Annotated in this window: 43 protein-coding genes (1 of these 43 running past the window's edge); 24 read left to right on the plus strand and 19 right to left on the minus strand. The window is 71.5% G+C overall.

What is annotated here, in order from left to right; genetic code table 11:
* Window positions 1–452 precede the first annotated feature (452 nt).
* Window positions 453–902 carry a PTS sugar transporter subunit IIA gene (locus ACZ6KY_RS15915; protein WP_469310890.1) on the plus strand — a complete coding sequence of 150 codons (450 nt, stop codon included), beginning with the start codon at window positions 453–455 and terminating at the stop codon, window positions 900–902.
* 77 nt (window positions 903–979) lie between these two features.
* Complete coding sequence (gene ptsP / locus ACZ6KY_RS15920) at window positions 980–2,650, plus strand: phosphoenolpyruvate--protein phosphotransferase (RefSeq protein WP_469310891.1); 1,671 nt, start codon at window positions 980–982, stop codon at window positions 2,648–2,650.
* Window positions 2,651–2,732: 82 nt separating this feature from the next.
* Here the strand turns inward: ptsP and ACZ6KY_RS15925 are convergent, their stop codons facing one another.
* The 3 genes from ACZ6KY_RS15925 to ACZ6KY_RS15935 form a co-directional block, all read right to left on the minus strand.
* Window positions 2,733–3,626 carry a hypothetical protein gene (locus ACZ6KY_RS15925; protein WP_469310892.1) on the minus strand — a complete coding sequence of 298 codons (894 nt, stop codon included), beginning with the start codon at window positions 3,624–3,626 and terminating at the stop codon, window positions 2,733–2,735.
* Window positions 3,627–3,648: 22 nt separating this feature from the next.
* Window positions 3,649–4,002 (minus strand): hypothetical protein, encoded by a 354-nt coding sequence (locus ACZ6KY_RS15930; protein ID WP_469310893.1) that lies wholly within the window; start codon window positions 4,000–4,002, stop codon window positions 3,649–3,651.
* A 259-nt stretch (window positions 4,003–4,261) separates the two neighbouring features.
* Window positions 4,262–4,981 (minus strand): MFS transporter, encoded by a 720-nt coding sequence (locus tag ACZ6KY_RS15935; protein ID WP_469310894.1) that lies wholly within the window; start codon window positions 4,979–4,981, stop codon window positions 4,262–4,264.
* Here ACZ6KY_RS15935 and ACZ6KY_RS15940 point away from each other — a divergent pair.
* The gene (locus tag ACZ6KY_RS15940; protein ID WP_469310895.1) at window positions 4,970–6,289 is read left to right on the plus strand and encodes an aminotransferase class I/II-fold pyridoxal phosphate-dependent enzyme; all 1,320 of its coding nucleotides are present in this window, start codon (window positions 4,970–4,972) and stop codon (window positions 6,287–6,289) included. The genes ACZ6KY_RS15935 and ACZ6KY_RS15940 overlap by 12 nt on opposite strands.
* On the opposite strand, the gene ACZ6KY_RS15945 is transcribed toward ACZ6KY_RS15940, so the two are convergent.
* Window positions 6,290–8,257, minus strand: coding sequence for an acetoacetate--CoA ligase (locus tag ACZ6KY_RS15945; protein ID WP_469310896.1), 1,968 nt, complete (start codon window positions 8,255–8,257; stop codon window positions 6,290–6,292).
* 213 nt (window positions 8,258–8,470) lie between these two features.
* On the opposite strand from ACZ6KY_RS15945, the gene ACZ6KY_RS15950 reads away from it, so the two are divergent.
* Entirely contained in the window at window positions 8,471–10,840 is a 2,370-nt protein-coding gene (locus ACZ6KY_RS15950; protein WP_469310897.1) for a glycoside hydrolase family 31 protein, read from the plus strand.
* Between the two features lie 3 nt (window positions 10,841–10,843).
* Here ACZ6KY_RS15950 and ACZ6KY_RS15955 read toward each other — a convergent pair whose 3' ends face one another.
* Complete coding sequence (locus ACZ6KY_RS15955; RefSeq protein WP_469310898.1) at window positions 10,844–11,380, minus strand: NUDIX domain-containing protein; 537 nt, start codon at window positions 11,378–11,380, stop codon at window positions 10,844–10,846.
* A 249-nt stretch (window positions 11,381–11,629) separates the two neighbouring features.
* On the opposite strand from ACZ6KY_RS15955, the gene ACZ6KY_RS15960 reads away from it, so the two are divergent.
* The 5 genes from ACZ6KY_RS15960 (at window position 11,630) to glpK (ending at window position 17,909) form a co-directional block, all read left to right on the plus strand.
* Window positions 11,630–12,055 carry a Zn-ribbon domain-containing OB-fold protein gene (locus tag ACZ6KY_RS15960; protein WP_469311084.1) on the plus strand — a complete coding sequence of 142 codons (426 nt, stop codon included), beginning with the start codon at window positions 11,630–11,632 and terminating at the stop codon, window positions 12,053–12,055.
* Between the two features lie 28 nt (window positions 12,056–12,083).
* Complete coding sequence (locus ACZ6KY_RS15965) at window positions 12,084–13,274, plus strand: lipid-transfer protein (protein ID WP_469310899.1); 1,191 nt, start codon at window positions 12,084–12,086, stop codon at window positions 13,272–13,274.
* Window positions 13,275–13,515: 241 nt separating this feature from the next.
* The gene (locus ACZ6KY_RS15970; protein WP_469310900.1) at window positions 13,516–15,159 is read left to right on the plus strand and encodes an EAL domain-containing protein; all 1,644 of its coding nucleotides are present in this window, start codon (window positions 13,516–13,518) and stop codon (window positions 15,157–15,159) included.
* Window positions 15,160–15,550: 391 nt separating this feature from the next.
* Window positions 15,551–16,291: an MIP/aquaporin family protein gene (locus ACZ6KY_RS15975; protein ID WP_469310901.1), complete on the plus strand. Its 741-nt coding sequence runs from the start codon at window positions 15,551–15,553 to the stop codon at window positions 16,289–16,291.
* Window positions 16,292–16,388: 97 nt separating this feature from the next.
* Window positions 16,389–17,909: a glycerol kinase GlpK gene (gene glpK, locus ACZ6KY_RS15980; protein ID WP_469310902.1), complete on the plus strand. Its 1,521-nt coding sequence runs from the start codon at window positions 16,389–16,391 to the stop codon at window positions 17,907–17,909.
* Window positions 17,910–18,087: 178 nt separating this feature from the next.
* Here the strand turns inward: glpK and ACZ6KY_RS15985 are convergent, their stop codons facing one another.
* The 5 genes from ACZ6KY_RS15985 to ACZ6KY_RS16005 are packed head-to-tail and all read right to left on the minus strand — an operon-like array spanning window position 18,088 to window position 26,151.
* Window positions 18,088–18,693 (minus strand): GTP-binding protein, encoded by a 606-nt coding sequence (locus ACZ6KY_RS15985; RefSeq protein ID WP_261709360.1) that lies wholly within the window; start codon window positions 18,691–18,693, stop codon window positions 18,088–18,090.
* A complete protein-coding gene (locus ACZ6KY_RS15990) occupies window positions 18,674–22,315 on the minus strand; it encodes a hydantoinase B/oxoprolinase family protein (protein ID WP_469310903.1) in 3,642 nt (1,213 codons plus the stop codon). Before ACZ6KY_RS15990 ends, ACZ6KY_RS15985 begins: the two co-directional genes overlap by 20 nt.
* A gap of 24 nt (window positions 22,316–22,339) precedes the next feature.
* Window positions 22,340–22,735, minus strand: coding sequence for a DUF742 domain-containing protein (locus tag ACZ6KY_RS15995; RefSeq protein ID WP_469310904.1), 396 nt, complete (start codon window positions 22,733–22,735; stop codon window positions 22,340–22,342).
* Between the two features lie 9 nt (window positions 22,736–22,744).
* Window positions 22,745–23,185: a roadblock/LC7 domain-containing protein gene (locus ACZ6KY_RS16000; protein WP_469310905.1), complete on the minus strand. Its 441-nt coding sequence runs from the start codon at window positions 23,183–23,185 to the stop codon at window positions 22,745–22,747.
* A complete protein-coding gene (locus ACZ6KY_RS16005) occupies window positions 23,182–26,151 on the minus strand; it encodes a nitrate- and nitrite sensing domain-containing protein (protein ID WP_469310906.1) in 2,970 nt (989 codons plus the stop codon). The genes ACZ6KY_RS16000 and ACZ6KY_RS16005 overlap by 4 nt, the downstream gene beginning before the upstream one ends.
* Before the next feature lie 419 nt (window positions 26,152–26,570).
* On the opposite strand from ACZ6KY_RS16005, the gene ACZ6KY_RS16010 reads away from it, so the two are divergent.
* Window positions 26,571–27,209, plus strand: coding sequence for a hypothetical protein (locus ACZ6KY_RS16010; protein ID WP_469311085.1), 639 nt, complete (start codon window positions 26,571–26,573; stop codon window positions 27,207–27,209).
* Between the two features lie 186 nt (window positions 27,210–27,395).
* On the opposite strand, the gene ACZ6KY_RS16015 is transcribed toward ACZ6KY_RS16010, so the two are convergent.
* Both ACZ6KY_RS16015 and ACZ6KY_RS16020 read right to left on the minus strand, forming a co-directional pair.
* Window positions 27,396–28,595, minus strand: a complete 1,200-nt coding sequence (locus ACZ6KY_RS16015; RefSeq protein WP_469310907.1) for an NAD(P)/FAD-dependent oxidoreductase — start codon at window positions 28,593–28,595, stop codon at window positions 27,396–27,398.
* A 268-nt stretch (window positions 28,596–28,863) separates the two neighbouring features.
* Window positions 28,864–29,184, minus strand: a complete 321-nt coding sequence (locus tag ACZ6KY_RS16020; RefSeq protein ID WP_469310908.1) for a bifunctional 3-phenylpropionate/cinnamic acid dioxygenase ferredoxin subunit — start codon at window positions 29,182–29,184, stop codon at window positions 28,864–28,866.
* 213 nt (window positions 29,185–29,397) lie between these two features.
* Here ACZ6KY_RS16020 and ACZ6KY_RS16025 point away from each other — a divergent pair, with 213 nt between their 5' ends.
* The 9 genes from ACZ6KY_RS16025 (at window position 29,398) to ACZ6KY_RS16065 (ending at window position 41,581) form a co-directional block, all read left to right on the plus strand.
* Window positions 29,398–30,219 (plus strand): IclR family transcriptional regulator, encoded by an 822-nt coding sequence (locus ACZ6KY_RS16025; protein ID WP_469310909.1) that lies wholly within the window; start codon window positions 29,398–29,400, stop codon window positions 30,217–30,219.
* A gap of 491 nt (window positions 30,220–30,710) precedes the next feature.
* On the plus strand, window positions 30,711–31,796 hold the full coding sequence (locus ACZ6KY_RS16030; RefSeq protein ID WP_469310910.1) for an S-(hydroxymethyl)mycothiol dehydrogenase: 1,086 nt from the start codon (window positions 30,711–30,713) through the stop codon (window positions 31,794–31,796).
* On the plus strand, window positions 31,793–31,999 hold the full coding sequence (locus ACZ6KY_RS16035; RefSeq protein ID WP_469310911.1) for a hypothetical protein: 207 nt from the start codon (window positions 31,793–31,795) through the stop codon (window positions 31,997–31,999). Before ACZ6KY_RS16030 ends, ACZ6KY_RS16035 begins: the two co-directional genes overlap by 4 nt.
* A gap of 34 nt (window positions 32,000–32,033) precedes the next feature.
* Window positions 32,034–34,490 carry a GcvT family protein gene (locus ACZ6KY_RS16040; protein ID WP_469310912.1) on the plus strand — a complete coding sequence of 819 codons (2,457 nt, stop codon included), beginning with the start codon at window positions 32,034–32,036 and terminating at the stop codon, window positions 34,488–34,490.
* Window positions 34,491–34,539: 49 nt separating this feature from the next.
* Window positions 34,540–35,694: an N-methyl-L-tryptophan oxidase gene (gene solA / locus ACZ6KY_RS16045; protein ID WP_469310913.1), complete on the plus strand. Its 1,155-nt coding sequence runs from the start codon at window positions 34,540–34,542 to the stop codon at window positions 35,692–35,694.
* Between the two features lie 11 nt (window positions 35,695–35,705).
* Window positions 35,706–36,851 carry an aromatic ring-hydroxylating oxygenase subunit alpha gene (locus ACZ6KY_RS16050; RefSeq protein ID WP_469310914.1) on the plus strand — a complete coding sequence of 382 codons (1,146 nt, stop codon included), beginning with the start codon at window positions 35,706–35,708 and terminating at the stop codon, window positions 36,849–36,851.
* Window positions 36,844–38,310: an aldehyde dehydrogenase family protein gene (locus ACZ6KY_RS16055; protein WP_469310915.1), complete on the plus strand. Its 1,467-nt coding sequence runs from the start codon at window positions 36,844–36,846 to the stop codon at window positions 38,308–38,310. The genes ACZ6KY_RS16050 and ACZ6KY_RS16055 overlap by 8 nt, the downstream gene beginning before the upstream one ends.
* A 141-nt stretch (window positions 38,311–38,451) precedes the next feature.
* Window positions 38,452–40,014 (plus strand): APC family permease, encoded by a 1,563-nt coding sequence (locus tag ACZ6KY_RS16060; protein WP_469310916.1) that lies wholly within the window; start codon window positions 38,452–38,454, stop codon window positions 40,012–40,014.
* Window positions 40,015–40,030: 16 nt separating this feature from the next.
* A complete protein-coding gene (locus ACZ6KY_RS16065; protein WP_469310917.1) occupies window positions 40,031–41,581 on the plus strand; it encodes a GMC family oxidoreductase in 1,551 nt (516 codons plus the stop codon).
* 75 nt (window positions 41,582–41,656) lie between these two features.
* Here the strand turns inward: ACZ6KY_RS16065 and ACZ6KY_RS16070 are convergent, their stop codons facing one another.
* The 4 genes from ACZ6KY_RS16070 to ACZ6KY_RS16085 all read right to left on the minus strand — a co-directional run bounded on the left by ACZ6KY_RS16070 (window position 41,657) and on the right by ACZ6KY_RS16085 (window position 50,326).
* The gene (locus tag ACZ6KY_RS16070; protein ID WP_469310918.1) at window positions 41,657–46,291 is read right to left on the minus strand and encodes a hypothetical protein; all 4,635 of its coding nucleotides are present in this window, start codon (window positions 46,289–46,291) and stop codon (window positions 41,657–41,659) included.
* Between the two features lie 80 nt (window positions 46,292–46,371).
* Entirely contained in the window at window positions 46,372–47,250 is an 879-nt protein-coding gene (locus tag ACZ6KY_RS16075; RefSeq protein WP_469310919.1) for a hypothetical protein, read from the minus strand.
* Between the two features lie 220 nt (window positions 47,251–47,470).
* Entirely contained in the window at window positions 47,471–48,988 is a 1,518-nt protein-coding gene (locus ACZ6KY_RS16080; protein ID WP_261709281.1) for a hypothetical protein, read from the minus strand.
* Window positions 48,989–49,621: 633 nt separating this feature from the next.
* Window positions 49,622–50,326, minus strand: coding sequence for a GntR family transcriptional regulator (locus ACZ6KY_RS16085; protein ID WP_469310920.1), 705 nt, complete (start codon window positions 50,324–50,326; stop codon window positions 49,622–49,624).
* Window positions 50,327–50,499: 173 nt separating this feature from the next.
* Here ACZ6KY_RS16085 and ACZ6KY_RS16090 point away from each other — a divergent pair, with 173 nt between their 5' ends.
* From ACZ6KY_RS16090 to ACZ6KY_RS16110, 5 genes are read left to right on the plus strand one after another with little or no spacing between them, the layout of a single operon-like run.
* A complete protein-coding gene (locus ACZ6KY_RS16090) occupies window positions 50,500–51,819 on the plus strand; it encodes an MFS transporter (RefSeq protein ID WP_469310921.1) in 1,320 nt (439 codons plus the stop codon).
* Between the two features lie 14 nt (window positions 51,820–51,833).
* Window positions 51,834–52,670: a putative hydro-lyase gene (locus ACZ6KY_RS16095; protein ID WP_469311086.1), complete on the plus strand. Its 837-nt coding sequence runs from the start codon at window positions 51,834–51,836 to the stop codon at window positions 52,668–52,670.
* A 29-nt stretch (window positions 52,671–52,699) separates the two neighbouring features.
* On the plus strand, window positions 52,700–53,458 hold the full coding sequence (locus ACZ6KY_RS16100; RefSeq protein WP_469310922.1) for a LamB/YcsF family protein: 759 nt from the start codon (window positions 52,700–52,702) through the stop codon (window positions 53,456–53,458).
* Window positions 53,455–54,072 carry a 5-oxoprolinase subunit B family protein gene (locus ACZ6KY_RS16105; protein ID WP_469310923.1) on the plus strand — a complete coding sequence of 206 codons (618 nt, stop codon included), beginning with the start codon at window positions 53,455–53,457 and terminating at the stop codon, window positions 54,070–54,072. Before ACZ6KY_RS16100 ends, ACZ6KY_RS16105 begins: the two co-directional genes overlap by 4 nt.
* Window positions 54,069–54,938: a 5-oxoprolinase subunit C family protein gene (locus ACZ6KY_RS16110; RefSeq protein ID WP_469310924.1), complete on the plus strand. Its 870-nt coding sequence runs from the start codon at window positions 54,069–54,071 to the stop codon at window positions 54,936–54,938. Before ACZ6KY_RS16105 ends, ACZ6KY_RS16110 begins: the two co-directional genes overlap by 4 nt.
* A gap of 83 nt (window positions 54,939–55,021) precedes the next feature.
* Here ACZ6KY_RS16110 and ACZ6KY_RS16115 read toward each other — a convergent pair whose 3' ends face one another.
* The 3 genes in view from ACZ6KY_RS16115 to ACZ6KY_RS16125 are tightly spaced (each overlapping or abutting the next) and all read right to left on the minus strand, a layout consistent with a single transcriptional unit that may run on beyond the window.
* Window positions 55,022–55,876 carry an SGNH/GDSL hydrolase family protein gene (locus ACZ6KY_RS16115; protein ID WP_469310925.1) on the minus strand — a complete coding sequence of 285 codons (855 nt, stop codon included), beginning with the start codon at window positions 55,874–55,876 and terminating at the stop codon, window positions 55,022–55,024.
* Entirely contained in the window at window positions 55,873–57,027 is a 1,155-nt protein-coding gene (locus tag ACZ6KY_RS16120) for a glycosyltransferase (protein ID WP_469310926.1), read from the minus strand. The genes ACZ6KY_RS16115 and ACZ6KY_RS16120 overlap by 4 nt, the downstream gene beginning before the upstream one ends.
* Window positions 57,024–57,671, minus strand: partial view of a glycosyltransferase family 4 protein gene (locus ACZ6KY_RS16125; RefSeq protein ID WP_469310927.1) — the 3' portion only. The gene runs 516 nt beyond the window's last position; the window shows 648 of its 1,164 coding nt (coding positions 517–1,164); its start codon lies beyond the right edge, outside the window — the gene reads right to left on this strand; the stop codon is at window positions 57,024–57,026. The genes ACZ6KY_RS16120 and ACZ6KY_RS16125 overlap by 4 nt, the downstream gene beginning before the upstream one ends.

The following is a 57,671-nucleotide window of genomic DNA, read 5'->3' on the forward strand; positions in this document are numbered from 1 at the left end:
CTTTGTACTCACCCTCTCGGGCTTTCCTCCGGGCGCTTCCCTTCGGTCTTGCGTTTCCGACTCTATCAGACCGTTTCCGTATCCGATTTCCTCGGTGCTTTCCAGGTTCCCGCTTCCGCGTTTCCCTTTCCGGCGAGTCCGACTCTATCAGTGCTTTTCCGTCTCTCTGACCACCGTCCCGCAGACATGCGAAACAGGACCCCGAGATAGGATCTGACGAGTTGGGTGCTGCCGGGCAACGACGCTTGGTCACGCCGCTCAGCCTCAAGCAGGAGTACGACTGTACATGGGGTGCGGGAGCAGGCGCAAATCGTTTGCCCTGTGCTCTACGGCGCCAACCGGGATCTCTCGCGCGGAACCGGCACTTCATATGACATACCCTGCTCAACAGTGCGCTGTCCGGGACAGACAGTGACGGCCCGTATAGATCTCCACCCCCTCGGAGGCTTCCCATGACCACCGTGACGTCCCCTCTTGCAGGACGCGCCATCGGACTCGCCGCGGTACCGGACCCCGTGTTCTCCGGAGCGATGGTCGGCCCCGGCACGGCGATCGACCCCGTCCGTGAGCCCTCGGAGGTCGTCTCTCCCGTGGACGGGGTGATCGTCTCCCTTCACCCGCACGCGTTCGTCATCGTCGACAGCGAGGGCCACGGCGTGCTCACGCACCTGGGCATCGATACCGTGCAGCTCAATGGCGAGGGTTTCGAGCTTCTCGTCAACAAGGGGGACACCGTGACGCGCGGCCAGGGCGTCGTGCGGTGGAACCCCGCCGCCGTCGAGGAGGCCGGCAAATCCCCGGTGTGCCCGGTCGTGGCCCTCGAGGCCACGGCGGACTCCCTCTCCGACGTCCGTGAGGACGGCGATGTGAAGGCCGGCGACGAACTCTTCGGCTGGCAGTGACTTCAACGCTGCCCTGGACGGCGCGTTCGACAACCATCACGGCGGCGAAACCGGCCGCACTATCGGAGACGGGTGAGATGGAGACAACGCTGCGAGGCGTCGGCGTGAGCCACGGTGTGGCGATCGGCGAAGTTCGGCACATGGGTACGGCGGTCCTTGAGCCGCCTGCCAAGCAGATCCCGGCGGAGGAAGCGGCGCGCGAACAGGGTCGTGCCCGCAAGGCCGTGGAGGCTGTGGCAGCCGACCTGATTGCGCGCGGCAATCTGGCGGGGGGAGAAGCCCAGGCCGTTCTTGAAGCCCAGGCCATGATGGCCCAGGACCCCGAGCTGATGGCCGATGTGGACCGGCGGATCGCCGTCGGCAGCACCGCCGAGCGTGCGGTCTACGACGCGCTGGCCGCGTACCGGGCGCTGCTGGCCGGCGCCGGTGAGTACCTCGCCGGACGCGTGGCGGACCTCGACGACGTGCGGAACCGTATCGTCGCCCGGCTGCTCGGCGTACCCATGCCGGGTGTCCCGGACAGCGACGAGCCCTACGTCCTCATCGCGCGTGACCTCGCGCCCGCCGACACGGCCCTGCTGGACCCGACCCTGGTCCTCGGCTTCGTCACCGAGGAGGGCGGGCCGACCAGCCACAGCGCGATCCTGGCGCGTGCGCTCGGTGTACCGGCCGTCGTGGCGCTCCCCGGCGCCGGTGAGCTCGCCGAAGGCACCGTGATCGCCGTCGACGGCAGCACCGGTGAGATCTTCGTGGAGCCGAGCGCGGAGAAGAAGGCGCAGCTTGAGTCCGCGGCGGCCCAGCGCAAGGCGGCACTGTCCGCCTCGACGGGTCCGGGTGCCACCTCCGACGGACACAAGGTGCCGTTGCTGGCCAACGTCGGCGGTCCGGCGGACGTACCGGCGGCTGTGGAGGCCGGTGCCGAAGGCGTCGGTCTGTTCCGCACCGAGTTCCTCTTCCTCGACGACAGCAAGCAGGCGCCGTCCGAGGAGAAGCAGGTCGAGGCGTACCGCCAGGTGCTCGAGGCCTTCCCCGAGGGCCGTGTCGTGGTGCGGGTGCTCGACGCGGGCGCGGACAAGCCGCTGGACTTCCTGACTCCGGCCGACGAGCCGAATCCCGCGCTCGGCGTGCGGGGTCTGCGTTCGCTGCTCGACCACCCCGATGTGCTGCGTACGCAGCTCACCGCCCTCGCGAAGGCTTCGGACGGCCTGCCGGTCTACCTCGAAGTGATGGCTCCGATGGTCGCGGACCGTACGGACGCCAAGGCGTTCGCGGACGCGTGCCGTGCGGCCGGGTTGCGGGCGAAGTTCGGCGCGATGGTGGAGATCCCGTCGGCCGCGCTGCGGGCGCGGTCGATTCTGCAGGAGGTCGAGTTCCTCTCCTTGGGAACCAACGACCTCGCGCAGTACACGTTCGCCGCGGACCGGCAGGTGGGCGCGGTGTCCCGGCTGCAGGACCCGTGGCAGCCCGCGCTGCTCGACCTGGTCTCGCTGTCCGCCGAGGCGGCGAAGGCCGAGGGCAAGAGCTGTGGTGTCTGCGGTGAGGCCGCGTCGGACCCGCTGCTCGCCTGTGTGCTGACCGGTCTGGGTGTCACCTCCTTGTCGATGGGTGCCGCGTCGATCCCCTATGTGCGGGCCACGCTGGCGAAGTACACGCTGGCCCAGTGCGAGCGCGCGGCCTCGGCCGCGCGTGCCTCGGACACGGCGGAAGAGGCGCGCACCGCGGCGCAGGCGGTGCTGTCCGGCGAGTAACCGGGCGGCGCCGTCCACTGAGCGACAGTGGTTGGCGGTACGGAGGGGCGCTCCATCTGCGGATGGGGCGCCCCTTTCGCGTTCAGTGCGTGTGGCCCGTCCCCTTTCCCTCGTCTCCGAGGTCGGGGGGTACGCAATAGTCGACGCCCGATTCCGGGGAGACCAGGTCGCCGGATTCGATGTCGGTGCAATAGGCGTCGAACACCTCCCCGGCGGTGAGGGGCTCCAGGACGTCGCCGCGCAGACGCCATCCGTAGACACGGTCGGTGGTGTCGGGTGCGGTGGTGCGCATGACGAGTCCGCCGGCGCTGCGGGTGGCGATACCGAGGGCGAGGACGGTGGTGAATTCGAGGGCTTCGGATTCGTCGAGGTGTGTGGCGCCTTCGGTGCGGCCTTCCGCCCGGAGCACGGCGACGAGTGTGTCGGGTGCTGACGTGACGCTGCACACCAGGTGGAGGTCTCCCGGGCCCGCGGTGTCGACGACGCGGGTGAGGAGGTGGGCGGCGCGGATGAAGGAGGTGCGGCCGATGTCCTCGCCGCAGGTCGCACAGGTGCCGATGCGGGCCAGGAGTGTGGTCGCGTACTCCCAGGTGGCACGGCGGACCGCTTCGTCGACGAGGTCCGGGACCAGCTGGTCGAGGGGTTGTCCGTCGTAGGGAACGGTGGGGCCGGTCGCTGCCAGTTGCGCGGTGAAGCGGATGCGGCTGGCGGGGGTGTCGGGTTCCAGGCCGCTTTCGGCGCAGAATTCCGCGTACTCCTCTGGGTCGAAGAGTGCCACCGTGGTGTGGCCGCCCTGAGCGGCGAGGGTCTTGAGCAGGGCTTCGACCTGCTGGAGATAGGTCGTGTGGTCGTCGAAGGCGAACGTGCGGTAGCGCCGCATCGCCCGGAAGTCCTGTTCGTCGGTCAGCAGGCCGATGGTGCCGGCGATTTCGCGGCGCAGGACGCGTCGCATGGTGTGGTGCTTGGTGTGCGCCATGTTTCCCCCAGTACACAGTCGATCAATGCTCACTCACAGTAACCGTTGGTACTGACAATGCGGGGCGGGAGAGTCGGTCACGCACGATGCGACGCTGAAACATGCAGGTCATGGCTATGGTCGCGTCGAAGACGGTCCAGCCGACGGGGCCGGCGGTGATGGCGGTGGTGACGGCGAGTGGTCCGACGCCGCGTTGGGCGGCCTGCGCCAGTCCGTGGACGCCGAGATAGGCACCCTGGGCGTTGCCGGGGGCGAGGGCCACGGAGAGTTCCCAGGAGACGGTGGCGTGGAGTATCTCCGCCACCGTGAACGCGGCGGCCGACGCGGTCAGGAAGAGGGTCACGGCCATAGTTCCGCCCGTCACGGAGAGCGCCATGGTGACGCTTTCGAGGGCGAAGAAGGCGGAGAGCGGGATGAGCAGCGCACGGGGCCGCGGCCGTTGTGGCGCCGAACCGGGCCAGCGGGACCTGGAGGGCCACGACCATCACGTTGTTGAGGACCATCAGCAGCGGTGCGAGGCCGTGGGGAGCCCGGTCGGAGTGGGCGATGGACAGGGGCAGCCCGACCTTGAACACGGCGTCGTCGAGGAAGAGGACGGTCTCGGTGGCGACGTAGGCGAGGTACGTGCGGTCGCGTCAGGGAGTCGCGGGTCGCGTCGCGGGGACGGGGTCCTTCGATGTGGCGATCGTGCGGGTGGCCGAGGGCGGTTCACCGCAGCGGGCGGTCGCGAGGGCGGCGGCCACGAACGAGAAGGCGTCGCCCGCGAGCAGCCATTGGTACGCGGCGGTGGTTCCGATGGTGAGGGCACCGGCCGCAACGAGTCCTCCCAGGGCCCAACCGGCGTTGGCGACGGTGCGGTTGACGGCTTGGTAGCGGACGCGGTCGGGTCCCGAGACGCGGGTGGCGTAGAGCTTGGTGAGGATGTTCGCGGCACGGTCGCCGAAGCTGCCCGCGGCGGAGAACGCCACGAGGAGGGCGTAGTTGTCGGTGGTCGGCAGCGCGAAGGAGGCGAGGGCGCGCAGGAGTTGGAGCGCGATGAGAACGCGGGTGAGCGGCAGGCGGTCCGTGATGCGCCCGCCCAGGGGGGGCGCCGGCGATACCGACGGCTCCGGCCGCGGCCACGAGGGTGCCGATCTGCGTGGCCGAGAGATGGGTGACGTAGGTGAAGTACAGGACGGAGACGGATGCCCACAGGCCGCTGCCGATGCGGTCGACCAGGGCGATCCAGAGCATTCTTCGGCCGTCGGGACCTCCTGGAACGCGTGTCGGCCATGCGGCTGCGCGGCGCACCGGACTCGCTGCCCCCCTTGTGTCAGTTTATGTATTGATACATACTCGAAAACGTGGCAACACAATATTCGATCAGCGGTACGACGGCCAAGGGAATTGCCGCGTCCGTCGAACGCGGCGTCGCTGAAGGCGCTTTGGAGCCGGGCACGGCGCTCCCCCCGGTGCGCGGCTTGGCCGATCTGCTCGGCGTGAGCCCGGGGACGGTCGCGACGGCGTACAAGGAACTGCGGCGGCGCGCGATCGTGGTGACCCGCGGGCGCGGCGGGACCGTGGTGGCTGCCGCACCCGCAGTGGCGTCACGGCGGCCACCGCGGGTGCCGGACGGGCTGCGCGACCTGGCGGGCGGGCATCCGGATCCCCGACTGCTCCCCCGTCTGGTGCCGCCGTCGCAGCTCTCCCCCGGCGCCCGATCGCATCGCGGTACGCCGCGTCTGCCGCGGCTGGAGGAGGCGGTGCGCGACTGGCTGGAGCCCGATGGGGTGCCGGCGGAGCACGTGACGTTCGCTCATGGCGCGCTGGATCTGATCGGGCGGCTGCTGTCGGTGGAGCTGCGTCCGGGGGACGCGGTCGCGATGGAGGATCCCGGCTATCACCATCTGCTGGACCTGGTCACGGCGCTGGGACTGCGCACGGTTCCGGTCGCGGTGGACGACCAGGGCATCCGCCCGGAGCCCTTGCGTGCGGCACTACGGGCGGGGGTGCGCGCGGTGGTGTGCAGTCCGCGGGCGCAGAATCCCTGCGGCGGCAACTTCTCGGTAGAACGGCGGGACGCGCTCGTCGACGTGTTCCAGGAGGAACCCGATGTGCTGGTCGTCGAGAACGATCACGCGTCGTCGGTCGCCGACGCGCCGCTGCGCACCCTGGCCTCGGGCGGTCTCAACCGCTGGATCCATGTGCGCACGGTGAGCAAGTTCCTCGGGACCGATCTGCGGTGGGCGGCCGCGGCATGTGATCCGACGACACTGGCCCGTCACGACGGTCGCCTGCTGCTGACGTCGGGCTGGGTCAGTCATCTGCTGCAGGAGACGGTGCACGGGCTGATGACGGACGAGGGCACGCGCGCGTTGGTGGCGCGCGCCCAGGAGACGTACGCGCTGCGTCGGAACGCGCTGCTCCGTGAGCTGGCCGGCCGTGGCACGGAGGCTCACGGCATGAGCGGGATGAACGTGTGGGTGCCCGTGCGGGACGAGTCGGCCGTCGTGAACGGGCTGCGTTCGTACGGATGGTGGGTCGCGGCGGGCGCGCGCTTCAGGACCTCGGCCGCGCCCGGCGTGCGCATCTCGGTCGCGGAACTCCCGCCCGCCGACGCCGTTCGGCTGGCCTCGGATTTCGCCGCTGTGCTCGGCGAGTCCGAGGCCACCTATGGAGGCTGATCAGCCGCGCTCGCGGGCCAGCTCTTCGTAGAAGCGCAGGAGTTCGACGTTGTCCACGGAGCCGATGTTGACGGCCTTCTCCATGGGTGCGCCCTGGAGGAGGCGTTTGACGGGCACTTCGATGCGCTTGCCGGTCAGGGTGTGGGGCACCCCGGGTACTTCGATGACCTCGTCGGGAACATGGCGCGGGGAGAGCTGTTCACGGATGGTCCCCTTGATGCGGTTCAGGAGAGCCTCGTCCAGGACGGCTCCGGGGGCCAGGTGGACGAACAGCGGCATCCAGTAGCCGCCGTCGGGCTGTTCGACGCCGATGACGAGCGACTCCTTGATCTCGGGGAGTCGCTCGACCGCTTCGTAGATGTCGGCCGAGCCCATGCGCACGCCCTGCCGGTTGAGCGTCGAATCGGAGCGGCCGTGGATGACGACCGAGCCTCGCGAGGTGACGGTGATCCAGTCGCCGTGGCGCCACACACCGGGATACGTGTCGAAGTAGCTGTCGTGGTAGCGGCTGCCGTCCGGGTCGTTCCAGAAGCGGATGGGCATCGACGGCATCGGGTTGGTGACGACCAGTTCGCCGACCTCGTCGGTGAGGGGCTTTCCGCTGGGGTCCCAGGACTGGAGGTCGGTACCGAGGCCGGCGGCCTGGAGTTCTCCGATGTACACCGGGAGCGTCGGTACCGCTCCGGCGAAGCAGGAGCACACATCGGTGCCGCCGCTGACGGAGGCGATCCACAGGTCCTCGCGGACCTCGTCGTGCAGCCAGCGGAATCCGTCGGGCGGCAGGGGCGAGCCGGTGGTGGCGACGCAGCGCACGCGGGACAGGTCGAAGTCGCGCGAGGGGTGGACGCCCGCCTTGCGGCACGCCATGACGTACGCGGCGGACGTCCCGTAGAGGGTCGCTCCCGTGCGTTCGGCGATGCGCCACTGGGCGCCCGTGTCCGGGTACCCGGGGCTGCCGTCGTACAGCACGATCGTGGTGCCCGTGAGCAGGCCGGAGACGAGGAAGTTCCACATCATCCAGCCGGTGGACGTGTACCAGAAGAAGCGGTCCTCGGGGCCCAGGTCGCAGTGGAGGCCGAGCTGCTTGAGATGCTCGACGAGGATGCCGCCCTGGGACTGGACGATGGCCTTGGGGAGGCCGGTCGTCCCGGAGGAGTAGAGCACCCAGAGAGGGTGGTCGAAGGGGACCTGCTCGAAGTCGGGCTCCACGTCGGCCGAGGTCAGGGCCGACCAGTCCAGGGCGCCTTCGGGTGCCTCGCTACCCAGCAGCGGGATGTGCACGACGGCGCGCAGGGTGGGCAGTTCACGGCGCAGTTCGGCGACCGTGTCACGGCGGTCGTGCTCCTTGCCGCCGTAGCGGTAGCCGTCGACGGCGAACAGGACCACGGGTTCGACCTGCTGGAAGCGGTCGAGGACGCTGCGGGCGCCGAAGTCGGGGGCGCAGGACGTCCAGACAGCGCCCACGGCGGCTGTGGCGAGCAGGGCGACCACGGCCTGGGGAATGTTCGGGAGATAGCCGCTGACGCGGTCCCCGGGGCGTACGCCGAGGGCGCGCAGTTCGGCGGCCAGGGAGCCGACCTGGCGGCGCAGGTCGGACCACGTCACGGGGACGGCCTCGTGGGTCTCGTCGACATACAGGAGGGCCGGTTCGTCCGCGCGGGTCTCCGCGGCGCGCAGGGCGTGCTCCGCGTAGTTGAGGGACCCTCCGGGGAACCAGGCGGCGCCGGGCATGGAGCGGTCGCCGAGCACGCGCGCGTAGGGGGTCGAAAACCGTACGTCGAACCACTCGGTGACGGCTTTCCAGAACGTGTCCAGCTCGTCGACCGACCAGCGGTGCAAGGCCGCGTAGCCGCCGTCCGACGGGGCTCCGTGCCGTTCGGCCGCCCAGGCCTGGAACTTCGTGACCTGCGCCCGGGCGATGACCTCGTCGGCGGGCTGCCAGAGCGGTGAGGGGTTCGTGGTGGACATGGGGCGGCTCCCGGACTGTGCGCGTCGTGTGCGTCGGTCGCGCACGAGCGGGGGTGTGCGCGTCACGCGGCTGACACGGACGATGCCATGTGATCGACTTCTGCACCAGGGCACGCCACACATAGTCCGCGACATGAAGATGTGGCGTCGCTACAGGTGAACGGCAGTTGAACGACTCACTCATCCGGCGCCGGTAGTGGCAGGGTGAGCAGCATGGACGGTCGTGACCTGGTGCGTTCGGTGAAAGCGGTCGGCTCGGGGGGTGCCACTCAGGGGTTGCTCACAGTGCGGGCCGCGTGGCGTAGGAGGCGTGCCGACGCCACCGGGTTGCCGCAGCGCGGCGCCGAGCGGGCACGGGTGCCAGGGCCGGTGCTCGGCGTGGAGCCGGGCCCCGGCGGCGGAGTCGTCCGCTTCACGCGCTCGGAACTGCGGATCACGGTCGCGGTGGGCGGAGCGGTGTTCTGGGGCTGGGACGCGGTCGCGCCGGAGCCGTCGTACGCCCTCGCGGGCCGCGGCCCGGAGCCGGACCCACGAGCCGTCCTGGAGCCGGACAAGGACGGTGGCTGGCGGGTCGTGGCCGAGCGGGTCACGGTCGTGGTCTCACGGCACGGCGCGGTCCAGGTGCTTACTCCCGGTGGGGTGATCCTGCGTCGCGATCTGCCGCCCCGCTGGTGGGAGCCCGTCGACGGCGGCTCGGCCCGCTGGATGCAGCGCTCCGAAGTGGCGGCCGACGCCCGCTTCTTCGGTCTGGGCGGGCGGGCGGCGGGGACCCGGCTGCGCGACGGGACGTACCGGCTGTGGAACACGGACCCCGGACAGGCCTTCGGGCCGGGCGACGATCCGCTGTACCTCACGATGCCCGTGCAGATGGTGGTGGCCGACGCGGCCACCCATCTCGTGTTCCACGACACGTCGTGGGACGGCACCATGACCTTGCGCGAGGGCAAGGAGGGCGCCGGCTCCGGGCACGACCGGGCCGGATCGTGCGAGCTGCGCATGGACGGCGGCCCGCTGCGCTGCTGGGTGATGGTGGGGACTCCCGCGCGCGTGCTGCACTCCTGGGCGTCGCTGACCGGCGCCGCCGCGCTGCCGCCCGCATGGGCACTGGGGCACCAGCACGCGCGGTGGGGCTTCGGCAGCGAGCAGGAGGTACGGAGGATCGTCGCGGGCTATCAGGAACGCGGCCTGCCCCTCGACGCCGTACACCTGGACATCGACCACTACGACGGCCACCAGGTTTTCACGGTCGATCGCGACAGGTACCCGAAGCTTCCCGCGCTCGCGGAGGAACTCCGGCGCGACGGAATCCGTCTGGTGTCCATCATCGACCCGGCGGTCAAGGCCGAGCCGGGCAACCCCGTCTACGACAGCGGTCTCACCGAGGACGCCTTCGTGCGGGATGCCTCGGGGCAGCTCGTACGGGGGGTCGTATGGCCCGGAGAGTCGGTCTATCCGGACTTCACGGACGCGCGGGCGCGTGCGTGGTGGGGCAGGCTCTACGAGGAGCGGCTCGCGCAGGGGTTCGCGGGGTTCTGGCACGACATGAACGAGCCGACGTCGTTCACGGCCTTCGGGGAGTCGACGCTGCCGCGTTCTGCCCGGCATTCCCTGGAGGGCCGTGGCGGTGACCACCGCGAGGCGCACAACGTGTACGCGCTGGGCATGGCCCGGGCCGCCTATGAGGGGTTGCGTGAACTCGTGCCCCAGGAGCGGCCGTTCCTCTTCTCGCGCTCCGGTTGGGCGGGACTGCAGCGCTACGGAGGGACCTGGTCCGGCGACGTGGCCACGGGCTGGCCCGGCCTGCGGGCGTCGTTGTCCCTGGTGATGGGGCTGGGGTTGTGCGGGGTGCCGTACTCGGGACCCGACGTGGGCGGCTTCGACGGCAGCCCGTCGCCCGAGCTCTATCTGCGGTGGTTCCAGCTCGGGGCGTACCTCCCGCTGTTCCGTACCCACGCGAGCCTGCGAGCCGGGCGCAGGGAGCCCTGGGAGTTCGGTGACGAGGTGCTGGAGCACGCGCGCGTGGCGCTCGTCGAACGGCGGCGGCTGCTCCCGTACTTCATGACGCTGGCGCATACGGCGCGCCGCACGGGCGCCCCGTACGTCCGGCCGCTGTGGTGGGGCAATCCGGAGGACCGGGCGCTGCGCGACTGCGAGGACGCCTTCCTGCTCGGAGACAGCCTCCTGGTGGCGCCGGTACTGGACCACGGGGCGGTCCGGCGGGCGGTGCAACTGCCGCGGGGGCGCTGGTACGACACGGTCACCGAGGAGGCGTACGAGGGGCCGGCGCAGGTGCTGGTCGACACCCCCTTGTCGCGGATTCCGGTGCTCGCGCGGGCCGGTACCGTCCTGCCCGTACGCGGTGCCGACGGTGGTCTGGAGCTGGAGGCGTGGGCGCCCGCGCCCGGGCGCAGCGGAGGCGGGATCGTGGTGCCGGACGCGGGCGACGGGTGGGAGGAACCGGAGGCCGAGCGTTACGTGACCCGCTGGGAAGGGGACGAGGTGGTGGTGCGACGGGCCGGCGGCGCTGGGGGTCTCAGCGAGCCGTCGTATCCCGTACGGGTGCGGGGGCTGGGGGCACCCTGAGTCTCAGATGTACCGTCCTTCGAACCAGGCACGGGCCGCCAGGGTGTGGAGCGGGAAGGCCAGTTCGGCCGGCCGGCGCAGCAGATGCCAGCCTTCCGTCTCGTCGGTGGCCGCAGACTGCGGCAGTTCGGCGGCGGGGCGTTCCGGGAGGAGTCCGAAGAGCAGCAGATGGCCCGCGGGAGAGCTCATCGCGTCGGCGAGCCGCACTTCCCTGCTGGCCGCGTCGATGCCCGTCTCCTCCTTGAGCTCGCGCACGACGGCGTGCCGCCAGTCCTCCCGGTGGTCGATGAATCCCCCGGGCAGGGCCACTCCCCCGCGCGCGGGGGCGATGGTCCGGGTGATGACGACCAGGGCTGCGCCCCTGTCGTCGTAGACCGGTTGCAGGGCCACCGCTACCGGCAGGGGATTGCGGTAGGCCACCGTGCCGCAGGCGGCGCAGGTACGGGGCCAGCCGGAGATGCCCTCTCCGTAGGGGGCGCCACAGCTCGAGCAGTGCGAATCGGGCGCGAAGTCGGCGGGTGGGTGCGGGGTTTCGGACACGCCGCGGACTGTAGCGGATCACCGAACGGACGTCTTCAGGACGGACCGGATGACGTGGCCGGGACAGGGCGCCGGGGCGGCCGGAACCACCCCCGTGGGCCCCGGCCGCCCCTGCAAGGACTCCGACGCCCGAGGGGCGCCCGTCGGTTCGCCCGGACGCCCTGCCCAATTCTCGTTGCCCGTGGCACACTTCTGACGCCCAGTCAGATTCATTGCCGTGGAGGGATCATGTCGCGAACACGTACACCCGTGGTCGCCGGGTGGTTCACCGGGGAAGGGAACGGATTCCGTCTGCTCGGAACTCGCTGCTCGGCGTGCGCCTCGGTGTTCTTCCCCCGCGAGGACGCCTTCTGCCGAAATCCGGGGTGTGCGGGCGGCGAGCTGGCCGAGGTGCCGTTGTCCTCTCGCGGCCGCGTCTGGTCGTACACCGACAGCCGGTACCGACCTCCGTCACCCTATGTGAGCGATCCGGAACTCTCCTGGAAGCCCTACGCGTTGATCGCTGTGGAGCTGGAATCCGAGCGCCTCGTGGTCCTCGGCCAGGCGGCTCCCGGGATCACCGTCGCCGACCTGGCGGTGGGCATGGAGGTGGAGGTCGTCCCCGGTGTGCTGCACGAGGACTCGGAGACGACGTGGACGACGTGGCACTGGCGGCCGACAGGCGTGACGGCATGAAGGGCACAGGAGAGACGGGGGTGGCGGCGTGACCGGTGATGTGGCGGTGCTCGGCGTGGGGATGCACCCATGGGGCAAGTGGGGGCGCGGTTTCGTCGAGTACGGGGTCGCGGCGGCGCGCGCGGCACTGACCGACGCGGGGATCGACTGGCGGGACGTCGACTCGATCGTGGGCGCGGACACCGTGCGCGGAGGCTATCCAGGGTACGTGGCGGGGGCGACCTTCGCGAAGGCGCTGGGGTGGCAGGGGGCACGGGTCGCGAGCGTGTACGCGGCGTGCGCGTCCGGGGCCCAGGCGCTCAACACAGCGCGTGCGCAGATCCTCTCGGGTCTCGCCGAGGTGGTCCTCGTGGTGGGCGCGGACGCGGCGCCCAAGGGATTCTTCCGCCCCGCCGGCGGGGACCGGCCGGACGATCCGGACTGGCTGCGCTTCCGGGTCCTCGGGGCGACGAATCCGACGTACTTCGGGCTGTACGCGCGGCGCCGGATGGCTCTCTACGGCGACACTACGGAGGACTTCGCCCAGGTCAAGGTGAAGAACGCGGCCCTGGGCGCGCTCAACCCCAACGCCCGCTACCGCAAGAGGGTCACAACCGAGGAGGTCGCCGCATCCGCCGTGGTCGCCGATCCGCTGCGGCTGCTCGACATCTGCGCGACCTCCGACGGCGGCGCGGCCGTGGTGCTGGCCGGTATGGAGTTCGCGCGCCGGCACGGGGCGTTGGAGCCGGTGCGGATCCGCGCGGTGTCGACCGTGACGCCGCGCTATCCCAACACCGTGCTGGATCTGCCGGACATCGCCACGGACTCCGCGGTCGCCGTGGAGCCCGCGGCCGGGACGTTCCGCGCGTCCATCGCCCGCGCGGCGTACGAGGAGGCGGGTATCGGTCCCGAGGATCTCTCGTTCGCCGAGGTGTACGACCTGTCCACCGCCCTGGAGCTGCAGTGGTACGAGGACCTCGGGCTCTGCGGGGAAGGTGAGGCCGCCAAGCTGCTCCGGGAGGGCGCCACGGCGCTGGGCGGACGCATACCGGTGAACGTCAGCGGCGGGCTCGCTTCCTTCGGAGAGGCCGTCCCGGCGCAGGCCATCGCCCAGGTGTGCGAGCTGACGTGGCAGTTGCGCGACGGTGCGGGTGACCGGCAGGTCGCCGGGGCGAACGTCGGGATCACCGCGAACCAGGGGCTGTTCGGACACGGCTCCTCGGTCGTGGCGGTGCGGTAGCCCTGGGGCTGTCCGCGCCGGGCCTGGGGCCTCGGAGGACCGGCCCCCGCGCAGCCGGCCCGAGGACCGACCCCGTACGCCCCTCCCGACCTGGACGGCACGGCCCTCGAACCGGTCCCGGTGGAAGGCGTGTGGGGCAGGTCCGGACTCCTGTACACACCCACTGTGACGACCCTGGAATCCTGCGTGAACACCTCATGAATCGCCCCCCGGCGTACGCCGACAACGGCAGTATGCTGTTGTGCCCTCCTGGACGGATACTGTCCGCTTCGCCTTTCAGCCGGTCGTCAATCTGACGACCGGAGGGGTCGCGGCGCTGGAGATACTCGCCCGTCCGGAATCCGGCGACATCCTGGCGCAGGCCCGCCGCGACCCCGAACTGGACGGCAGGCTGACCGCGTTGGCCATCCGGGCCGCCGCCCGCAGGGAGACGCTGCTGCCCCTGCACGTCAACGTGTTCGCGGGAACCCTGGCCGACCTCGGCAGGCTCTCCGCACTGCGGAACGAGGTGCGGGAAGCCGGACGGCTGCCCTGGGAGATCACCATCGACATCGGCCCGCCGTACACGCACGTGCCGCAGCACGCCCTGCTGGAGGCTGTGGCCGCGGTGCGCGGCGAGGGCTTCCGGATCTGCGCGGACGGCATCGGCGACGGCGACGTACCGCTGCGCCTGCTGACGGATCTGGCACCCGAGCTGATGAAGCTCGACGTGTCCCTGCTGTCGCGGCCCGCCGCGGTGCGCGCGATGAGGACGCTGTGCGAACAGCTCGGGGCGCTGCTGTCCGTCGAAGGCGTCGAGACGGAACTGCAGTGCGCCGCCGCGGTGTCGGCGGGCGCGCAACTCGCTCAGGGCGAACTGTTCGCACCACCCGCCCGGCTGCCCTCGGCGGACGTATACGTTCCGGCGCTGTCACCGGGCGTCCCAAGCGCGCCCCGGTCCGGGCCGTCCGTGCGGCAGTTCATACGCCCGGCCGCGCTGTTGCCGGCCACCGCGTCGGCCGGACAGGTCAGGGCACTGCTCACCGGGTCGCCCGACGTCTCCGGGGTGTTGCTCGTGGACCCGTCCGGGATGCCGGTCCGCTCGGTGCACCGGTCACGGTTCCTGCTGTCGCTGTCCGGGCGCTACGGGCATGCGCTGTACGCCGACCGGCCTGCCTCCAAGCTCGGTGATCCACCGCGCACGGTCGGTGTCGACGCCACGGCCTGGGAAGTGCTGAACGTCGTCGCGGACGGGGACCGGGACCGTACGTCCGACGATGTCGCGGTCGTCGACCGGTACGGGCGGTGCGTGGGCGTCGTACGCCTCGCGGACCTCGTACGGGCGCTGTCCGAGAGCCGGGTCGAGGAGGCGGCGGGGCTCAACCCGCTGACCCGGCTGCCCGGTTCGGACGCGATCACCGGGGAGGTGGACCGGTGGATCGCGGACGGCCGGATGTTCGCGCTGAGCTGGCTGGACATCGACCACTTCAAGCAGGTCAACGACGGAGCGGGGTTCGCGGCCGGCGACGAGCTGATCCGGGGCGTGGGAAGGACATTGCAGCTCGCGGCCTCCGAGGCGACGCTCGTCGGGCACATCGGCGGCGACGACTTCCTGGTCCTCGCCGACCCGGACAGCCTCGACCCGCTGGCCGCCTCGGTGCTCGACACACCCTGGGCGGCGGGCGGCCGCGTCGTCACGCTGTCGCTGGCCACGGTGCTGTGCGCCCCCGGCAGCGTGATCGACCACCGGCAGGCGGCCGCCTCTCTGGCCCCCCTCAAGCAGGCCGCCAAGGCTCTGGACGGGGCGAGTTGGGTGCTGGGGCGTGCGGGGCTGCCCGGTCATGAGGTCCGCCGCGGCACGGGGGCCGCGCCGATGGAGCCGTACGGGCAGACGCTCACGGGCTGACCGGCTGGCGGGCTGGCGGGCTGGCGGGCTGGCGGGCTGGCGGGCTGGCCGAGAACGGGGCACCGTACGACGCCGGCGGCCCTCCGCGCCGCGTCCTCTTTACGCCCTCGAACCGTTGCGGTCCGCGACCTTGACGCCCCCTGGGCGCCGGAGAACACTTCCGGGTGTCAGTCGGCATCGCCGCATTCGGGCGTCTTCAGCTACCGCACCGCTCGGGTCTCCGACCTGCGCCCAGAGCCGTCCCCACGGGCGATTCCGCTGCGACGGCACGCTCGTCACGGACGCCGGGCGGGGCGCGGGATCTCCCTGCCCTCGGCTGAAGTAGCCATGGGAACGCACCCTGCACGGTGGCCCGGAGCGGATCGCCCCGGGCGAGAGCCTAGGAGCCGCCATGAGCAACGGAGACATCTTTGTCGGCGAGTTGATCGGCACCGCGATTCTCATTCTGTTCGGCGCGGGTGTGTGCGCCGCTGTGACCCTGAACAAATCCAAGGCCCAGGGAGCGGGCTGGGTCGTCATCGCCTTCGGATGGGGCTTCGGCGTCCTCGCCGGCGCCTACACCGCCGCACCGCTGTCGGGAGGGCAGATCAACCCGGCGGTCACCATCGGATTCGCGATCGAGGGCTCCACGAAGTGGTCGGACGTGCCCTTCTACCTCCTCGGGCAGTTCGCCGGAGCCGTCATCGGGGCGGTCCTGTGCTGGCTGCTCTACCTCGGCCAGTTCAACCTCAACGCCGAGGAGGACAAGGCCATCGAGACGCTGGGGATCTTCTCGACGCGCCCAGAGATCGACAACCCGGTGCAGAACCTGATCACCGAGATCATCGCCACGGCCGCCCTGATGCTGCCCATCCTCGCGCTGGCCGGCGGCGGCAAGCACGTCGCGGGTATCGGTGACGCGGGCCTGCCGGTCCTGCTCATCTCCTTCCTCGTCGTCGGCATCGGCCTCTCGCTGGGCGGCCCCACCGGGTACGCCATCAACCCGGCCCGCGACCTGGGACCGCGCCTCGCCCACGCGCTGCTGCCGATTCCCAACAAGGGCACATCGGAGTGGAGCTACTCCTGGATTCCGGTGGTCGGCCCGATCGCGGGAGCCGCCCTCGGCGCCGCGATCTACAACGTGGCCTTCTGACGAGAACGCCGCCACCCCCGAAAGCCCCGCCACCCCTTGTAGGGCGGCCTCCTGACGAGAACGCAGCCTCCTGACGAAGAGCACGTAAGGGGACGACATGACGGACAACGCCGAGAAATACGTCGCCGCAATCGACCAGGGCACCACTTCGAGCCGCTGCATCATCTTCGACCGGAACGGCGCGATCGTCGCCGTCGACCAGCGCGAACACCGCCAGATCTTCCCCAAACCGGGCTGGGTGGAACACGACGCCACCGAGATCTGGTCCAAGGTGCAGGCCGTGGTCGCGGGAGCGATCGCCAAGGCCGGGCTGCGCGCCGACCAGTTGAGCGCGCTCGGCATCACCAACCAGCGCGAGACGACGGTTCTGTGGGACCGCGCCACCGGCAAGCCCGTGCACAACGCGATCGTCTGGCAGGACACCCGCACGTCGGCGCTCTGCAACGAACTGGGCGGCTCGGACGGCCAGGACCGCTTCCGCGAGCAGACCGGGCTCCCTCTGGCGAGCTACTTCTCCGGGCCCAAGGCGGCCTGGCTGCTCGACAACGTGCCGGGCCTGCGCACGCGCGCCGAACGCGGTGAGATCGCCTTCGGCACCGTCGACTCCTGGCTCATCTGGAACCTGACCGGCGGCACGAACGGCGGGCGGCACGTCACCGACGTGACCAACGCCGGTCGCACCATGCTGATGAACCTGGAGACCCTCCAGTGGGACCCGTCCATCCTTTCCGCGATGAACATCCCCGAAGCGGTGCTCCCCGAGATCAGGTCATCCGCCGAGGTGTACGGCACCACCGTGGGCCAACTCGGCGGTGTCCCGGTCGCGTCGGCGCTCGGCGACCAGCAGGCGGCGGTCTTCGGACAGGCCTGCTACGACGTCGGCACGGCGAAGAACACCTACGGCACCGGCAGCTTTCTGCTGCTGAATACCGGCAACAGGCCCGTTCCCTCGAAGAACGGACTGCTGACGACCATGGGATACAAGATCGGCACCGAGGCGCCGGTCTACTGCCTCGAGGGGTCGATCGCGATCACGGGCGCGCTGGTGCAGTGGTTCCGGGACCAGTTGGGCATCATCCGTTCCGCCGACGAGATCGAAACACTGGCGGCGAGCGTCGAGGACAACGGCGGCGCGTACATCGTGCCCGCCTTCTCGGGCCTGTTCGCCCCCTACTGGCGCTCGGACGCGCGCGGCGTCATCACCGGGCTCACGCGGTACGTCACGAAGGCGCACCTCGCGCGCGCGGTCCTGGAGGCCACGAGCTGGCAGACACGTGAGGTCGTGGACGCCATGTACCAGGACTCCGGCGTGCAGATCACCACTCTGAAGGTGGACGGTGGCATGACCAAGAACAATCTGCTGATGCAGCACCAGGCGGATGTCCTCGGCGTGCCGGTGATCCGTCCGAAGGTCTCCGAGACGACCTGTCTGGGCGCCGCGTACGCGGCCGGGCTCGCGACCGGGGTGTGGAACGACCTCGACGAGCTGAAGACGCACTGGCAGAAGGACGTCGAGTGGACGCCGTCCATGGAGGCCTCGGTGCGCGACAGCGAGTACCACAACTGGCGCAAGGCGGTGGAGAAGAGCTTCGGCTGGCACGACGACACCATCGAGTGACCCCGCGTCCGCGTCGGCGGAGTCGGGCGCGGGCGGAGTGTCGCCGTGGGAACAGGTGTCCACGCGCGCGTACGTCTCACGTGAGCCACGCGCGCGTGCATGACCGCGGCCCGTACCCCAGTCGGTGGGGGTACGGGCCGCACCTGCGCGTCATGACGGCCGCAAAGCCGCGTGTGCGTCAGGTCGTGACGGTCTCGCGGCGGGCGGCGGCGTACGCCATCGCGTGCTGGACGACGCGGATGAGGACTTCCTTGACGGACTCCCGGTCCCGCGCGTCGCAGAGGACGACGGGCACCCCCGGGTCGAGGTCGAGAGCCTGGCGGACGTCCTCCGCGGGGTAACGAGCGGCTTCCTCGAAGCAGTTGACTCCGACCACGAAGGGTATGGAGCGCCGTTCGAAGTAGTCGACCGCGGCGAAGCAGTCCTCCAGACGGCGGGTGTCGGCCAGTACGACGGCGCCCAGGGCACCCGTGGCGAGCTCGTCCCAGAGGAACCAGAAACGGTCCTGGCCGGGGGTTCCGAACAGGTAGAGCACCAAGTCCTCGCGCAGCGTGATCCGCCCGAAGTCCATGGCGACGGTGGTGGTGTGCTTGCCCTCCACACCGCTGGTGTCGTCGATGGGCCGGCCCGCCTCGGTGAGGAGTTCCTCGGTGCGCAGCGGTTTGATCTCGCTGACCGCGCCGACGAGAGTCGTCTTGCCCACGCCGAAGCCGCCGGCCACCAGGATCTTGAGCGTGACGGGCTCGACCGGAGGCTTGCCGCGCTCAGAACGCCCGAAGATCATCGATCTCTTCTCCTGCTTGATGGGGGTCGCGCGGCGGTGGGCCGTAGCCCCCGCCGCCGGGGGTTTCGATGACGAGTACGTCGCCGGGGCCGACGTCCGCCGCATCGCTTCCGCCGAGTTCCGTGACGGTGCCGTCGGCGCGCTCCACCCGGTTGGCGCCGAGGGCACCGGGCTCGCCGCCCGCCATACCGTACGGCGGCACCCTGCGGTGCTGGGAGAGCGTCGAGACGGTCATCGGCTCCAGGAACCGGATACGGCGTACGGCGCCGTCGCCGCCCCGCCAGTGTCCAGGGCCGCCGCTGCCGCGTCGAATCGCGAACTCGTCGAGCAGGACGGGCAGTCGCCACTCCAGGACCTCGGGGTCGGTGAGCCGCGAGTTGGTCATATGGGTCTGTACGACGGAGGTGCCGGGGAAGCCGTCGCCCGCGCCCGATCCGGAGGCCACGGTCTCGTAGTACTGGTGGCGCTCGTTGCCGAAGGTGACGTTGTTCATGGTGCCGGAGCCCTCGGCCTGCACGCCCAGGGCCGCGTAGAGGGCGCCGGTGATCACCTGGGACGTCTCCACGTTGCCTGCGACGACGGCGGCCGGGGGCTCGGGGGCGAGCATCGATCCCGGCGGCACCACGATACGGAGGGGGCGCAGACAGCCGTCGTTGAGCGGGATGTCGTCGTCCACCAGCGTGCGGAAGACGTACAGGACCGCGGCGTTGACCACGGCGAAGGGTGCGTTGAAGTTGGTCGTGAGCTGCGCGGACGTGCCCGTGAAGTCGACCGTGGCGGAACGTTTTTCGCGGTCCACCGAGACACGGACACGGATGACCGCCCCTGAGTCGGTCTCGTAGGCGAACTCGCCGTCTTCGAGGGTGTCGATGACGTGGCGCACCGCTTCCTCCGCGTTGTCCTGGACGTGCTGCATGTACGCCTGGACGACATCGAGCCCGAAGTCCTCGATCATCCGGCCGACTTCGTCGACGCCCTTGCGGTTGGCTGCGATCTGGGCGCGCAGGTCGGCGAGGTTGGTCTTCGGGTTGCGCGAGGGGTGGGGCGGCTCGGTGAGCAGGGCCAGGGTCTCCGCCTCACGGAAGCGGCCGCTTTCGGCGAGCAGCCAGTTGTCGAAGAGGACGCCCTCCTCGTCGATGGTGCGGCTGTTCGCCGGCATGGAGCCCGGGGCGATGCCGCCGATCTCGGCGTGGTGTCCGCGCGAGGCGACGTAGAACAGGATCCGCTCACCCTCCGTGTCGAAGACCGGGGTGATCACGGTGACATCGGGGAGGTGGGTGCCGCCGTGGTACGGATCGTTGACGGCGTAGGTGTCCCCGGGTCGCATGGTGTCGCCGCGCCGCCGGACGACCTCCTGCACGCTCGTCCCCATCGAGCCCAGGTGGACCGGGATGTGCGGGGCGTTGGCCACCAGGTTGCCGTCGGGGTCGAACAGGGCGCAGGAGAAGTCCAGGCGCTCCTTGATGTTGACGGACTGGGCGGTCGATTCCAGGCGGGCGCCCATCTGTTCCGCGATGGACATGAAGAGGTTGTTGAAGACCTCGAGCAGAACGGGGTCCGCTTCCGTGTCGAGATCGGAACTCTCCGTAATCGCCGCGCGTTCCATGACCAGATGCCCGTCGTCGGTCGTCGCGGCCCGCCAGCCGTCGTCGACGACGGTGGTCGCACCCGCTTCGGCGATGATCGCGGGTCCGGTCACGGTCTCGCCGGGCGGGAGTTCCTCGCGGCGGTGCAGGGGCACATCGCGCCAGGCGCCGCCCGTGTGGAGGCTGACGGTCTCCGCGGTGGCTGAGCGGGACGCGAGTGCGGCCTCGTAGGGGGCGAGGGCGGAGAGATCGGGGGGTTCGGTGAGACCGGTGGCTTCCACGGAAAGGGCTTCGACGACGACCGGGCGGTCGAGGGTGAAGGAGTAGGTGGCGCGATGACGTTCTTCGAAGGCGTGGCTCATGGTGTCGGGCTCGGTGAGTTCGACGGTCAGCGCTGTGTCCGTGCCGTCATAGCGGAGCTGGGCGCGGCGGGTGATCCGGATGCGGTGCTCGGGGACGTCCTCGGCGAGGAGTTCGGCGCGGGTGGCGCCCTCCAGGTCGTCGGCCGTCTTGAGGATGCCGGGCATCGAGGACGCTTCGAGGGGTACTTCGACGGACTGTTCGCGCATGGCCGTCGTATCGGCGAGTCCGATGCCGAGGGCGGACAGGACGCCTGCCATGGGCGGCACCAGGACGGTGCGGATGCCGAGGGAGTCGGCGACCATGCACGCGTGCTGGCCACCGGCGCCGCCGAAGGTGGTCAGCGCGTAGCGGGTGACGTCGTGGCCCTTCTGTACGGAGATCCGCTTGACCGCGTTGGCGATGTTGGCCACGGCGATCTGCAGGTAGCCCTCGGCGACCTGCTCCGGGGTGCGGTCGTCGCCGGTCCCCTCGCGGATCTCGTGCGCGAGGGCGGTGAACCGGTCACGGACCAGGCCGCGGTCGAGGGGCTGGTCCGCGCCGGGGCCGAACACCTTCGGGAAGTGGGCGGGCTGGATGCGGCCGAGTGCCACGTTGGCGTCGGTGACCGTCAGCGGGCCGCCGTTCCGGTAGCAGGCGGGCCCGGGGTCGGCGCCGGCCGAGTCGGGACCCACGCGGTAGCGGGAGCCGTCGAAGTGGAGCACCGATCCGCCGCCCGCGGCGACGGTGTGGATGTCCAGCATGGGGGCGCGCAGCCGGACCCCGGCGATCCGGGTGGTGAAGGTCCGCTCGTACTCTCCGGCGAAGTGGGAGACGTCCGTGGACGTGCCGCCCATGTCGAACCCGATGACGCGGTCGAAGCCGGCGAGCTGCGACATCCGGGCCATGCCGACGATGCCGCCCGCGGGTCCGGACAGGATGGCGTCCTTGCCGCGGAACTGACCGGCCTCGGCGAGGCCTCCGTTGGACTGCATGAACATCAGCCGTACGCCCCGGAGTTCGGCGGCGACGTGCTGGACGTAGCGGCGCAGTACGGGCGACAGGTAGGCGTCGACGACGGCCGTGTCACCGCGCGGCACCAGCTTCATCAGTGGGCTGACCTCGCTGGAGAGGGAGATCTGCGGGAAGCCTACGTGGGCCGCCAGTTCGCCCACGGCTTGTTCGTGGGCAGGGTGGAGGTGGCTGTGCATGCAGACCACGGCGACCGCGCGGATCCCGTCGTCGTACGCCTCCTGGAGAAGGACGGCGAGGGTGTCCAGGTCGGGAGCGCGCAGGACGGTGCCGTCGGCGGCGATCCGTTCGTCGACCTCGATCACCCGCTCGTGGAGCAGCTCGGGGAGTTCGATGGCGCGGGCGAAGATGCGGGGACGGTTCTGGTAGGCGATGCGCAGGGCGTCGCGAAAGCCCCGGGTGGTGACGAGGAGCGTGCGTTCGCCCTTGCGTTCCAGGAGGGCGTTGGTCGCGACGGTGGTGCCCATGCGGACGGCGTCGACCGGGGCGCCCGCGGCGTCCCCTTCGCTGTCGAGGAGTTCACGGACGCCCGCGACGGCCGCGTCGGCGTAGCGGGCCGGATGGTCGGACAGCAGCTTGTGCGTGACCAGCCGGCCGTCGGGGCGCCGCGCGACGATGTCCGTGAAGGTACCGCCCCGGTCGACCCAGAACTGCCAGCCTGTCACGTCTGTTCCCCGTTTCCGCCCAGCTCAGAGCGCCCGGAGGCCGCTGATCACGTCGCGCAGAATACTCTCGTCCGGCAGCTCGGCAGGGGGTACGGGACGTGTCACATGGACCATTTCGTCATCCACCAGGTCACCGATGAGGACTCGCACCACTCCGATGGGCAGATCGAGTTCGGCTGCGAGTTCGGCGACCGACTGGGGGATGTCACGGCAGAGTTCGACGATGTTCACGTGTTCCGGGGACAGCGAGTGGTCCGCCTCGGGGTCCTCGGCGTGCTGCTCCGTGACCACCAGCGCGATCAGGTCGAGGCGGTGCTGGGCCGCGCTGGTGGTGCGGCCGCGTGTCATGGCGTACGGACGGACCACCGGTCCGGCCTCGTCGTCGAACCAGTGGCGTCTTCCCTGACCGTCTCCGCTCATGTCATCCCACTACCCGCCCGCAGGCAGATCGGTGCGTGGACTGGCGGCCAGATGGACGCCGACCCGCTTGACGAGAAGCGTCATCTCGTACGCGACCTGGCCCACGTCGGAGTCGGCGTCCGAGAGGACGGCGAGGCAGCTGCCGTCGCCGGCGGCCGTGACGAAGAGGAAGGCCTCGTCGAGTTCGACGACGGTCTGGCGGACGCTGCCCGCCTCGAAGTGCCGGCCGACGCCCTTGGCGAGGCTGTGGAAGCCGGAGGCGACGGCGGCCAGGTGCTCGCTGTCCTCCCGGGTGAGGTCCTTCGAGGCCCCGGTGGGAAGGCCGTCGCCGGAGAGCACGATCGCCTTGTGGATGCTGGCGACGCGGTCCACCAGTTCGTCGAGAAGCCAGTTCAGCTCGCCGGACACATTGCTGGTCGCGGTGGGCCCTGCGGCCTTCGGTGTGGTCATCGACCGTCCCCCTTTGTCGTTCGTCGTGCTGAGCCGTCCTGGGCCTGGTCGCCCACGGCGTTCTCTTCGCGGCCGCGCTGCCAGCCCCGCTGGAGGGAGGCCATCCGGCTGCGTACTTCGTCGGCGTCCCGTTCGGCGGGGTCCGCCCCCGTGCCGTCGCGGCCGTTGCCGCGCTCGGCGCGCCGCGCCGGTCCGTCCTTCAACTGCGGGGCCAGGTTGGCCTGCCGGACGCGCCGGGGCAGCGGGGCCGTACCCGATTCTGCCTGTCCCGCCGCGGTGTCGCGGCGTGGGGTGGTGTCGTCCGGGCTCTCGGCCGATGCGGTGGTGCGGGTGCGCCGGGGCAGAGCCGGGGCGTCCGGCCGGCCGGGGGCCTCACGGAGGCCGGGCGCTCTGCGGGGTTCGGGTGCCTCATGGAGGCCGGCTCTCTCGGGTGTGCCGAAGGCCCCTCGCGGCCCGGGGACACCGGAGCGCTCACCGCCGTGCCGGGCCGAGGCGGCGGATCGCTCGCCCCGCCGCCTGGGCAGTGGTTTCGCGCCTTCGCGTTCCGTCGCCGGGCGTTCCGGGCGGTCCCCGTTCTCCCTCGGCTCCGAGTCCGACGGGGTGCCCGGGTTCCGCGCCGATTCGAGGTCCTGGGCCGTGTCGTCCGCCCGGTCGCGCCACGACCTGGCCTGGTTGACGGGACGGCCGTGGGAGCTGACGAGTTTGGGTGCCCGGCGCCGCGGCAGCGCGATGGGGGCGGTGCCCGGAGGGTCGTCGTCCCCCGAGCGGGCGGAGTCGTCGCCGCTGTCACCGGCCTGTTGGTGCCGCCCCGCGGGAACCCCGGCGATGGAGCGCCGCGGACGGAACAGTCCTCCGCGTTCGCTGTCGTCGTCGCCGAGAGCGCCGGGGAATCCGGTGAACGTGTCCAGGTCGACGGGCGCGTCCAGTTCGACGGGACCGTCCAGGACCGAGGCGGGCAGTCCCGGCAGACGCACCGGTGACTGGGTGAGTGCCGTGCTGCGGCGCTCCTCGGCCTGGCGCTCCTTGGTGGGCAGGGCGCGGTCGAGGCGGAATCCGATGCCGTTGGTGTCCGGTACGTCGTCGGTGAGCAGGGCGTCCGGCATGAAGACGACCGCTGTGGTGCCGCCGTACGGAGACGGCTGGAGCGAGACGCGGACGTTCTGCCGCTGGGCGAGCCGGCTGACCACGAAGAGGCCGAGCCGGTCGGTGTCGGAGAGTTCGAACTCGGGGGTCTCGGCGAGCCGCAGGTTGGCGTCGAGCAGCGCCTCGGCGGCCATGCCGAGGCCGCGGTCGTGGATCTCCAGGGTGAAGCCGTTGGCGACGCGCTCACCCACGACGTGAACGGCCGTGTGCGGGGGCGAGAACACCGTGGCGTTCTCCAGGAGCTCGGCCACGAGATGGGTGAGGTCGGCGACGGCGGGACCCGTGAGGGCGACGCGCGGCAGTCGGCGTACCTCGACGCGTTCGTAGTCCTCGACCTCAGCGACGGCGGCGCGGACGATGTCCATGAGCTGGACGGGCTTGCGCCACTGCCGGGACGGCGCCGCGCCGGACAGGATGACCAGGCCCTCGGCATGGCGGCGCATTCGGGTGGTCAGGTGGTCGAGGCGGAACAGGTCGGCCAGTTCGTCGGTGTCCTCGGTCCTGCGTTCCATGGTGTCGAGGAGGGTGAGCTGCTTGTGGAGCAGTACCTGGCTGCGGCGCGCGAGATTGACGAAGACCTCGGAGACGCCCTCGCGCAGTTCGGACTGCTTGACGGCCGCCTCGACGGCTGCGCGCTGAAGGGTGTTGAGGGCCTGGCCGACCTCGCCGATCTCGTTCCTGTCGTACTCCAGGCGCGGCACTTCGGTCTCGACGTCGACCTGCTCACCGGCGGAGAGGCGGCGCATGACGCTGGGCAGCCGCACGCCGGACGCCTCGTGGGCCTCCAGGCGCAGCCTGCGCAGGTCACGGATGAGACTCCGGCCGATGCGTACGGACATGACGAGCGAGATCAGCAGGGCGATCAGACCGACCACGCCCGCGACGACAGCCTGGAGGATGACGCTCATGGCCACGGGCCTGACCCGGTCCCGGTAGTGGTCGCCGGCCCGGTCCTCGAGGCCGCCGAGTTCGGCGAGCACATGCCCGGCCGCGCCGTCCCAGCTCTTCGCGGTGACGCCGCTCGGCGAGCCGGCCGCGGAGTCGGCGACGGCCTGCTCCGCCACGCGCAGTGGCCCGGTGCCGGCGTTCCTCCAATACCGCTCGAAGCGGTCGCGTTCCGACGAGGGCAGCAACGGCAGGCTGATGTCGTAGAGGAGGGTGCGCTGGGCCACGAGGTCGGAGATGTCGCGGAGTTCGTCCCGTGTGATGTGACCGGCGACCAGCGCGGAGCCGAGAAGGGCATCCTCACGGGAGAGCAGTTCACGGGCGCGGGACACGTTGACGAGGGCGCGGCCCTCCTTGTCCAGTTCCACGTCGTCGACCACGTGCAGGTTGGCCAGCAGGACGAAGCAGGGATCGATCAGACGGTTGTAGAGGCCGAGGGCCTGGACACGGTTGACGGTGCCGTCCTCGATGCCGCTGCGCAGCGAGGAGATTCCGTCGACGGCGTCGAGGAGAGAGGTGAGGCGCTCCGCGGTGCCCCCGCTCAGTTCCTTGCGCACGCCCTTGTCCTGCGCGTTCCTGCGGACCTTCGCCACGACGCGGTCCGTGGCACCGCGGCTGCGCTTGAGCGCCGCGAGCCCGTCGGACGCGCGAGGATCGGCCAAGTAGACGAGCGTCTGGCGGCGTTCCTGCTGGAGGACTCTGACGGTGTCCTCGGTCGGGTAGCCGATCTTCTCCACGGTCTCGGACACGTTGAAGAGCTGGCTTGCCTCACGCCCCGTGAGCACGGTCGCGAAACCCCAGATCGCGGTCAAGGACACCAGGGGCACGAGGAGCAGCGCCACAATCTTCCGGCGGATGGACTTCCCGCGAAAGCGCATGGCCTCCCCCAGCTCGACCCCCGGCCGGGGGTACACATGTGCGTCAACAAACGGCGTGAGCCTACTACTGACCCGGAGGTAACTCGAAGACCCGTCCGGACGAGGTCCCGGCTCGACAGGGAACGAGACATGGGGAGTTGTCCGTTCATTGGGGGAGATTGCCTCCCCGAATCCGGCACTTGGGGGCGGATCGCATCGGAGCGGGGAACTTCGTCAGTTGGCCGGAATTCTTCGCTCGGCGGGAATCTTCGGGGCAGGTCGTTCGTCTTTCTGTACGGGAATTGAGGGCGGAATCGGCCACAGGCGCCGCATGCCGCGCTCAGGCGGCGTAAAAGAGCGCAAGCCGGGCAGCCACTGGGGGGCGGGAGTCGCGAGACACCCGTCGAGAGGACTGCTGGGCGGTGGGGAGTGACAAGTTGATGGGCACGGCGGAGCGGAGCGGGGCACCCGCTACTGGGGTTGCGACACGCGAGGCGGCACAACTGGCCACCCGGGCACCGGATCACGACATTCCGGCGGCTGGGCACGGCCGGACGGACGGGCGGCGGGCCACGACGGGCGGACCCGGCACGGCGGACCTCCAGGACACCGCCACGGACAGGGGCGGCAGAGTTGAGGAGAAGGGCGCTGCCACGGACGCATACGAGGACCACGAAGAGCGGTCGTACTACCGGCCGTTGTGGATCGAGGAGCCCGCGCGCAGGCGTCGGCTGCCCGACCCGGTGCGTACGTCGGCCGTACGCGCGGTGCTCATCATCGCGGTGACGCTGATACAGGCCGTGGTGGCCTTCCTGTGCACGATGACGGTGTCCTGGCTGGCCTTCCCGATGGTCCTGAGCAGCGTGGCGAGTACGGTCGTCGCCACTTGGGCCGTCCTGGACGTCTGGGTGACACGTCAGGTGTGGAACCAGCGGAACGGCGTGGTGTCGGTGCCGAGCAGCACCGCGCGGGCACTTCGCCGCGAGCGCCGCAAGGCCAGGCGTCAGGCGCGGATCTCGGCACGGGCCCAGGAGCGGATACGCAGGCGGGGCGGGGCCGGACAGTTGTCGCACTCGTAGCGGAGCGGCAGGCCCTCTCCGCCCCGGATACGGGAAGCGGGCAGGAGCGGCAGGTCGCGACGAAGGGTGAGGGTTCACCACTCACGCAATCGGCCAGCGCAAGGGGAAGCCGGCTCAAGGGAAAAGGACGGACCTCCGGCTACCCCTCGCGTCCGTCATCGTCCGGCGGTCACCGGCGTCACGTCGTCACAGTGCCGCCGGCTCCACCGGGTCCTCGCTGCGCGCCAGTTCACGACGAACGCGCATGAAGGGGCGGGGGCGGTCGACCGCGAGCACCCCTGTCGTGCGGCCTGCACGCTCGTAGAGGGCGAGGAAACCGCCCGCCGCCGGTCCGCCGTCGGCGAGGGCTCCCTCGACGATCCGGACCGTGTCCGATTCCTTTCGTCGGCCCGCGAACTGGATCCGCGCACCGTATTGGTCGGACCAGAAGTAGGGCAGGGACCGCAGAGTCGCCAGGGTACGTCCGGCGAGCAAGTTGCGCACCGCTACGCGGGGTTGCTCGGTGGCGGAGGTCCAGTGTTCGGCGCGGGTGCCGCCGACCCGGGCGACGTCACCGACGGCGACGACCTGCGGAAGTCCGGTCGCGCAGCCGTCGTCGCACAGCACGCCGTCGTTCACGTCGAGCGTCGAGCCCGCCAGCCAGCCGGTGTTCGGGGCGGCGCCGACGCCGATTATCACGACATCGGCGGGCAGGGATCGGCCGTCGGACAGATTCACTCCGCTGACCGCGCCGGGTGACGCGCCGCCGCTCCCCCGGAACCCGGCGACCCCGGTTCCGGTGACGAGACAGGTGCCCGCGCGCCGGTGCAGTGCGGCACACACGGCTGCCATGTCCGGGCCGAGTTGGGGAAGGAGGGGCAGCGGGGCCGCTTCGACGACGGTGACGTCATGGCCCAGGGCGGCGCACGAGGACGCGGTCTCGGCGCCGATGAAGCCGCCGCCGATGACCACGACGCGGCGCTGTCCCGCGGTGAGTTCCGCGCGCAGGGCACGGGCGTCGTCGAGGGTCCGCAGGGTGTGGACGCCGAGGAGGCCGTCACCGGGAAGGCGACGGGCGGAGGCACCCGTGGCGATGACGACTCCGTCCGTTGGGACACTGCGGCCGCCCTCCAGCAGGACGGTGCGGCCACGGGCGTCGAGGCCGCGGGCGCGTACGCCGAGGAGCCACTCGGCGTCGAGCCCGGCGCACTCCTCGGAGTCGGTCAGAGCGAGTCGGTCCTCGTCGGCGCGACCGGTGAGGAAGTCTTTGGAGAGGGGAGGCCGGTCATAGGGGCGGTGGGGTTCGTCTCCGACGATCACCAGTCGTCCGTCGAAGCCCTGGGCGCGCAGTTCGCGGGCGGTATACAGACCGGAGAGGGAGGCACCGACGACGGTCACGGTCCTCATCGGGCCCGCCTGACGGCACGTGGGTTCGTGGCACTCGCGCGACGAACGCGGTTCAAGTGACTCTCGGAACTCAAGCCGTTCATGCCGTGCATACCGCTCGCGGGACTCGAGTACCTCATGTGGTTCAGGGGGCCCACCCTGCACACGTAGCCCACTCGGCACCGCCGGCTGATGCGGCCCACTTGGGCGATGGGTCGGGACACGGGGCGGGGCGCGTCGATTCCGGCCGCGGGGCCGACGCCGTGTCCATGGGCTGGGGTCACGGCGGTCATGCGGCGGTGCCCTCCTCCGCGGTGAGGTGGACGTGGATCATTCCCTCGTCGACGGTGACACGGTGGGTACGGACGGGGCGGCGTGCGGGGAGGCACATCGGCCGACCGGTGCGGAGATCGAACGAGGCGGCGTGCAGCGGGCATTCGACCAGACAGCCCTCCAGCCATCCCTCCGAAAGGGAGGCGTCCTGGTGGGTGCAGGTGTCGTCGATGGCGTACAACTCGCCGTCGGCGTTGAACACGGCGACCGGTGGCGTGGTCCCGACGCGGACGGATTCGCCCTCGGGGAGGTCTTCAAGGCGGCAGACGGGAATCACGGGCCCCCCTCTCGGTCCGGACATTTCGTCCGCGACCTCTCAGGTCCAGGTCGTCGGGAACCTTCCGGGTTCCGGACGCTTCGGTAACATGATGTTTCACATGGCGCACGAGGGAGCGCTATGCGCAACAGAATCCGCGCGGGAATCCCGTCACGTCAAGGGCTTCCCGCAGATGCGGCCCGAACAGGGCCGTCAGGTGGTGAGAGTTGACCTATGACGCGCACGCAGAAGCGGGCTGAACGCCCCGAGGAGAACCCCGACAACCAGAGCGGCAGGAGCGCGGGCAGCGCCGTCCAGTCGGTGGACCGCGCCGTGAGCGTGCTGGAGATCCTCGCCCGGCTCGGCGAAGCGGGCGTCACCGAGATCGCCGAGGAACTGGACGTGCACAAGTCCACCGCGTTCCGGCTGCTCGGCGTTCTGGAGAACCGCGGCCTGGTCGCGCAGGCCAAGGACCGCGGGAAGTACTACCTGGGAGCTGCCCTGCTGCGCCTCGCGGGGGCGGCGGCGGTGCGCCTCGACATCTCCCAGGAAGGCGTCCCGGTCTGCCGCGAACTCGCCGACGAACTGGGCGAGACCGTCAACATCGCGGTCCTGGACGACGACGCGGCCGTCAACATCATGCAAGCCCGCGGCACCGCGTCGGTCACGGCGCAGAACTGGCTCGGCAGACGCACTCCGCTGCACGCCACGTCCAGCGGGAAGGTGCTGCTCGCGCACATGTCGCCCACCTTGCGGGAGGGCTTGCTGGCACGCCCTCTGCCGCGCTTCACGGAGCGCACGATCACCGGGCCGTCCACCCTGCGCGCCGAGCTGGAGGCCGTGATCGAGCAGGGGTACGGCATCACGCTCGAGGAGCTGGAGCTCGGACTCGCCGCCGTGGCCGCGCCGGTGCGGGCGCACGACGGCAAGGTGATCGCCGCGATCAGCGTGTCGGGACCGGTGTACCGGCTGAACGCGGACCGCCTGCCGGAGCTGTCCAAGCGGACGGTGGCGGCGGGAGCCGAGTTGTCCCGCCGGATGGGCTACGGCTTCTGAGACGGCAGAGACGGCGGGGACGGCCGAGGTGACAGCGGGCGCCGGTCGCCCCTTGGCAGAGCCGTGAGCCACAGACCGCGATGTGAGCCGCGAGCCGCCAGTCCGGGCGCACGGCGGTGAGCCGCAGATCGCGACACCGGCCGGCTCTTCCCGCTAGCGCCCGCACGGTGGAGCGCCGTCACGACCACAGTCACCCCCACCACAGCGACTCCCACCACCGCAACAGACACCACGCTCCAACAGACACCGCCTCAACCGCCAACCACCACCGTTACCGCCGTCGCCTCAAGCCCCTTGAGAACGCGCACTCTTCATGACGCGGGGCCGGGACTCGCCCGCCCCCGCGTCGTTGTGTGTCCGCCGCGTTTCGGGCCCCCAGTTCGTTTTGCCAAGGGTTAACCCCCACCCCTTGACGGCCACCTGACGGCGTTCTCAGTATGTTCCCCATCACGCAACCCATCGTGTAATGCGCAACAGCAGAGGAGCTTGTCGTGCCCCACGAGGTCCGTGCCGCAGTCGCTGTCAAAAAGGGCGCACCCGTCGAGGTGCGGACGATCCTCGTACCCGACCCGGGCCCCGGTGAGGTGCTCGTCGACGTCCAGGCCTGCGGGGTCTGCCACACGGATCTGCACTACCGGGACGGCGCGGTCAACGATGAATTCCCCTTCCTGCTGGGCCATGAGGCAGCCGGCACCATCGAGGCGATCGGTCCCGGCGTCACCGAAGTGGCACCGGGCGACTACGTCGTCCTCGCCTGGCGCGCCCCCTGCGGCACCTGCCGCTCCTGTCGGCGCGGCCGCCCCTGGTACTGCTTCGACTCGCGCAACGCCGCCCAGCCGATGACCCTCCTCGACGGCACCCCTCTCAGCAACGCCCTCGGTATCGGCGCCTTCGCCGAGAAGACCCTGGTCGCGGCCGGGCAGGCGGTGAAGATCGACCCGGCGGCACGGCCGGAGGCCGCGGGGCTGATCGGCTGCGGCGTGATGGCCGGATACGGCGCCGCCGTCAACACCGGCAACGTCGGGCGAGGTGACACCGTCGCCGTCATCGGCTGCGGCGGCGTGGGCAACGCGGCCATCGCGGGCGCCTGCCTGAACGGCGCGATGAAGGTCATCGCCGTCGACATCGACGACAAGAAGCTCGACCTGGCGGAGCGGTTCGGCGCCACCCACACCGTCAACTCGCGGGGAACGGACCCGGTCGAGGCCGTACGCGCCCTGACCGACGGTTTCGGAGTCGACATCGCCATCGACGCGGTGGGCAGGCCGGAGACGTACAAGCAGGCGTTCTACATGCGCGACCACGCCGGTGTGCTCGTCCAGGTGGGCGTGCCCGACCCCGAGATGCGGATCGACCTGCCGCTGATCGACCTGTTCTCGCGCGGCGGCGCCCTGAAGTCCTCCTGGTACGGGGACTGTCTGCCGAGCCGCGACTTCCCCTTCCTCGTCGACCAGTACCTGTACGGGCTGCTGGACCTCAACGCCTTCGTCAGCGAGACGATCTCGCTCGACCAGGTCGAGGAGGCGTTCACGAAGATGCACCGCGGCGAGGTGCTCCGGTCCGTGGTCGTCCTGTGAGCGTCCAGGGCACGGGACGGGGCGAACGCGTCCTCACCTCCGGCCTGTTCAGCGCGAGCGGCCGTCCGTACTCGACCCAGCCGGCGGGCCGGGTCGCCGTCCGCGACCGGATCCTCACCCTCCCCGGCAACACGGTCGTCCGCACCCGAGACAGCGCGGACGTCACCACAGCCCCCGAGCGGCCCGACGCCCGGACCACCTGAGCGCGTTCACTCCCCCACCCCGGCAAGGAGGGGCATGTCCAGCACACCCGTAAGCCATCCCCGTGTCGTCGTCATCGGCGCCGGCATCGTCGGCTGTTCCCTCGCCGACGAGCTGACCGCCCGCGGCTGGAGCGACGTCACCGTTCTCGAACAGGGTCCACTGCCCGCCCCGGGCGGCTCCACCTCGCACGCGCCGGGCCTGGTGTTCCAGACCAGTCCGTCCAAGACGCTGACCGCGTTCGCCCGCTACACGGTCGAGAAGTTCTCCTCCCTTCAGGTCGACGGTGTCTCCTGCTTCGACCAGGTGGGCGGGCTCGAGCTCGCGACCACCCCCGAGCGCCTGGCCGAGCTGCACCGCAGGGCCGGTTACGCGGCCTCCTGGGGAGTCCGCGGCGAGATCGTCGGCGCCGACCGGTGCAAGGAACTCTGGCCGCTCATCGACCGGTCGGCCGTCCTCGGCGGCTTCCACACCCCGGACGACGGGCTGGCCCGCGCCCTGCTCGCCGCCCGCGCCCAGATGGCGCGGGCGACCGAGCGGGGCGCCCGCTTTCTCGACCGTCACACGGTCACCGGCATCGAGAGCGCGGACGGCAGGGTCACCGGCGTCGTCACCGACCGCGGCACGTTCCCCGCCGATCACGTCGTCTCCGCCGCCGGCTTCTGGGGTCCCGTCATCGGGCGCATGGCGGGAGTCGACGTACCTCTGCAACCGCTCGCACACCAGTACGCGCGGACTCGGCCGCTCCGCGAGCTCGCCGGAGCCGAGTCCGAGGCCTCGAAGCCCATCCTGCGCTTCCAGGACCGCGACCTCTACTTCCGCGAGCACCACGACCGCATCGGCATCGGCAGTTACGCCCACCAGCCGCTGCCGGTCGACCCGTTCGGGATCCTCCCGTACGACGAGGCACGCGCGAACGACATGGAGATGCCGTCCTCGTATCCGTTCACCGAGGAGGACTGGGCGCCGAGCTGGGACGACTGCCGCCGGCTGCTTCCCGCGCTGCGCGCCACGGAGATCGAGGAGGGCTTCAACGGCGTCTTCTCCTTCACCCCGGACGGCATGCCGGTGCTCGGGGAGTCCCGGCGGCTCCGCGGTTTCTGGCTGGCCGAGGCCGTCTGGGTCACCCACTCCGCCGGTGTGGCCAAGGCGGTCGCCGAGTGGATGGTCGACGGGCGCGCCTCCATCGACCTGCACGAGTGCGACCTCGCGCGTTTCGAGGACGCGCAGCGTTCACCGTCGTACGTCCGCGAACGCGGCTCACAGCAGTTCGTCGAGGTGTACGACATCCTGCATCCCCTCCAGCCGATGGAGCAGCCGCGTCCCCTGCGCGTCAGCCCGTTCTACGCGCGGCAGCAGCAGCTCGGCGCCCGTTTCCTGGAGGGCGGCGGCTGGGAGCGGCCGCACTGGTACGAGGCGAACGCGCCGCTCGTCGACACGCTCGGTCCCCTCCCCGAACGCGACGCCTGGTCGGCCCGCTACTGGTCCCCGGTCGCAGCGGCCGAGGCGCGGGCGACCCGCGAGAAGGTCGCCCTGTACGACATGACCCCGCTGCGCCGCCTCGAAGTGACCGGCCCCGGTGCCCTCACCTTTCTCCAGCGCATGACCACCAACAACGTCCGCAGGAAGCCCGGCGCGGTCACCTACACGCTGCTCCTCGACGAGACCGGCGGCGTACGTTCCGACCTCACCGTCGCCCGGCTGGCTCCCGACCGTTTCCAGGTCGGCGCCAACTCCCCCGCCGACCTGGACTGGCTGCTGCGGCACGCTCCGCGGGACGTGCACATCAGGGACATCACCTCCGGCACCTGCTGCATCGGCGTGTGGGGTCCGCTCGCCCGGGACCTCGTCCAGCCGCTGACCCGCGACGACTTCTCGCACGAGGGCTTCGGTTACTTCCGCGCCAAAGAGACGTACCTCGGACATGTCCCCGTCACCGCCTTGCGGTTGAGCTATGTCGGGGAGCTCGGCTGGGAGCTGTACACCACGGCCGACCTCGGGCTCAGGCTCTGGGACACGCTCTGGGAGGCGGGCCGGCCCCACGGAGTGATCGCCGCCGGGCGCTCGGCCTTCAACTCCCTCCGTCTGGAGAAGGGATACCGGGCCTGGGGCACCGACATGACCGACGAGCACAACCCGTACGAGGCGGGCGTCGGCTTCGCCGTCCGCATGGACAAGGACGGTTTCGTCGGCCAGGAGGCCTTGCAGGGCCTCATGGCGCAGCAGCCGGCCCGCCGACTCACCCCGCTCCTCCTCGACGACCCCTCCGCCGTCGTCCTCGGCAAGGAGCCCGTTCATGTCGACGGCGCCCCCGCCGGATACGTCACCAGTGCCTCGTACGGCTACACGCTCGGCCGATGCGTCGCGTACGCCTGGCTGCCGGCTCTCGCCACCGGCACGGGCGTGCACATCGGCTACTTCGGCGAGAAGCTCCCCGCGACCGTCGCGGAGGAACCGCTCTTCGATCCGAAGATGAACCGAATCCGCCGTTGAATCCGATGAAGGGTCAAGAGCCGGACCAAAAGGCAGGAGGAGGCCCCCTGTGTCCCCCACGTATGACGTGATCGTGATCGGTCTCGGCGGCATGGGCAGCGCCGCCGCGCATCATCTGTCCGCCCGCGGCGCCCGTGTGCTCGGCCTGGAGAAGTTCGGCCCCGTGCACAACCGGGGCTCCAGCCACGGCGGTTCGCGGGTCACCCGACAGTCCTACTTCGAGGACCCGGCGTACGTCCCGCTGCTCCTGCGCTCCTACGAGCTGTACGACGATCTGGAGCGGGCCACGGGCCGCGACATCGCCACCCTGTGCGGAGGCGTGATGGTCGGGCCCCCGGACTCACGGACCGTCTCCGGCTCACTGCTCTCGGCACGACAGTGGGACCTGCCCCACGAGATGCTGGACGCGGCGGAGATCCGGCGCCGCTTCCCGACCCTGAATCCGCACGACGACGAGGTCGCGCTGTTCGAGGCGCGGGCGGGACTGGTCCGCCCCGAGAACACCGTCGCGGCCCACCTCCAGCTCGCCACCCGACAGGGCGCCGACCTGCACTTCGAAGAGCCGATGACCCGCTGGGAGCCGTACCGGGACGGCGTGCGCGTGCACACGGCCGAGAACACGTACACGGCCGGGCAGCTGGTGATCTGCCCGGGAGCGTGGGCGCCGCGGCTGCTCACCGATCTGGGGGTGCCCTTCCGGATCGAGCGGCAGGTCATGTACTGGTTCCAGCCGACGGGCGGGGTGCGGCCGTTCGAGCCCGAGCGTCATCCGATCTACATCTGGGAGGACGCGGCCGGAGTCCAGGTCTACGGCTTCCCGTCCATCGACGGACCGGAGCTGGGCGCCAAGGTCGCCTTCTTCCGCAAGGGAGTCGAGTGCACCCCGGAGACCATCGACCGGACCGTGCGCGAGGACGAGATCCGGGCCATGGCGGACCACATGTCCCGCTGCATCCCCGACCTGCCCGGCACCTTCCTCAAGGCCGCCACCTGCATGTACTCGAACACCCCCGACGAGCACTTCGTCATCGCCCGCCATCCCGCACACCCGGAGTCCGTGACCGTGGCCTGCGGCTTCTCGGGGCACGGCTTCAAATTCGTACCGGTCGTCGGTGAGATCCTCGCCGATCTCGCCCTGGACGGCTCCACCGAGCACCCCATCGGCCTGTTCGCCCCCCACCGCCTCGCGGCCGCGCCAGCCTGAGGAGTACGCACGTGACGACGATCCCTGTCTCCCCGTCCCCGCTTTCCCCCAGCCTGATCGCCACGCTCCCCGGGCACTACTACACCGATCCGGAGATCTTCCGGCAGGAGCAGGAGCGGCTCTTCGAGTCGATGTGGTTCTGTGCGGTGCGCTCCGCGGATCTCGCGAGGCCCGGAGCCTTCCGTACCGTCCAGGTCGGCCGGGAGAGCGTCCTGATCACCCGCTCCCGCACGGGTGAGCTGCGCGCCTTCCTCAACGTCTGCCGTCACCGTGGCGCCCGGCTGTGCGCCGAGGAGTCGGGCGAGGTGCGGCGCAACCTCCAATGCCCGTACCACGCCTGGACGTACGACCTCGAGGGCAGGCTGGTCGCGGCACCGAACCTGGTGAAGATGCCGGACGTGGACCGCGTCGAGTACGGCCTGGTCAAGGTCGCCCTGCGCGAGTGGCTCGGCTACGCCTGGGTGTGCCTGGCGGACGAGCCGCCCTCCTTCGAGGAGACGGTGACGGGCGCGGCCGTGGAGCGGCTCGGCAGCGCGGCGGCCATCGAGCACTACGGTGCCGAGAACCTCGCACTCGGCCGGCGCGTCACCTACGACGTGCGGGCGAACTGGAAGCTGCTCGTCGAGAACTTCATGGAGTGCTATCACTGCGCGACGATCCACCCCGAACTGACCGAGGTGCTACCGGAGTTCGCGCAGGGTTACGCGGCGCAGTACTACGTCGGCCATGGCGCCGAGTTCGGGGAGGAGATCAAAGGCTTCACCGTCGACGGCAGCGAGGGCTTCGCCAGACTGCCCGAGGTCGCGGACGACCAGGACCGCCGCTACTACGCGATCACGGTGAAACCGACGGTCTTCGTCAATCTGGTCCCGGACCATGTCATCCTGCACCGCATGTTCCCGCTCTCCGAGGACCGTACGGTCGTCGAGTGCGACTGGCTCTACGCCCCGGAGGTCGTCGAGTCGGGTGCGGACGTGTCCAAGTCGGTGGAGCTCTTCCACCGGGTGAACGAGCAGGATTTCGAAGCCTGTGAAAGGACACAGCCGGCGATGGCGTCCCGGGCCTATCGCAACGGTGGTGTGCTGGTTCCGACCGAGCATCACATCGGGATCTTCCATGAGTGGTTGATCGCGCGACTGGGAGGCCCACGTGCCTGACCTGTACATCGACGGAACCTGGCGGGGCCCGCTCGACGAGGGCACCCGGGAGATCCGCTGTCCCGCCGACGGCTCCCTGGTCGGCGTCGTCGACGAGGCGGGCGGCAAGGACACGGTGGAGGCCATCGCCGCCGCGCGCCGCGCCTTCGACGAGGGCCCCTGGCCCACGACCCCGGCCACGGACCGTGGTGACCTGCTGCTGCGTGTCGCCGACCTCCTCGTCCGCGACAAGGACGCCCTCGCGCGCGCCGAGTCACTGGACACCGGCAAGCGGCTCGTCGAGAGCGAGTACGACATCGACGACATCGCCAACTGCTTCCGCTACTTCGGCCGGCTGGCCGCGGCCGAGACCGGCCGGGTCATCGAGACGGGCACGCCGAGCGTCGACAGCCGTGTCGTGTACGAACCCGTCGGGGTCTGCGCGCTGATCACCCCGTGGAACTATCCGCTTCTGCAGACGGCCTGGAAGGTGGCGCCGGCGCTCGCCGCTGGCAACACCTTCGTTCTCAAGCCGAGCGAGCTGACTCCGCACACGGCGATCCATCTGATGCGGCTCCTGGAAGAGGCGGGAGTGCCGCCTGGCGTCGCCAATCTGGTGCTGGGCGCGGGCCCCGAGGCGGGCGCGCCGCTCGCCGACCATCCGGATGTCGACCTGGTCTCCTTCACCGGGGGCCTGGGAACCGGACGCCGTCTGATGGCCGCCGCTGCCGGGACGGTCAAGAAGGTGGCGCTCGAACTCGGCGGCAAGAACCCGAACATCGTGTTCGCCGACGCCGACTTCGAGACGGCCGTCGACATGGCGCTGACCGCGGTCTTCCTGCACTCAGGTCAGGTCTGTTCGGCGGGCGCTCGGCTGTTGGTCGAGGACACGCTGCACGACCGGTTCGTCGACGAGGTCGTACGGCGGGCCTCGGAGATCAGACTGGGCGGGCCGTTCGACGAGCGGGCACAGACCGGTCCGCTGATCTCGGCGGCGCATCGCGCCAAGGTCGAGGCGTACGTCGCCAAGGGCCTGGCGGAGGGAGCCGTGCTGCGTTGCGGTGGCGCACGGCCGACGGGGCCCGGTTTCGACGCGGGGTTCTACTATCCGCCGACCGTCCTCGACGAGTGCAGCGGCGACATGTCCGTGGTCCAGGACGAGTCCTTCGGGCCCGTGCTCACCGTGGAGCGCTTCAGCGGCGAGGCCGAGGCGGTGCGTCTCGCCAACGACACGGTCTACGGGCTGGCGGGCGCCGTCTTCAGCACCGACGCGGCCAAGGCCCAGCGCGTCGCGGCCCGGCTGCGCATCGGCACGGTATGGATCAACGACTACCACCCCTACGTCCCGCAGGCCGAGTGGGGAGGCTTCAAGCAGTCCGGCCTCGGCCGCGAACTCGGACCGGCGGGGCTGGCCGAGTACCGCGAGGCCAAGCACATCTGGCGCAACACCGACCCGTCCCCGCAAGGCTGGTTCGCCTGATCCGGATCGTCCGGGGCGGCGCACCCGGCCGCCCCGGCGCAAGAACGCGGACATGGCGCCCGCGTACAGCCCCCTCATAGAAGCCAGGCACCCGCACGAGCCGATCCTCTCCCCTCCCCCAGGCCCACCTGGAGTCCGCTCATGACGACCACAGACCAGCCGTCCGGCCCACACCACCACGACGACACCGAGCTCGCCGAGTTCGGCTACAGACCCGAACTCAAGCGCACGCTCGGCAACTTCCACACCTTCGCCGCCGGCATCAGCTACATCTCCATCCTCACCGGCACCTTCCAGCTCTTCTACTTCGGCTACGCCAGCGGCGGTGCCGCCTACTGGTGGTCCTGGCCGATGGTCTTCGCCGGACAGTTCATGGTCGCGCTCTGTTTCGCGGAGCTGGCCGCGCGCTATCCCGTGGCGGGATCCGTCTACAACTGGTCGAAGAAGGTAGGCAATCCGCATCTCGGCTGGCTGGCCGGCTGGATGATGCTGATCGCCTCCATCGTGACGATCTCGGCGGTGGCGCTCGCCTATCAGCTGACGCTCCCGCAGATATCCTCCGTCTTCCAGATCGTCGGGGACGGGAACGGGAAGTACGACGTCGCGACCAACGCGGTCGTCCTGGCCACGGTGCTCATCCTCTTCACGACCCTGGTGAACGCCTTCGGTGTGAAGCTGATGGCCACCATCAACAGCGCGGGCGTCTTCATCGAGCTGATCGCCACCGTGGTCCTCATCGTGCTGTTCGCCGTCCACATCACCCGCGGACCGCAGGTGGTCACGGATACGGCGGGCACGGGCTCCGGGCACTCGGCCGGCTATCTGGGCGCGTTCCTGGTGGCCTCGCTGGCGTCGGCGTACGTGATGTACGGCTTCGACACGGCGGCCTCGCTCGGTGAGGAGTCCCTGGACCCCTCCCGCAACGCTCCGCGGGCCATCATCCGCGCGATCGTCGCCTCGTTCGTCCTGGGCGGTCTGGTGCTGCTGCTCGCGCTGATGAGCGTCTCCAGTCTGAAGGGGGAGAAGCTGTCGACGGAGGGTCTGCAGTACATCGTGCTCGACGTGCTCGGCCCGACGGCGGGCAAGGCGATGCTGTGGTGCGTGCTGATCGCGGTCACGGTGTGCGCGCTCGCGGTGCACACGGCGGCGATCCGGCTGGCCTTCGCGATGTCCCGGGACAACAACCTGCCCGGGTCCTCGCTGATGGCCCGGGTCAGCCCGCGCTTCAAGACCCCGGTGCTGCCGGCGGTGATCATCGGCGTCCTGGCCGTCGCGATCCTCGTCGTGAACATCCGCCAGCCGCAGATCTTCACCGTGGTCACCAGTATCGGCATCGTCATGATCTATCTCGCCTACCTGGGTGTGACCGTGCCGATGCTGGTGGCCCGGCTGCGCGGCAGATGGCAGCCCGCGGGCGACGGCAAGTTCTCGCTCGGCCGCTGGGGCCTTCTCGTCAACATCGTCGCCGTGGTCTGGGGCGCGGCCATGACGGTCAACCTGATCTGGCCGCGTGCCGAGGTGTACAACGCCGCCGCGCCGTTCCACTGGTATCTGCGCTGGGGCGCGGTGCTGTTCGTCGCCGTCATCGGAGCCGGCGGCTTCGCCTACTACTGGTTCATCCAGCGCCACCGCACCGGCGTACTCGACGAGCACCGGCTGCGACCCGCCGCCCCTGCTCCGCTCACCGCTCCGGCGGCCGACTGAAGGAGGTCAACAGCTCATGAGCAACGATGAGTTCGACTATGTCGTGGTCGGCGGCGGTACCGCGGGCAATGTGGTCGCGGCCCGCCTCAGCGAGGACCCATCCGTCACCGTGTGCGTCCTGGAGGCCGGACCCAGCGACGTCGGCGACGACGACATCCTCAGACTGGACCGCTGGATGGGCCTGCTGGAATCCGGCTACGACTGGGACTACCCGGTCGAGCCGCAGGCCAGCGGCAACAGTTTCATGCGGCACGCCCGGGCCAAGGTGCTCGGCGGCTGTTCCTCGCACAACTCCTGCATCGCCTTCTGGGCTCCCGCGGAGGACCTCGACGGCTGGGCCTCCGCGGGCTGTACGGGCTGGAGTTCGGCCGACCTCTTCCCGCTCTACCGGCGGCTGGAGTCGAACGACGCTCCGGGCGAGCATCACGGCCGCACCGGCCCGGTGAAGGTGCGCACGCTGAAGGGAGAGGACCCGTGCGGCGCGGCCCTGCTGGAGGCGTGCGCGCGGGCGGGCATACCGACCACGGCGTTCAACACCGGTACGACGGTGGTCCGGGGCGCCAACTGGTTCCAGATCAACTCCGACGAGAACAACATCCGGCAGTCCTCGTCGGTCGCGTATCTCCACCCGGTCATGGGCAAGCGGCCGAACCTCTCGGTACGGACGGGGGTGCGGGCGAAGAAGCTGGTCCTGGAAGGACGGAGGTGTGTCGGCGCCGAGTACCTCGACCCGGATCTGATCCACACCAGGACGGTCCGCGCCCGTCGCGAGGTGATCGTGTCCTGCGGTTCCATCGACACACCGAAGCTGCTGATGCTGTCGGGCATCGGGCCCTCCGGACAGCTGCGCGAGGTCGGGGTCGACGTGGTCGTGGACGCGCCGGGCGTCGGCGAGAACCTCCAGGACCACCCCGAGGGCGTCATCATGTGGGAGGCGAAGCAGCCCATGCCCACGACGTCCAGCCAGTGGTGGGAGGCGGGCATCTTCTACGACACCGAACCGGGCCTGGACCGGCCGGACCTGATGTTCCACTACGGCTCGGTGCCGTTCGACATGAACACCGCGCGGCACGGATTCCCCACGTCGGAGAACACGTTCTGCCTCACCCCGAACGTCACGCGCGCCAAGTCCCGCGGCACCGTGCGACTGCGCACCCGCGACTACCGGGACAAACCGAGGGTCGACCCGCGCTACTTCACGCACGAGCACGACGTGCGGGTGATGACGTACGGGCTGAACCTGGCACGGCGGATCGTCTCCCAGCCCGCGCTGAGCGGCTGGGCGGGCGCGGAGCTGGCCCCGGGGCCGGACATCCGGTCCGACGACGAGCTGCTGGACTACATCCACAAGACCCACAACACCGTCTACCACCCGTCCTGCACCGTGAAGATGGGCGCGGACGACGACGCCACGGCCCCGCTCGACGCGCGGCTGCGGGTCAAGGGGGTCGGGGGTCTACGGGTCGCGGACGGCTCGGTGATGCCGGATCTGATCTCCGTGAACCCGTGCATCACCACGATGATGATCGGCGAGAAGTGCTCCGACCTGCTGAAGGAGGACGCGTAGCCGAGCACCCCCGCGAGGGGCACGGGCAACTGCGGGCCGACCGCGGACGGCCCGCAGTTCCCCAGTGCCGAGTCGCTACGGGGTTACCGGCGCCGGGCGCTTGTACATCCGGGTCGCGGTGATCTCGGTGTGCACGGTCTCCCCGGCGGGCGCCTCACGCGGCAGTCCCGGCCGCAAGTGTTCCTCCACGCTGATGTACTTCAGCCCGGCGCGAAGGTCGGCGTCGTTGCGCAACCGGATGACAAGGGGGAACTCGGCGAGCGCGGTCGTGTCGAACAGACCGGTGGTGTAGAGGAGTTGGACGCCGAGCGCGTCCGAGACGGCCCGCTGGAGTTCCAGCAGATAGGTCGCGTTGGCGCGCCCGATGGGGTTGTCGAGGAACAGGGTGCCGGCGTGCCGGTGCTTGTCACGGCCGCGGTCGTTGCTGCGCAGCGCGGCCATCGTGCAGTACAGGGCGATGGCCGCGGTGAGCAGCTGGCCGCCGGAGAACACGTCGCCCATCTGCCCGACGGGGACGCGTTCGGCGCGCAGCACGGCGTCCGGCTTGAGGATCTCGACGGCGACGCCCTTGGGCTGGAGCGCCGCGCCGACTCCCCGCAGCAGCAGCGACATGCCGTCGCGCCGCATGTCGGAGTTCTTCTTGACGGCCGCACGGGTGGCCTCGTCCACCACTTCGCCGAGCCGCTCGGTGAGGGTGGCCTGGTCGGGTTCCTCGAAGCGGATGCGCAGGAACTCCTGCCCGGACCACTCCCCGAGTCCTTCCGGCAGCCGCGACAGGCGCTGCGCGGAACGCAGTGTCGCGAGGGCGGACTCCACGAGCCCGCGCAACCGGTCCACGATCGAGTCCCGGTTGCGCTCCAACTGCTCCAGTTCGTCGGTCAGTACGCGCAGCCGGGGCGCGAACGCGTCCGCCCACTTCTGCGCGTGCTCGGGCAGCGAGGAGGCGGGCAGCTCGCGGATCTGCTGCCGGGCGGGCGTGCGGACCTGCTCGTAGCGGGTGGAGTTGGCGTGCCGTACGAGGATGTCGCTCGCCTCGCGGACGGCGGAATCGGCCGTCGAGAGGTCGGCGGCGCAGCCCCGCAGCGAGCGGCGGCTCTCGGCGGCGGAGTTCCGTGCCTCTTCGAGGGTGCCGGGGTAGGGCTCAACCTCGTCCTGCTCCTCGTCGACGTGCTCCCGGATCAGATCCCTGAGCAGGGCCGACGTCTCGTCGAAACCGCCGGCCGCGTCCTCGGCCGACCGGTGGGCGTCGAGGAACTCCGCGTGTGCCCCGCGGGCCCGGTTCAACGCCTCGGTGCGGGAGGCGAGTTCGGTAGTGGCGGTGCGCAGCAGGGTCTGCGCGTGCTCGGCGTCGCCCGGAACCAGTTCCTCGGCCAGCTCGGTGTGCACCTCGCCGTCCTCGGGCGCGTGCCGCTCGGCCTCGCCGCGCAACCGCCCGAGCTGTTCGCTCGCGGTCGACATCCGGGTCTCCAGGAGCTGCACCAGTTCCTCGGCCCGTGCCGCGGCGGCCTGCCGGGAGGGGCCGTCGGAGCCGTCCGGTGACTCCAGGAGCTGTGCGGCGCGCGTGCGGACCTTGTTGCTGAGCCGGTCCAGCTCCGCGAGCGCCGCGCTCTCGTCGCTCTCGGCCCGTGCCTGCTCGGCCCTCAGGTCGGCGCCCACGCCGACCTTCTCGTACAGCTGCGACGCGGCGCGGTAGGCCTCCCGCAGAGCGGGCAGCGAGGCCTTGGCCGCCGCCGTCCCGTCCTGGGTCACCTCATCGGGGGCGCCCGCGATCTCCGCGCGCTCGGCGCGCAGCGCGCGGGCCGTGCGGCGGGCGTCGTCGGCGGCGCGCTGGGTGGCGCGGCGGTCCTCGTCGGCGGCGCGGGCGCGCTCCAGGCACACCTGGGCGCGGGCCTCCGACTCCGCGGCCTCGTCGGCGAGTTCGCGGAGATTGACCTGCCATCCGGCGCGCTCGCGCAGCCGGAAGGCGAGTCCGGCGAGGGCGTCGGCGGCGCGGCGGGCCTTCTGCGCGGCCTCCTGCCGTTCGTCGCGCGCATGGGCCGCCTCGGCGGCCGTCTCTTCGGTCTCGGCCCGGAGGGTACGGGCCTCGGCCAGCTCGGCCTCGGCCTCCTCCGCGAACGCGCACGCGTCCCCGGCGGTCGCGGCCAGTTCGGCGAGCCGTCCGGCGGGGCAGCCGGTGCGCCAGGACGCGAGCCGCGCGGCCAGCTCCCGGTCCTTGCCGAGGCGGGCGGCGAGGGCACGGATCTCCTCGTCCCGCAGGCCCGTGCGGGCCCGCAGAGTCTGGCGCTCCTCGTCGGCCGCGTGCTCGTCGTGCATGGCCGGGTTCGGCGGTACGAGGAAGACGCCGCCGTCGCCCGCGTCGGTGGCCGGGGTCGGGGCGAGCAGGGCGGCGGCCGTGCCGACGGCCACCGCCGAGCGCGGCAGCAGTGCCGCGTCGGTGAGGGCCTCGCGGGCCCGCGCGTGGGTGTCAGGGTCGGTGATGATCACGCCGTCGACGAGTTCGGGCCGGGCGGCCAGCACGCGCGCGTGGTCGACGGGGTCGACGGCCTGCGCGAGGTAGCGCCACCCGGGCAGCGCGGGGATGCCGTGCTCACCCAGGTACTCGACGGTGGCGAGGACGTCCGGACCGGGCGGCAGCAGGCCACCGTCGCCGAGCGCCCCGAGGATCCGCGCGTCGTCGGCCGCGGCGGTGCGCAGTTCGAAGAGCTGCCGCTCGGCGGAGGCGACCCCTCCGTCGAGGAGTTCGCGGAGGTCGTCGGCGTACCGGTCGAGCTCTTCGGGGGCCAGCGGCGCACCGCCCGACGAGCCTGCCGGGCCGTCGGACTCCTCGTCGCGGCGGGGCTGCGGAACACCGTGGCGGGTGTCGGCGCCCGGCAGGCTCAGCAGCTCGGCGAGCCGTTCCTCCTCCGCCAGGGCCTCGGCCGTGCGCCGCTCCGCTTCGTAGGCGCGCTCGGCGGCCGTCGCCGCGTCCGCCGCGCGGGCCGCGGTCAGCTCGGCGCGGGACTCGGCGGACGCCGCCTCCCGCGCCTGGTCGGCGGCGCGCCGCGAGGCCTCACGGGTGGTGTCCCAGGCGGCGACGGCGGTCTTCTCGGCGTCGCTGGCGGCGAGGGCGGCACGGGCCGGGTCGGCGTCGGGGGCACTGTCGTCGAGCCAGCCGGCCCGGACCGCCTCGGCGGTCTCCTGCTCGACCTCGGCCAGCCGCTGACGCAGATGACCGATCTCGCTGCGGGCACGCTGCGCGGCGGTGGCGGCTGCCGTCGATTCGGCGTGCGCCGTCTCGCCGGCCTCCAGGAGGCCGGCGGACCGCTCCTCCTCCTCGTTGGCGAGCGACTCGGCGCCCTCGGCGGCCCGGTGCAGGGCACGGACGAGATCGACGGCGGCCCTGGCGCGGGCGGCGAGCGCAGGAGCGGCGTCCCGTTCGGCCTCGCTGATCGCGTCGGCCACGCGGGTGGAGCGGTCGGCGGCGGCACGGTGGCGCAGCACGGCCTCGGCGGCCAGCCAGGCCGCGTGCAGGGTGCGCGCGTCGGCGAGCTCACGTTTCTGCGCGGCCGCGGACTTCTCGGCGCCGGCGAGGGCCAGCGAGGCGTGACGGTAGGCCAGTTCGGCGGCGATGAGCGCGCTGCGCTCGCGGGCGCCCTCGGCGTGGGTGACGGCGTACGCGGCGGCGGTCACGCGCTGGGCGAGCTCACCGGCGCGCACACGCTCCCGTACAGCCCGCGCGGAGAGCCTGCGGGCCAGTGTCCTCGTCCGCCGCTCGGCGCCGGTGTGGATGTCACGCGCGCGGGATCGCGTCCCGGCGGCGTCGACGATCCGGCCGAGCAGGTCCGCGGAGCCGGCGGTGAAGTCGCGCTCGGCGATGAGTTCGGCGCGGCGTCCCAGCTTGTTGCCGAAGCCGCCGACCAGGTCGGCGAGCCCGTCGGTGTCGCGGGTGTCGGTGACCGCGCGCAGCAGGAGATCGGTGAAGTCGGAGTCCTTCTTGACCGCGAAGAGGCCGGCGGCCTCGCCCTCGTCGGCGTTCATCTCCCGCTGGTAGCGGAAGAGTTCGGGGTCGAGGCCCAGGTCGCCGAGGTGTTCGTTCCAGCGGTCGTGGATCTCCTCCCAGTGCACCTCCAGATGCGGATAGACCTTGCCCGCCTCGGTGATCGCGTCGCGGAAGCCCTTCATGGTGCGCCGCCGCCCCTGCGCTCCGGAGGCTCCCTCGACGAGCGGCCGTACCGCGGTGGCCTCGGCGACGGGCAGGTTGTCCAGGCTGAGTCCGGGCCCCGGCCGGAACGAGTACCAGGCTTCGGCGAACTTCCGGGGGTCGTTGGAGACCTGCCGCCCGCGCCACTCGCTCGCCTTGCCGACCACCACGCACTCACCGGTCAGCGTGTGCTGCCACTCAAGGGCGACGTGTCCGCAGTCGTCGGCGAGCAGGAACTTGCGCAGCACGCCGGAGCTGGCGCCGCCCAGGGTGTTGCGGTGGCCGGGGAGCATGACCGAGAAGATCAGCTTGAGCAGGACCGACTTGCCGCCGCCGTTCTCCAGGAAGAGCACGCCGGCGGGCGCGGGCCGACGCGGCGGGCCGACCGGCTCCTCCTCGAAGAACTCCGCCTGGGTGGGCGCGGGGTCGGGTACGGGCTCGCCGACTCCGCGCAGGTCCAGCACGGTGTCGGCGTAGCGCGCACCGGCGGGCCCGATGGAGTAGAGGCGGACCCGGGACAGCTCGTACATGGCGGCGGACTCTCGTAGTCGTGTGGGGAGGTGAGGTCGTGGGGGGAGCCGGGCGACGGCCGGAGGACTGCCGGAGAACGTCAGGAGTGGAAGGGCAGTCCGGCTCCGGCCGCCAGCTCCAGGTCGTCGGTGTCCTCGGCGGGCAGCAGCGTCGCCGTGCCGTCGGTCACCGGGACGATGCCCAGCTCCAGTAGTTCGGCCATCGCCGCGCTGCCCGCCATGTCGCGGACCTGGAGCTGATAACGGGCCGTCGTCCGGTACGTTCCGCCGGAATCGTCGCCGGTGCGCTGGAGGAACCCGGAGTCGGTGAGGAAGGCGACGGCCTTGGCGATGATGCCCGTCGTCGAGCCGGCCAGTCTTCGGGCGTCCTTGGTGGCCCCGGTGGAGCTGCGCCGCGCCCAGATCCGCCAGGCCGCCTCCAGGCCGGGCGCGTCGGTCGCCGGGTCGGTGTTCTCGCCGGTCTCCTCGGCCCGCTCCTCCAGGCGCCGGCAGGCCTGTCGTACGAACGCGTCGACGCCGTTGACCGAGACGCGCCCGATGTAGCCGTCGTCCGCGAGGTCCTCGGGGCGCGGGAAGGCCATGGCGGCGACCGCGAGGTGCGCGAGTCCGTGCAGGAACCGGTCCCCGGAGTCGGTCGAGGCGCGTCGCGCGTAGTCGCCCATGCGGACGGCGAAGACGGAGTCCTCGGCGGCGGTCACCGCCATCCCCGCGCGCGGGGACACCTCCAGGACGACCAGTCCGAGGCCGGCGGCGACCGCGTCGGCGAGCCGCGCGAAGGGCGGGTCCTCGCGGTAGCGGCGCAGCAGCTCGGCGTACTCCTGGTCGCGCGCGGGCTGCAGCTTGGGCTGCAGCCCGAAGGCGACGAGCCGTGCCGCGTCGGCGGCGTCGGCCGGTGTGACGGGGGCGTTCGCCGGTGCGGCGGTGGCCTCCGGTTCACTCCACTCGACGTGCTCGGTCACGGCTGGGACTCCTTGTTCGGAGGTACGAGGGTACGTACCCGGGTGGGGGCGGGTGCCCTGTGCGGGGCTCTCCGCCCGGAGGGGTTCCGTCCGGAGGGGTGCGGCTTCGTCGCGCGAGCGCGGCCGGTGGCGGGCGCGAGGTCCGGGCGGGACGCGAGGACCCGACGGGACGCGAGGACCGCGGGTGACCCGCAGTCCCGGCGCTCTTGTGGCGGACGGTTCATGCCCGGTCCGCCTTCATCCCGGCCGCGTCGAGCAGGGCCATTCCGACGATCAGATCGGCGCCGCCGAATTCGGGATCGTCCAGCTCGGTCCCGTCGTCCACGGCGAACAGCAGGCGCTCCTCGCCCTGCCGGTAGGCGGTGCCGACCGGCGGACTCGCGGCGTGCACGGCCAGCAGAGCCACCAGGTAGGGCAGCTCGGGATCGCGGCGGCGGGCCTCCGCGAGCAGGCCGGACAGCCGGCGCGGCGCGTCGGGGGGCAGATTCAAAAGTTCCTTGGCGGAGGCGAGCTGCTCCTCGCTGAACCGGCTGTCGTCCGGGGTGGCGATCAGGTCGGGCTCGGGCATCTCCGCGCCGAGGTGCTCCCGCTCCAGCGGCGGCGTCAGCAGGATGTCGACGAGGTCCCCGACGCGTACGGCGACGGGTGTGCGCAGGCCCGTCCCGCGCGCGAAGAAGGCGTCGGTGACGCGCAGCGCCCGCTCCACCGGCAGGGGCAGCACCGGCGCGACCAGATGGCCGTAGAGGTCGATCCCCGAGGTCGTCATGGGGGTCCCGAAGGCCTGCCGGTCCTGCTCGGCGCGGAACAGCGGGCCGGCCTCCAGGAGGCGGGACTGGAGCTGGGTGTGCCGGCGGATGCAGTCCTTGACTATGTCGACGAGCTCGGCGGCGCGCCGCTTCTGCTCGGGGTCCTCGGACTCGTCCCGGGCCTTGCGGATGTTGGTGAGGATCGCGTTCTCGTGGCGGTACCGGTCGGCGACGTGGTCCAGGGCCTCGGCGATCATGTCGGGCACGGCCTGGAGCCAGTCGACGGCCCGGACATTGCGCCGGGTCGCGTCGAGGGCCTTGCGCAGCGTCTCCGCGTACTGCACGGTCCGGTAGCGGGCCTGCTCGGCGGCGAGCTGCGCGTCGGCCAGCCGGCCGCGGCTGATCAGGACCTCCAGCTTGACCTCGGCGGCGATCTGCGCGCTGGTGACGTCGGTGTCGAGGGCGCCGACGAGGACGTTGACCGCTTCGTCGGTCGTACGGAGGTAGACACTGCCTCCGTAGCCGGGCACTTCCTCGATCAGCTTGAAGTCGTAGTCGCGGCGCACATAGGTGCCGTCGGGCGCGAAGGTGCCGTACACGGCGCGGAAGCCCCGGTCGACGCTTCCGACGTTGATCAGGTTCTCCAGGACCCAGCGGGCCACGCGCTCGTGCTCGGCGACCGGGCGCCTGGGGGCCTGGGCGGCGATGCGCGGGATGAGCCTGGCCACTATCTGGTCGTGGTCGGCGCCCGTGTCGAAGTCCATGTTCAGTGTGACGAGATCGATGGCGGCGAGGGCGACCTCGGCCATGCCGTACACCGTGTACTCGCCCGCGAGGTTCGCCTTGCGCACGTCCAGGTCGTGCAGCGGCGCGGTGCACGCGAGCGCGCGCAGCCGCCGCGCCAGGCCCTCGTCGGCGGCCGGGCCCGGCGCCGGGCGCGGCCCCGCGCTGAGCTGGGGCGGAACGCTGTCCGTCGATGCAGGCGAAGTCACGGTGCACAGACTAGGTCCTCGGTCCGACAACGGTCGAAACGGCGCAGAAGCGACCGGCGTCCCCGCCCCGGCGACGAACCCGCCACCCCGGCCGGCCCCACGCCCGTCCTCCAGCCCCCGTGTGTGGGCCGCGCAGGCCGACCCCGCGCAGGCGGGGCGATCCGCCGCCCAGGTCCCCGTGAGGGCTGCGCGCGCCCGCCACCGGCACACCGCCACGCACCGCCCGCACCACATGCCGGCCCCACACCCCAGAGCCGATCCCCGCCCAGGTCAGCGAGGGCACGGGTCGCCCCGCTCGGTGCCGGACACTCGCGCACCAGCCCCTATGGCCGACGCCACACACCCGCCCCGCGCAGCCGGGGTCGGTCCCCAGCCCGGCCATGGCACGGCTCACCTTGCCGGGCGCTCGCACACCGACTCCGCACCGCCGGAGCCGGTCCGCCGTGCCGCCAGGTCCTCCGTGGACGGTCCGGGCGGGCCGGACGCTCGCCCCGAGGGGCCGGCGCGCAGCGCCGACGGCTCCGGCCGACCGCGCCAGAGGCCCACCACGTCAGCCGATCCCGCGGCATCCCGGGCGCCGGGCCCGGCCCGGCCGATCCCGTGCCGCGCAGCGCGGACCGAACGCGCGCGGCGTCAGCCGGTGCCCTGTGCGCCGTCGGCCACGCGGCGTGCGTACACCTCGACGAGGCCCTTGAGGGAGTCGTCGAGGTAGCCCGCGAGGAGGCGCTCCGCGCCGTCGCGGTCGCCGGCCCGGAGGGTCTGGAGGATCTCGTGGTTGCGCACGAGGTAGGGCTCGTGGAGCCGCTGGGGGTCGTCCACCACGTGGAAGGCGAGACGCAGCTCCGCGAAGACGCTGCGCATCACCTCGTCGGTGCGGGCGCTGCCGGCGAGCGCGACCAGCTCCCGGTGGAAGTGGATGTTGGCGGTCGACACTCCTTTCCAGTCACCTTCGCGGGCCGCCCGCTGCCCGTCGGAGACGGCCCTGGCGATCCCCTCCACGGCGTACGGCGGGCTGCCGAGGCCGCGGACCACGGCGCACTCGACGAGGGACCGGGTGCGGTAGATGTCCTCGACGTCCTCGACGGTGAGCACCCGGACGAAGACCCCTCGGTTGAGTTCGTGCACCAGCAGCCGCTCGTGCGTGAGCAGCCGGAACGCCTCTCGCAGCGTGTTCCGCGAGACACCGAGCGCGCCGCCGATGCTGTCCTCCGACAGCCGCGTCCCGGGCGGGAAGAAGCCCTCGGCGATCCGGCTCCTGAGGATGTCCGAGACCCGCTCGGCGGTGCTGGTGCGTCCCAACAGGGCGCGATCGTCGGCCAGTTCCGTCAGTTCTGCCATGCCCGGAATTCAACCGCAGATACAAGAACGAAACAACACGGGTATTGAGGGATCGTTCAACGATCCTCTACCTTGTCGGGCAGGCGCTCGCCACAGTGCCCACAGCTTCCGCACGGCATGGCACGGCACGGCTCAGTCCTCAAGCACTCTCCGTCCCTCACTGCGAGGTGCCCATGAGCACGACCCCTCCACCCCAGGCCCTGACCACCGGCACCCCACCCGTCCCGGGTGAACCCGCCGATCAGGAAGGCGCGTTCGGCTGGCTGCGCGCACTCGGCCCGCGGGGCCGGCGCGCCTTCGGCGGCGCGTTCGGCGGCTACGGCCTCGACTCGTACGACTACTTCACCCTGCCGCTGAGCATGGTCGCCCTCGCGGCGTACTTCGGCCTCGACAGCGGCCAGACCGGCCTGTTCACCACCGTCACGCTGGTCGTCTCCGCGGTCGGCGGCGCCGTCGCCGGTGTGGTCGCGGACCGCATCGGACGCGTCAAGGCCCTGATGATCACCGTGATCACCTACGCGGTGTTCACCGTGGCCTGCGGTTTCGCACCGAACTACGAGACGCTGCTGGTGTTCCGCGCTCTCCAGGGCCTCGGTTTCGGCGGCGAGTGGGCGGTCGGCGCGGTCCTGGTCGCCGAGTACGCGAGCCCCCGGCACCGGGGGCGCACGCTCGGCGCGGTCCAGAGCGCCTGGGCCGTCGGCTGGGGCCTGGCGGTGGTCGTCTACACGCTGGTCTTCCAGTACCTCGACGACGACATCGCCTGGCGCGTGATGTTCTGGACCGGCGCGCTGCCCGCGCTGCTCGTGGTCTGGGTCCGGCGCCGGGTGCAGGACGCGCCGGAGTCGGCCGCGGTCCGCGAACAGAGCGCGGACAAGGGGTCGTTCACCGCGATATTCAAGCCCGGCACGGCCGAGGCCCCGGGCCTGCTGCGCACCACGTTCTTCGCGGTACTGCTGTCCACCGGTGTCCAGGGCGGCTACTACACGCTGGCCACCTGGGTGCCCACCTATCTGAAGACGGAGCGCGGACTGTCCGTCGTCGGCACCGGCGGCTATCTGACACTGCTGATCTCCGGAGCCTTCCTCGGCTACCTCACGGGCGGTGTCCTCACCGACAGACTGGGCCGCAAGCGCAACATCCTGCTCTTCGCGATCCTCTCCGCGGCCTGCGTCCTCGCCTACGCGAACATCCCGAGCGGCGCCAACACCCTTCTCCTGGTGCTCGGTTTCCCACTCGGCTTCTGCATGTCGGCGATCTTCAGCGGCTTCGGCTCGTTCCTCAGCGAGCTGTACCCGGCGGCGGTGCGGGGCACGGGACAGGGCTTCGCGTACAACACCGGGCGGGCCGTCGGCGCGGCCTTCCCCACGACGGTCGGCTTCCTGGCCGACAGCTGGGGCGTGGGCGGCGCGCTGGTCTTCGGCGCGATCGGCTACGCCCTCGCCGCCCTCGCCCTGATCGGACTCCCCGAGACGCGCGGCAAGGAGCTCCTGTGAACGACACCGTCCAGATCCGGCCGCCGGCCCTCACGGGGGTCCGCTCGCCGAGCCTGCCGAAGCCTCACGGCGACACGCACGCGTGGACCCCCGGTAAGGCCCGCCGTCGGTTCCGTTCGGGACTGTCGGTCCCCACCGCCGGAATCGCCGCGGGCCACGCCCAGGCGAACCTCATCTCGGTGCCCGCCGACTGGGCGTACGAGATGCTGCTGTTCTGCCAGCGCAACCCGAAGCCGTGTCCCGTCCTCGACGTCACCGACGCGGGCTCCTGGACCACTCCGCTCGCCGCGGGCGCGGACCTGCGCACCGATCTGCCCGGCTACCGGGTGTGGGAGCACGGCGAGCTGGTGGCCGAGCCCACGGACGTCGTCGAGCACTGGCGGTCCGACCTGGTCTCCTTCCTGATCGGGTGCAGCTTCACCTTCGAGTGGGCGCTGAGCACGGCGGGCGTCCCGATGCGCCACATCGAACAGGGCCGCAACGTCTCGATGTACGTGACGGCGCGTCAGTGCCGCCCGGCGGGGCGGCTGCACGGCCCCATGGTCGTGTCGATGCGTCCGGTGCCGCCCGAGCACCTGAGCGCGGCGATCCGGGAGAGCAGCCTGCTGCCCGCCGTGCACGGCAGTCCGGTGCACTGCGGTGATCCGTCGGGGCTGGGCATCGAGGATCTCTCACGCCCCGACTTCGGCGATCCGGTGATCGCGGCCCCGGACGACATCCCGGTGTTCTGGGCGTGCGGGGTGACGCCCCAGGCGGCCGTGATGGCGTCCCGGCCGCCGTTCGCGATCACCCACGCGCCCGGACAGATGTTCCTCACGGACACCCGTGACGAGCAGTACCGAGTGGCCTGAAGAGGCCGGAAAAGGAGACACGGCGGCTCATGACCCGTATCGATCTCAACGCCGATCTCGGCGAGGGCTTCGGCCGCTGGCGGCTGACCGACGACGAACAGCTGCTGTCCGTCGTGACCAGCGCCAATGTGGCCTGCGGTTTCCACGCCGGGGACGCGGTCACCATGCGGCGGGTGTGCGAGCTGGCGGTGGAGCGGGGCGTACGGATCGGTGCCCAGGTCTCCTACCGCGACCTGGCGGGGTTCGGGCGGCGCGCGATGGACGTGCCGCCCGACGAGCTGGCGGCCGAAGTGGCCTACCAGATAGGCGCCCTGGAGGTCTTCGCGCGCGCGGCGGGCTCGCGGGTGGCGTACGTGAAGCCGCACGGCGCGCTCTACAACCGCGTCGTGCACGACGAGGAGCAGGCGGCGGCGGTCGTCGACGGTGTCGTGCTCGCCGGCGCCGCCCTGCCCGTGCTCGGTCTGCCGTCCTCGCGCTTCCTGAAGATCGCCGAGCGGGCCGGACTGCCCGTCGTCACCGAGGCGTTCGCGGACCGCGCGTACACCGAGGAGGGCACCCTGGTGCCGCGTACCCAGGATGGGGCGGTGATCACGGAGGCCGAGGCCGTCGTCGAACGCTCGCTGGGCCTGGCCCGCTTCGGGGTGGTCACCTCCCACTCCGGGGAGCGCGTTCCGGTCCGCGCGCGCTCTCTGTGCCTGCACGGGGACACACCGGGCGCGGTCGAACTGGCCCGCCGGGTGCGCGCCCGGCTGGAGTCCTCCGGAGTTCGCGTGGAGGCGTTCGCATGAGGACCAGGCCCGTCGGCGACCGGGCGCTGCTCGTCGAGGTGTCCTCGGGGGAGGCCGCCCAGGCCCTGCACGCCGAGCTGGTGCGGCGCCGCGCGGAGGGCTCGTTGTCCGTGCGGGAGATCGTCCCGGCGGCCCGCACGGTGCTCCTGGACGGCCTGGACGACCCCGCGCGGCTCGCGGAGCGGCTGCCCGGCTGGGAGATCCCCCCGCTGGACGCGCGCGCGGACGACGCCGTCGAGATCCCGGTACGGTACGACGGTCCCGACCTGGCGGATGTGGCGGCCCTTTGGGGGGTGACGGTGCGCGACGTGCCGGAGATCCACGCGGCGGCCGAGTTCCGGGTCGCCTTCTGCGGCTTCGCGCCCGGCTTCGGCTACCTCACGGGACTGCCCGCGCGCTACGACGTGCCGCGCCGGGCGACCCCGCGGACGGCGGTGCCCGCGGGCTCCGTGGCGCTCGCGGGCCCGTACACCGGTGTGTACCCGCGCAGTTCGCCGGGCGGCTGGCAGCTGATCGGCACGACGGACGCGGTGCTGTGGGACCACGCGCGCGTACCGGCCGCGCTGCTGGCTCCCGGCGCGCGGGTCCGCTTCGTACCGGCGGGGTGTTCATGAGCGACCGGGCCTTCGCGGTGGTGCGGGCCGGGGCCCTGACCACGGTCCAGGACCAGGGGCGGCCGGGTCACGCGCATCTCGGGGTACCGCGTTCCGGGGCGCTCGACGCGCCCGCGGCGGCGCTGGCCAACCGGCTCGTCGCCAACCCCGCCGAGGCCGCCGTACTGGAGACGACGGTCAACGGATGTGCCCTGCGCCCCCGTTCGACGGTCACCGTGGCGGTGACCGGAGCGCCCTGCCCGGTGACCGTGGACGGCCGCCCGGCCGCCTGGGGAGCTCCCGTCCGGGTGCCACCGGGGGCGCTCCTGGACGTCGGTTCCGCGCGCGCGGGGCTGCGGAGTTATGTGGCCGTGTCCGGAGGTGTGGCCGTCGATCCGGTGCTCGGCAGCCGTTCGACCGACCTTCTCTCGGGGCTCGGCCCGCCGCCCCTCACCGACGGCGCGGTGCTTCCTCTGGGGAACCCCGGCGCCCTTCACGCGCGCGTGGACGTCGTTCCGCATCGCGCTCCGCCCGCCGAGCTGGTCCTGCGGGTGACCCTCGGCCCGCGCGACGACTGGTTCACCGACTCGGCCGTACGGATGTTCACGAGCCGCGCCTACCAGGTCTCGGCGGCGAGCAACCGCATCGGCCTGCGCACGGAAGGGCCCTCCCTGGAGAGGGCCGTCTCCGGCGAACTCCCCAGTGAGGGCATGGTGCTGGGTGCCGTGCAGGTGCCGCCCGACGGCAGCCCGGTCGTCTTCCTCGCCGACCATCCGACCACCGGGGGGTACCCGGTGATCGCGGTCGTCCGCTCCGGCGACCTACCGGCGGCCGCTCAAGCCGTCCCGGGAACCCCCGTGCGCTTCGTGGCCGTAAGCCGCCGCTGAGGCCCGCCGGAGGCCGGTGCACGGGCGGACGGGACACCGGGTCCGTGCCCGCCCGGCACCTCCCGCGCGCGTCCGCCCACCCCTCATGCCACGTCCGGCCGTTCGGACACGGACAGGGCGGCCAGGGCGGACGCGACGGCGTGCGAGGCGCTCAGGTCGAGGCGGGCGCTGGTGCCCCGGGCCCGGTGGCGCACCTCGGACGCGGCGAGGGTGAGCAGCTGGGGCAGCAGGTCCGTGCAGCGCCGGGCCACCCAGCCCGTGCCCGCCGTGGCCAGCCACAGAAGGCTCGCCGAGCGGGTCGGCGCGGGGAATTCGGGCTCGGCCGAGGGTGTGATCCCGCCGGCGACACCCTCCTCGGTGAGCAGGGCGTGGAAGCGCAGGGCGAGCTGACGGTGCCCCAGCTCCCCCGGGTGCAGCCGGTCGGCGCTCCACACGGCGCGGTCCTTCAGCCACTCCTCCTCCGCCGCGTGCAGATGCATCGCCCCGTACCGCTTCGAGAGGGCGTGCACGACGGCGTTGACCGCGTGCTGACGCCGGGCCAGCGGGCGGGCCAGGGCTCCCGGCAGCCCGAGCATCGAGCCGGGGTCGGGGAGACAGGCCGTCATCACGACCGTGTCCCGCGCGCGGAACGCGGCGTACACCTTGTCGAGCCGTTCGGCCACCGAGTGGATGTCGAAGGTGTACCGCAGGGTGTCGTTGACGCCGATCACGACGGAGACGACGTCGGGCTCCAGGGCGAGCGCCGCCGGGGTCTGCCGTTCGAGGACGTCCCGTGTCTGCGCCCCGCTGACCGCGAGGTTGGTGAACCGCACGGGCGCGCCCGCCGGGGCGAGCCCCGGAGCGAGCAGTTCGGCCCACCCCCGCCACCGGTCCCCCACCGGGTCGCCCACGCCTTCCGTGAGCGAGTCCCCGAGGGCGACGAACCGCACCGGTCTCATGCCACGCCCTCCTGGAGGCGCGGCCGGGTCCCGGACACCGCGTCGTGGGCGGCGAGGAAGCCCGACACGGCGGCGTCCCAGCCGAAGCACTCGGCACGCGCGCGTGCGGCCTTTCTGCGCTCGCTCTCGGTGCGGCCGAGCAGCAGCCGTACCGCGTCCGCGAAGGAGTCCCCGCTGTCGGCGGCGGTCGCCCCGGCGGAGCCGACGATCTCCGGCAGGGCGGAGATCGAGCTGGCGACCACGGGGGTGCCGCAGGCCATCGCCTCCAGTGCGGCGAGCCCGAAGGTCTCCGCGGGCCCGGGTGCCAGGCACACGTCCGCCGAGGCCTGGAGCGACCCGAGCAGGGGGCGGTCGGCGACGTGCCCGAGGAAGGTGACGGGCAGCCTCCGCTCCCGGGCCCGCTGTTCGAGCCGGGCCCTGAGCGGTCCGTCCCCGGCGACGACGAGCACGGCCCGCTCGCCGCGCCGCAGCAGCGCCTCCAGGGCGTCGAGCGCCGTACCGGGACGCTTCTCGACCGAGAGGCGGGAGCACATCACCAGCAGGACCTGGTCCGCGCGCGCGTAGCGGGCCCGCAGCGCCGGGTCCCGCAGCTCGGGGTGCCGGCTCACCAGGTCGACACCCAGGGGGGCGCGTACGACGTTGCGGGCGCCGATGCGCACGAACTCGCGCTCGGCGAACTCCGTGGTGCACACCACCCGCGAGTAGCTGTGCGCGGTACGGACGTTGAGGGCGTCGGCGGTCCGCCGGGCCATCCCCTCGGACAGTCCCCAGGTCCGCAGCACCCCGTCGGCGGTCTCGTGGGAGACCATCACCGCGGGCACCCGGGCTCGCCGCGCCCAGACTCCGGTCCAGCGCAGGGTGGTGCGGTCGGAGACCTCTAGGCGGTCGGGGGCCAGCGACTCCAGGAGCCGGGCCACCCGCCGCTTGTCCGTGAGGACGCGATAGCCGCCGGTCCCGGGCAGCAGCGGGCCGGGCAGCGTGATCACCCGCCCCTGCTCGGTGTCGCGGTCGCCCGCGCGCTCGCCCGGGATGACGAGCACCGGTTCGTGGCCGGCCGCCAGATAGCCGGTGCCCAGCTCCCGCAGCGCGGTGCGCAGGCCCCCGGACGAGGGGGCGACGAAGTTGGCGAGCCGTACGATGCGCAGACTCATGCCGCCACCAGCTTCCGTGCGGAGAGAACATCCTCGTAGTGGCCGATGAGCTGGTCGCCCACCGCGGCCCAGGTGCGGCCCTCGACCATGGCGTGCCCGGCGGCACCGTAGGCCGCCCGCAGCGCCGGATCGGCGGCCAGGGTGCGCACCGCGTCCCGTACGGCATCGGCGTCGCGCGGCGGGACCAGCAGCCCGGTGCGCCCGTGGGCGACCAGGTCGAGCGGTCCGCCGACGGCGGGCGCGACGACCGCCACTCCGCTGGCCATGGCCTCCTGCACGGTCTGGCAGAAGGTCTCGAAGGGGCCGGTGTGCGCGAAGACGTCCAACGAGGCGAAGATCCGGGCGAGTTCGTCGCCGGTGCGCCGGCCGAGGAAGACCGCGCCGGGGAGCGCGCCGTGCAGGGTGGCCTCGCTGGGTCCGTCGCCGACCACGACGACGCGGACGCCCTCCATCTCACAGACCCCGGAGAGCAGTTCGACGTGCTTCTCGGGGGCGAGCCGGCCGACGTAGCCGACGATCAGCTCGCCGTTCGGCGCCAGTTCGCGGCGCAGCGCCTCGTCGCGGTGGTCGGGGCGGAAGCGGACCGTGTCGACACCGCGCGCCCACAGCCGTACCCGGGGCACGCCGTGCGTCTCCAGGTCGCG

Source organism: Streptomyces sp. NPDC042002 (genome assembly GCF_055588305.1).

Coding starts and splice junctions, on each gene's coding strand:
- glpK (WP_469310902.1), top strand. CDS start 16,389: ATGACGGACAACGCCGAGAAATACGTCGCCGCAATCGACCAGGGCACC.
- ACZ6KY_RS15925 (WP_469310892.1), bottom strand. CDS start 3,626: ATGGCGCACACCAAGCACCACACCATGCGACGCGTCCTGCGCCGCGAA.
- ACZ6KY_RS16010 (WP_469311085.1), top strand. CDS start 26,571: ATGGGCACGGCGGAGCGGAGCGGGGCACCCGCTACTGGGGTTGCGACA.
- ACZ6KY_RS16040 (WP_469310912.1), top strand. CDS start 32,034: ATGTCCAGCACACCCGTAAGCCATCCCCGTGTCGTCGTCATCGGCGCC.
- ptsP (WP_469310891.1), top strand. CDS start 980: ATGGAGACAACGCTGCGAGGCGTCGGCGTGAGCCACGGTGTGGCGATC.
- ACZ6KY_RS16070 (WP_469310918.1), bottom strand. CDS start 46,291: ATGTACGAGCTGTCCCGGGTCCGCCTCTACTCCATCGGGCCCGCCGGT.
- ACZ6KY_RS15930 (WP_469310893.1), bottom strand. CDS start 4,002: ATGGCGCTCTCCGTGACGGGCGGAACTATGGCCGTGACCCTCTTCCTG.
- ACZ6KY_RS15995 (WP_469310904.1), bottom strand. CDS start 22,735: ATGAGCGGAGACGGTCAGGGAAGACGCCACTGGTTCGACGACGAGGCC.
- ACZ6KY_RS15975 (WP_469310901.1), top strand. CDS start 15,551: ATGAGCAACGGAGACATCTTTGTCGGCGAGTTGATCGGCACCGCGATT.
- ACZ6KY_RS16065 (WP_469310917.1), top strand. CDS start 40,031: ATGAGCAACGATGAGTTCGACTATGTCGTGGTCGGCGGCGGTACCGCG.
- ACZ6KY_RS15915 (WP_469310890.1), top strand. CDS start 453: ATGACCACCGTGACGTCCCCTCTTGCAGGACGCGCCATCGGACTCGCC.
- ACZ6KY_RS15985 (WP_261709360.1), bottom strand. CDS start 18,693: ATGATCTTCGGGCGTTCTGAGCGCGGCAAGCCTCCGGTCGAGCCCGTC.
- ACZ6KY_RS15945 (WP_469310896.1), bottom strand. CDS start 8,257: ATGTCCACCACGAACCCCTCACCGCTCTGGCAGCCCGCCGACGAGGTC.
- ACZ6KY_RS15950 (WP_469310897.1), top strand. CDS start 8,471: ATGGACGGTCGTGACCTGGTGCGTTCGGTGAAAGCGGTCGGCTCGGGG.
- ACZ6KY_RS16085 (WP_469310920.1), bottom strand. CDS start 50,326: ATGGCAGAACTGACGGAACTGGCCGACGATCGCGCCCTGTTGGGACGC.
- ACZ6KY_RS16060 (WP_469310916.1), top strand. CDS start 38,452: ATGACGACCACAGACCAGCCGTCCGGCCCACACCACCACGACGACACC.
- ACZ6KY_RS16115 (WP_469310925.1), bottom strand. CDS start 55,876: ATGAGACCGGTGCGGTTCGTCGCCCTCGGGGACTCGCTCACGGAAGGC.
- ACZ6KY_RS16015 (WP_469310907.1), bottom strand. CDS start 28,595: ATGAGGACCGTGACCGTCGTCGGTGCCTCCCTCTCCGGTCTGTATACC.
- ACZ6KY_RS16110 (WP_469310924.1), top strand. CDS start 54,069: ATGAGCGACCGGGCCTTCGCGGTGGTGCGGGCCGGGGCCCTGACCACG.
- ACZ6KY_RS16090 (WP_469310921.1), top strand. CDS start 50,500: ATGAGCACGACCCCTCCACCCCAGGCCCTGACCACCGGCACCCCACCC.
- ACZ6KY_RS16100 (WP_469310922.1), top strand. CDS start 52,700: ATGACCCGTATCGATCTCAACGCCGATCTCGGCGAGGGCTTCGGCCGC.
- ACZ6KY_RS16005 (WP_469310906.1), bottom strand. CDS start 26,151: ATGCGCTTTCGCGGGAAGTCCATCCGCCGGAAGATTGTGGCGCTGCTC.
- ACZ6KY_RS16000 (WP_469310905.1), bottom strand. CDS start 23,185: ATGACCACACCGAAGGCCGCAGGGCCCACCGCGACCAGCAATGTGTCC.
- ACZ6KY_RS16105 (WP_469310923.1), top strand. CDS start 53,455: ATGAGGACCAGGCCCGTCGGCGACCGGGCGCTGCTCGTCGAGGTGTCC.
- ACZ6KY_RS16025 (WP_469310909.1), top strand. CDS start 29,398: ATGACGCGCACGCAGAAGCGGGCTGAACGCCCCGAGGAGAACCCCGAC.
- ACZ6KY_RS16120 (WP_469310926.1), bottom strand. CDS start 57,027: ATGAGTCTGCGCATCGTACGGCTCGCCAACTTCGTCGCCCCCTCGTCC.